The sequence below is a fragment of the Pseudomonas sp. TH21 genome, assembly GCF_016651025.1.
Taxonomy (GTDB): Bacteria; Pseudomonadota; Gammaproteobacteria; order Pseudomonadales; family Pseudomonadaceae; genus Aquipseudomonas; species Aquipseudomonas aylmerensis.
On the sequence record NZ_JAEKEQ010000001.1, the window covers coordinates 5617674 to 5675344 of the forward strand.

A 57671-nucleotide genomic window follows, 5' to 3' on the forward strand; every position below is an offset into this window, starting at 1 on the left:
CGGTACAAGGTTTCGCACCAGCCTTCGAACTCTTCACTGGCGACCAACGCGGCGTAGTCGGGGAATTGTCGTGTGAGTGCCGGGGTTTCACGGCGTTCGCCATCAGTGGTCATGCCATCACCTTCATAGGCCTTGCTGGCAGCGGCCTGGGCCTTGGCCGGATCGGTCTGGCCAAGCCAGGCGAACGCGGTTTTAACCGCCACGGGCAAAGGCTTGCTCATGCCGTGGTGCCAGGCCAAGAGCAGGTTGGCGAGGATCTCCCGGGCAGTGGTCGGATCCAATGGGGCCAGCAACAAGGTGTCGTCGCTGGCCACCAACCCTGTACTCAACGGCAGGCCGCAGGCGCAGGCAACCACGTGATTGACCCAGGGCCGAATCAGGCGGTGCCATTTGCGCGTCTTGATCGAGCCGATGCTGTTGGGGATGGTGGTCACGCTTAGCAGGCCGCCATCACTGCGTCGATGCAGGCCGCTGATCCAGCCTTCCAGCTGGATACCTTGATGCTCAAAACTGATCGGTTCGGCGGTAGTGTGGGGCTGCGGCCAAAGCGCCAGAAGCTGCTGATAGCGCTGCAGCAGGTCGGGCAATGGCTCAATCAGCTCGTTGCGCAGGCACTCGCCGAAACCGACCATTGGCAGCAGGCCACTGCCTTGCAAGCGCAGGGCTTGGGCATTCAGGGCCTGGTCGAGGTGATCGGGATGGCTCAGCGCCGCACTCAAGAGACTGTCGCTCAGGCTGTAGCGTTGTAACGCGTCGAGGACGAAGGGCTCTTCATCGGCCAACGGCACCTCAGCGGCTTCAAAGAACACCTTCAGACGTTGGCTGAAGAAATGTTTGACCGGGTTGCGCAGGAAGTCCTGCAGCTGGCCGAGACTCAAGGGTTCTTCTTGCTGGTGCGGCGCCAGTTCGTCCTCTACGGCAATGGCCTCGACTGCGGCGTGCAGCAACTGCCATTCACGGGCATAGCTGAACAATGGATCGCCTTCATGGAAGTAGCGGGCGCTGAAGGGTTGGAGCGGATGCTCCTGGGTCATCGCTTCGAGCAACGGCTCTTGTGTATGTGCGTTATGCCAGCCGCTGGCGAGATGATCGCGCAATTGGCCGATCAGCACCGAGGCCGGGCGATCACTGTTGTCACGGATGCTGCGGCCGACCCAACTGATGTAGAGCTGGTCCCGGGCAGACAGCAGCGCCTCCAGCAGCAGGTAACGGTCATCTTCACGGCGTGAACGGTCGCCGGGGCGGTAGTCGCTGCCCATCAGGTCGAAATCCAGCGGCGGTTGCGCACGCGGGTAATCGCCGTCGTTCATGCCAAGCAGGCAGACCAACTTGAACGGGATCGCGCGCATGGGCATCAGGGTGCAAAAATTGACAGCTCCGGCGAGGAAGCGTTGGGACAAACGGCCTTCATCCAGACCGGCCAACCAGGCCTCACGTACTACGGTCAGGGGTAACTCGTCATACAGGCCGACCGACTCGCAGGTTTCCAGCCAGGTTTCTCGCAGTTGTTCGAGTTGGCCCAGCAGGAAGTCATCGTGTTCGCTGCTGGGCAGGAAGAACAACTGAATCAAGCGTTGCAGGCGTTCGCCCCATTCGTGCGGGGCGGCCGGTTGCGACAGTGCTTGATGCGCGTCATTAAGCGCATCGAGCAGAGCGACCAAGGGACCGATCAGCGCGGCGTCGAGGCCACCAATCTCATCGTATGGCTCAATACCGTCGCAGGCGAGACCCGTGCCGACGGCATAGCCCAGCAACATGCGGCGCAGGCCGAATCGCCAACTGTTTTGCTCCAGCTCATTGGGCAGGCCGAGGCCGGCACGTTGCTCGGCATTGAGACCCCAGCGGATCCCGGCACCCTCGATCCAGCGATGCAATGTGGGCAGGTCGCGCTCCTTGATGGCGAAGCGTTCGCGCAGCGCGGGAACGTCCAGCAGGTCAAGGATTTCGCTGACGGGAAAGCGGCTGTCGGGTAGCTTCAGCAGGTGCTCGACGGCGATCAGCAGCGGATCGCGGCCACGTTGGCCCTGGTCAGTGAGGGTAAAGGGAATGAAGCGTGGATCAGTTCGCTCCAACTGGCCGAATACGGCACGGATGTGCGGCGCGTAGCTGTCGACGTCGGGAACCATGACGATGATGTCACGCGGGCGCAGCGCAGGGTCCGCGCTGAAGCGTTGGAGCAGTTGGTCGTGGAGGATTTCGACCTCACGCTGGGCACTGTGGGCGACATGAAAGCGTATTGAAGTATCACGCTGCAGGTCGACAGCGGGCCATAGCTCACGGGTTTCGTTGAGCGGGCGCAGTTCGAGGATGTCGTCCTGGAGCTGGTTGAGCAAGGTACTGGGTTCGCTCTCGCTGAACAGGTCGATGCGGCCGTCACGGAAGGCCGCGCGGTAGCTATTGGGGTCGTCGTAACTGTCCAGCAGGCTGATGTAGTCACGCCCTTGTTTGCCCCAGGCTGCCAGCAGCGGATGGGCGTGCTGGTGAAGGGTCTGCGGATCGATGGTGACGGGCATGCCGGCTTTACGCGCCTGGCGCTTGTATTCGTTACGTAGCAGGTCTTTGTCGGCAACGATGTCGGACCAATGGTGGCGACATGGATTGTGCACGCACAACAACACTTGGCTGAACCGCGCCAGGCCGGCGAGGGCTTCAAGAGCCTGGGCGGGCAACGAGGAAATACCGAAGACAATCACTCGGGAGGGCAAGCCTGGTGGGGCTTTCTCAAGGGTATTGATGCGTTCGATAAAGCGCTGGTGTACACCGGCACGGCTTTGGGCCATGCCCTCCTCGCCTACATCCAGCAACAGCGCGCGCCATAACTCAGCTTGCCAGCAGTTGGCTGGGTCCAGGGGCTTGGTTTCACCGCGGCCGTTACGCAACTGATGGCGGCCGGCAGCCCAATCTTCCAGCCAGTCGGCACGATAGACCTGGTATTGGTCGAAGAGATCGGCCAGGCGCTCAGCGAGTTGGTAGCGTTTGCGCAGATCGGCGTCGTGAGTGAGGAAACGCTGCAGAGGTTCGAAGTACGGTTGATCGATCAACTCCGGGAGCAGGCGCATCAGGCGCCATGTCAGCGGGGCTTTATCGAGCAGGGATTTTTGCGGGATTTCGTCACGGCCCAGGACCATGCGGTAGAGCTGCCACATGAAACTGCCGGGGAGTTGCACATCAATGGCAGCCGCGATTCCACAGCCGCCCATATCGTCCTCTTCCGGGTCTTCGGCCAGGGCCAATTTGAGCCACTGGGCAATGCCGTTGCTTTGGACCAGGGCGATTTCGTTTTCCAGGGGCGCAAGCGGATATCGACGCATCCAGCTGACAACCAGGCTGCGCAGTTCATCCAGGCGGTTGCCGTGAACCACCATGAATCCAGCGCTGAGGGACGTCGCATCCGGCATAACGGCTTCCTTGGGAAAAGCAAAATCGAGGGAGCGACTTTAGCATTGAAGGCGGTATTGGCGGTCTTGGGATGCAGGATATGGGGAGATTTTGGCTGTCGCGACAGTATCAGGCTCGGGACGCTACGGTTAACGCGCATCGCGTGTATCAAATAGAACAGCGGAGGATTAGCACTACGCGACGGCATCTGCGCATTTTCGACCGCCCAAAACAAAACCCCTGTCTGCGTTAGCAAACAGGGGTTCTGGAATTTAATCTTGACGATGACCTACTCTCACATGGGGAAACCCCACACTACCATCGGCGATGCATCGTTTCACTGCTGAGTTCGGGATGGGATCAGGTGGTTCCAATGCTCTATGGTCGTCAAGAAATTCGGGTACTGAGTCGCGACCATGTGGTCTCGCTTCAGCAAATTGGGTATGTGATAGCTTTCGGTGTTTTGTGAACGTCGAACTTTCGGTTCATTTCGTCTTCACACACCGCAATCTGGTGCTCTTTTGCCTTTCAGCTCGAAGCAAGCAAATTGCTTGGGTGTTGTAAGGTTAAGCCTCACGGGTCATTAGTACCGGTTAGCTCAACGCATCGCTGCGCTTACACACCCGGCCTATCAACGTCGTAGTCTTCAACGTCCCTTCAGGGGCCTTAAAGGCCCAGGGAAGATTCATCTCGAGGCAAGTTTCGCGCTTAGATGCTTTCAGCGCTTATCTTTTCCGCACTTAGCTACCGGGCAATGCCATTGGCATGACAACCCGAACACCAGTGGTGCGTTCACTCCGGTCCTCTCGTACTAGGAGCAACCCCTCTCAATCTTCCAGCGCCCACGGCAGATAGGGACCGAACTGTCTCACGACGTTCTAAACCCAGCTCGCGTACCACTTTAAACGGCGAACAGCCGTACCCTTGGGACCTACTTCAGCCCCAGGATGTGATGAGCCGACATCGAGGTGCCAAACACCGCCGTCGATATGAACTCTTGGGCGGTATCAGCCTGTTATCCCCGGAGTACCTTTTATCCGTTGAGCGATGGCCCTTCCATTCAGAACCACCGGATCACTATGACCTGCTTTCGCACCTGCTCGAGCCGTCACTCTCGCAGTCAAGCTAGCTTATGCCATTGCACTAACCTCACGATGTCCGACCGTGATTAGCTAACCTTCGTGCTCCTCCGTTACTCTTTAGGAGGAGACCGCCCCAGTCAAACTACCCACCAGACACTGTCCCCACGCCGGGTAACGGCGCCAGGTTAGAACATCAAACGTTAAAGGGTGGTATTTCAAGGTTGGCTCCACGCAGACTGGCGTCCACGCTTCAAAGCCTCCCACCTATCCTACACATCAAGGTTCAATATTCAGTGTCAAGCTATAGTAAAGGTTCACGGGGTCTTTCCGTCTTGCCGCGGGTACACTGCATCTTCACAGCGAGTTCAATTTCACTGAGTCTCGGGTGGAGACAGCCTGGCCATCATTACGCCATTCGTGCAGGTCGGAACTTACCCGACAAGGAATTTCGCTACCTTAGGACCGTTATAGTTACGGCCGCCGTTTACCGGGGCTTCGATCAAGAGCTTCTCCTTGCGGATAACCCCATCAATTAACCTTCCGGCACCGGGCAGGCGTCACACCGTATACGTCCACTTTCGTGTTTGCACAGTGCTGTGTTTTTAATAAACAGTTGCAGCCAGCTGGTATCTTCGACTGGCTTCAGCTCCGGGAGCAAGTCCCTTCACCTACGCGCCAGCGTGCCTTCTCCCGAAGTTACGGCACCATTTTGCCTAGTTCCTTCACCCGAGTTCTCTCAAGCGCCTTGGTATTCTCTACCTGACCACCTGTGTCGGTTTGGGGTACGATTCCGTGTTACCTGATGCTTAGAGGCTTTTCCTGGAAGCAGGGCATTTGTTACTTCAGCACCGTAGTGCCTCGTCATCACACCTCAGCGTTAAAAGAGTCCGGATTTACCTAAACTCTCCGCCTACATGCTTAAACCGGGACAACCGTCGCCCGGCTAACATAGCCTTCTCCGTCCCCCCTTCGCAGTAACACCGAGTACAGGAATATTAACCTGTTTCCCATCGACTACGCCTTTCGGCCTCGCCTTAGGGGTCGACTCACCCTGCCCCGATTAACGTTGGACAGGAACCCTTGGTCTTCCGGCGAGCGGGCTTTTCACCCGCTTTATCGTTACTTATGTCAGCATTCGCACTTCTGATACCTCCAGCAGACCTCACAGTCCACCTTCGACGGCTTACAGAACGCTCCCCTACCCAACAACGCATAAGCGTCGCTGCCGCAGCTTCGGTGCATGGTTTAGCCCCGTTACATCTTCCGCGCAGGCCGACTCGACCAGTGAGCTATTACGCTTTCTTTAAATGATGGCTGCTTCTAAGCCAACATCCTGGCTGTCTGTGCCTTCCCACATCGTTTCCCACTTAACCATGACTTTGGGACCTTAGCTGGCGGTCTGGGTTGTTTCCCTCTTCACGACGGACGTTAGCACCCGCCGTGTGTCTCCCGTGATAACATTCTTCGGTATTCGCAGTTTGCATCGGGTTGGTAAGCCGGGATGGCCCCCTAGCCGAAACAGTGCTCTACCCCCGAAGATGAGTTCACGAGGCGCTACCTAAATAGCTTTCGGGGAGAACCAGCTATCTCCCGGTTTGATTGGCCTTTCACCCCCAGCCACAAGTCATCCGCTAATTTTTCAACATTAGTCGGTTCGGTCCTCCAGTTAGTGTTACCCAACCTTCAACCTGCCCATGGCTAGATCACCGGGTTTCGGGTCTATACCCTGCAACTTAACGCCCAGTTAAGACTCGGTTTCCCTTCGGCTCCCCTATACGGTTAACCTTGCTACAGAATATAAGTCGCTGACCCATTATACAAAAGGTACGCAGTCACACCACGAAGGTGCTCCCACTGCTTGTACGTACACGGTTTCAGGTTCTGTTTCACTCCCCTCGCCGGGGTTCTTTTCGCCTTTCCCTCACGGTACTGGTTCACTATCGGTCAGTCAGGAGTATTTAGCCTTGGAGGATGGTCCCCCCATATTCAGACAGGATGTCACGTGTCCCGCCCTACTCATCGAACTCACAGCAAGTGCATTTTTGTGTACGGGAGTATCACCCTGTACCCTGCGACTTTCCAGACGCTTCCACTAATGCACAAACTGATTCAGGTTCTGGGCTGTTCCCCGTTCGCTCGCCGCTACTGGGGGAATCTCGGTTGATTTCTTTTCCTCTGGGTACTTAGATGTTTCAGTTCCCCAGGTTCGCCTTGCAACACTATGTATTCAGTACAAGATAACCATCTTATGATGGCTGGGTTCCCCCATTCAGACATCTCCGGATCAAAGTCTGTTTGCCGACTCCCCGAAGCTTTTCGCAGGCTACCACGTCTTTCATCGCCTCTGACTGCCAAGGCATCCACCGTATGCGCTTCTTCACTTGACCATATAACCCCAAGCAATCTGGTTATACTGTGAAGACGACATTCGCCGAAAATTCGAATTTCTCAATTAAGAGAACTCACAAATTTTACCTTAGCCTGATCCGTTACCAGTGAAAGTAACGTTCAGTCTATCTTTCTATCACATACCCAAATTTTTAAAGAACGATCTAATCAAAGACTAGAAATCAATATTCATTAGTGAATATTCATTTCTAAACTCTAACAGCAGAAGCAGTTAATGGTGGAGCCAAACGGGATCGAACCGTTGACCTCCTGCGTGCAAGGCAGGCGCTCTCCCAGCTGAGCTATGGCCCCATAACAAAATTGGTGGGTCTGGGCAGATTCGAACTGCCGACCTCACCCTTATCAGGGGTGCGCTCTAACCAACTGAGCTACAGACCCAATTTCGAGCGCGTAACTGATTAGCTAAGAGCTATCAGCTTGGAGCTTAAAGCTGCTTCTATCGTCTTTTTCAATGAATCAAGCAATTCGTGTGGGAACTTATGGAGCAGCTGATGTCGTCGATTAAGGAGGTGATCCAACCGCAGGTTCCCCTACGGTTACCTTGTTACGACTTCACCCCAGTCATGAATCACAAAGTGGTAAGCGCCCTCCCGAAGGTTAAGCTACCTACTTCTTTTGCAACCCACTCCCATGGTGTGACGGGCGGTGTGTACAAGGCCCGGGAACGTATTCACCGTAGCATTCTGATCTACGATTACTAGCGATTCCGACTTCACGGAGTCGAGTTGCAGACTCCGATCCGGACTACGACGCACTTTGTGAGGTCCGCTTGCTCTCGCGAGTTCGCTTCTCTTTGTATGCGCCATTGTAGCACGTGTGTAGCCCTGGCCGTAAGGGCCATGATGACTTGACGTCATCCCCACCTTCCTCCGGTTTGTCACCGGCAGTCTCCTTTGAGTTCCCGACATTACTCGCTGGCAACAAAGGATAAGGGTTGCGCTCGTTGCGGGACTTAACCCAACATTTCACAACACGAGCTGACGACAGCCATGCAGCACCTGTCTCACGGTTCCCGAAGGCACTAAGGCATCTCTGCCGAATTCCGTGGATGTCAAGGCCAGGTAAGGTTCTTCGCGTTGCATCGAATTAAACCACATGCTCCACCGCTTGTGCGGGCCCCCGTCAATTCATTTGAGTTTTAACCTTGCGGCCGTACTCCCCAGGCGGTCGACTTAACGCGTTAGCTCCGGAAGCCACGCCTCAAGGGCACAACCTCCAAGTCGACATCGTTTACGGCGTGGACTACCAGGGTATCTAATCCTGTTTGCTCCCCACGCTTTCGCACCTGAGCGTCAGTCTTTGTCCAGGGGGCCGCCTTCGCCACCGGTATTCCTCCAGATCTCTACGCATTTCACCGCTACACCTGGAATTCTACCCCCCTCTACAAGACTCTAGCCTGCCAGTTTCAAATGCAGTTCCCAGGTTAAGCCCGGGGATTTCACATCTGACTTGACAGACCGCCTGCGTGCGCTTTACGCCCAGTAATTCCGATTAACGCTTGCACCCTCCGTATTACCGCGGCTGCTGGCACGGAGTTAGCCGGTGCTTCTTCTGCGGGTAACGTCAATCGACAAGGTTATTAACCTTATCGCCTTCCTCCCCGCTGAAAGTACTTTACAACCCGAAGGCCTTCTTCATACACGCGGCATGGCTGCATCAGGCTTGCGCCCATTGTGCAATATTCCCCACTGCTGCCTCCCGTAGGAGTCTGGACCGTGTCTCAGTTCCAGTGTGGCTGGTCATCCTCTCAGACCAGCTAGGGATCGTCGCCTAGGTGAGCCATTACCCCACCTACTAGCTAATCCCATCTGGGCACATCCGATGGTGTGAGGCCCGAAGGTCCCCCACTTTGGTCCGAAGACGTTATGCGGTATTAGCTACCGTTTCCAGTAGTTATCCCCCTCCATCAGGCAGTTTCCCAGACATTACTCACCCGTCCGCCACTCGTCACCCGAGAGCAAGCTCTCTGTGCTACCGTTCGACTTGCATGTGTTAGGCCTGCCGCCAGCGTTCAATCTGAGCCATGATCAAACTCTTCAATTAAAACATCTTTGGGTTTTTAAGAAACCCTAAACTTGGCTCAGCAATCGTTGGTTACATCTTTGATTTCTCGCGGAGTAACTTGTGATGCTGATAATCTTGTTGACTATCAGTCTGACTCCACAAGCACCCACACGAATTGCTTGATTCAGTTGTTAAAGAGCGGTTGGTTAAGATCTTTCGTCTCAACCGAGGCGCGCATTCTACAGCAGCCTCATTTGCTGTCAAGTGATTATTTTCAGAAGTTTTCGAAGATTTCTTCAACAACTTCAACCACTTGCGCTTCCGATCTCTCGTTAGCGGGAGGCGAATTCTACAGCGTTACACGCTGCTGTCAACACCTCTTTTTCTCCGCTTTCGACCGAGAAGATCGAAACGTTAATAGAGCCAAACAACTCTGCTCTACCAACTCCTTCTGGGCTTCGATGAACTGAAGCAAGTCGCTGTCGAATCTCGCGTAACTCTTTGTTTACCAAAGAGTTTTCCGTTTCGACTGCGCCGGAAGTGGGGCGAATTATAGACTTCCAGAATCTGCCGTCAAGCACTAATTACGCTTTTGTTGCAGAAAGTGATTTTTTCGCGATAAGGCGGGGAATCCTGCGCATTACAGGAGGGATTCGAAGGACTAACAGCAGCGCCCCTATAGAAGCATAGATAGCCCACTCCTTCAGGTCCGCCCGCACAATCCACAACATATGCAGTAACCCAAGGCCGAGAATCACATATACCAGGCGATGCAGCTTCTTCCAACGAACACCCAGCCGACGCTGACTGTAGCGATTGGACGTCACCGCCAATATCAGCAAGCACAAGAAACCCAGCGTCCCCACAATAATGTACGGCCTCTTGCGCAGCTCAACCCCCAACTGCGACCAATCCAACCCCAGGACAAACACGCAATACGCCGCCATGTGCAGCACCACGTAAGCAAAACACCACAACCCCAACTGCCGACGTACAGCTATCCACCCTGCCCACCCGCTCAGCTTCTGCAACGGTGTCATCCCAAGGGTGACCAGCAACAGGATCAGGGTCCCCAACCCCAAACGGTCAACCAGCACCTTTCCGGGATCTGGGCCCAGGGCGGAGCTCCAGGCCTCATACAACCAGTACAACGGCCAGACTCCCGCCGCGATAAAGACGCTGGCACGCCAGATCGGATAGCGCATCAATAGTTCTTCCGTAAATCGAGGTCGGTATAAAGAGAGGCAACCTCGTCCGAGTAACCATTGAACATCTGCGTCTCGCGCACATTGGGGCTGAACAAACCACTCGGTAAACGGCGCTCGCGGGCCTGGGTCCAGCGCGGGTGATCAACCGTAGGGTTCACGTTCGCATAGAACCCATACTCATCCGCCGCGATACTCTGCCAAGTCGTTTTCGGCTGCTCACTCACCAGGCTGATCCGCACGATTGACTTCACGCTTTTGAAGCCATACTTCCACGGCACGACCAAACGCAGCGGCGCCCCATTCTGGTTCGGCAACTCGCGCCCATACATACCCACGGCAAGGATCGCCAAAGGGTTCATCGCCTCATCCAGGCGCAGGCCTTCTACATAAGGCCAGTCGATCAAACCGAAGCTCGAGCGCTGCCCCGGCATGCTCTTGGGGTCCTGAAGGGTTTCAAAGCGGATGTACTTGGCCTTGGAGGTGGGTTCGACCTGTTTAAGCAAGGCTGCTATAGGGAAGCCTATCCAGGGAATGACCATCGACCACGCCTCGACACAGCGCAAACGGTAGATGCGCTCTTCCAACTGATACGGCTTCATGAAGTCTTCCAGGGCGTAACGCCCAGGCTTGGCGACTTCACCATCAATCACCACGCTCCACGGCTCGGTCTTGAGCGAGCCCGCATTCACCGCTGGATCGCCCTTGCCGGTACCGAACTCATAGAAGTTGTTGTAGTGAGTAGCATCCTTGAAGGGGGTGATGGCTTCGTTTTTTACCGTCACCGCCTGCCATTGGGTGCCTGGCAGCTTTTCAGCAAACCATCCCGGGGCCTTTCCTGGCTCGACGTCGGCGTAACGCGCAGCATCATCCGCACTGGCCCAACGCGGCAGACTGCTGGCAGCCATACCGGCAAGCGCACCGCCGAGCAACGCACGGCGAGAAAAGTAGAGGGATTCAGGCGTGACATCCGATTCATTGCAATCGGACGCTTTGGGGAATTTGATTAACATGGCAACTCCGCAGCATTGGAGAACTGATGCACCAATAGACTGCGGAGTATGGGGGAAATTACATTAAGGCAATGTTTTGTCCCGGCGCATATGCAACAAGTACTGAACCGGCCCCGAAGCGGCGTAGACCAGGAACGCCAGCAACAGAATGCGCGGCGGATCACTGAACACCACGGCGAATACCAGCACCACCGCCAGAATTGCCACGAAAGGCACGCGCCCCTTCAAGTCCAGCTCCTTGAAGCTGTTGTACTTGATGTTGCTGACCATCAGCATGCCGGCAGCAGCCACCATCAATGCCACCAGGAACGACATCTTGGAACCCTGGATGCCGTAGTCACTGAACGCCCAGACAATACCCGCCACCACCCCGGCAGCCGCAGGGCTGGCCAGACCAATGAAGTAGCGCTTGTCGGCAGTCCCCACCTGGGTATTGAAGCGCGCCAGACGCAAAGCGGCGCCCGCCACATAGATGAAGGCAACCATCCAGCCGACCTTGCCCATATCACCCAGCGCCCAGGCAAACGCCAGCAATGCCGGCGCGACACCGAAGGCGACCATGTCGGACAGCGAGTCATACTCGGCACCGAAGGCGCTTTGGGTATTGGTCATGCGCGCCACCCGACCATCAAGGCCGTCGAGCACCATGGCCACGAAGATCGCAATCGCGGCAAAGCCGAAATACTTGCTGGCACTCGCCGCATCACCTGCCGCCAGCGCACTCTGGGCACTCATGGAGTTGATGATGGAATAGAACCCGGCGAACAGGTTCGCCGTGGTGAACAGATTGGGCAGCAGATAGATGCCACGATGCCGGACCTTGCGGCCTTCAGCGTCATGCCCTTCCTCGACATGTTCATCGATCGGTAGCAGGCTTTCGGCGTCAGAAGCCTGGCTTGGCTCTTCGGGACGTTCGCTCATGGACTTTACCTTGCAACGGTTTGAAAAAATTCGACAAATACGTGCGGCGAGTGTTCGCCCGCAAACGATGCAGCTTTATACCAGAACCGGCCCCCCAAACGAAAAAACGCGGCCTAAGCCGCGTTTTCTCTTGATGCGTGCGACTTAGTTCTTGGCTTTGTCGACGATCTTGTTGGCACCGATCCACGGCATCATGGAGCGCAGTTGCTCGCCGATGACTTCGATACCGTGAGCGGCGTTGTTACGACGCTTGGCGGTCATCGAAGGGTAGCCGGTAGCGCCTTCGCTGATGAACATTTTGGCGTATTCGCCGTCCTGAATACGTTTCAGGGCGTTGCGCATAGCCTGGCGGGATTCGGCGTTGATCACTTCCGGACCCGTCACGTACTCGCCGTATTCAGCGTTGTTGGAGATCGAATAGTTCATGTTGGCGATACCGCCTTCGTACATGAGGTCAACGATCAGTTTCAGTTCGTGCAGGCACTCGAAGTAGGCCATTTCCGGCGCGTAGCCAGCTTCAACCAGGGTTTCGAAACCGGCCTTGACCAGCTCGACAGTACCGCCGCACAGAACGGCTTGTTCACCGAACAGGTCGGTTTCAGTCTCGTCCTTGAAGGTGGTTTCGATGATGCCGGTACGGCCGCCACCCACGCCAGCAGCGTAGGACAGCGCAACGTTCTTGGCGTTGCCCGAAGCGTCCTGGTAGATCGCGATCAGGTCAGGGATACCGCCGCCCTTGACGAACTCGGAACGCACGGTGTGGCCCGGTGCTTTCGGCGCGATCATGATCACGTCGAGGTCAGCGCGTGGCACTACCTGGTTGTAGTGGATCGCGAAGCCGTGGGAGAAGGCCAGGGTGGCGCCCTTCTTGATGTTTGGCTCGATTTCGTTCTTGTACAGCGCGGACTGGAACTCGTCCGGGGTGAGGATCATGACCAGGTCGGCAGCAGCAACGGCGGAAGCAACGTCAGTCACTTTCAGGCCATGGGCCTCAGCCTTGGCAACGGTGGCCGAGCCTTTACGCAGGCCAACAGTCACGTCAACGCCGGAATCTTTCAGGTTGCAAGCTTGCGCGTGACCCTGGGAGCCGTAGCCGATGATGGCGACTTTCTTGCCCTGGATGATCGACAGGTCACAATCTTTATCGTAATAAACTTTCATGAGGTTCCTCTATATATCCAGGCCGTGAGGCCATTCACTAATTGGGTTAGATGCTGAGTACTTTGTCGCCACGGGCAATCCCGGTGACACCACTGCGTACAGTTTCCAGAATCGAGGCCGTCCCGATCGACTGGATGAAGCTGTCCAGTTTGTCGCTCGTACCGGTCAATTGAACGGTATAAACGCTGGCGCTCACATCGACGATCTGCCCGCGATAGATGTCGGTAGTACGCTTGATCTCGGCACGTTGGGCGCCCGTGGCCTTGACCTTAACCAGCATCAGCTCGCGCTCGATGTGGGCACTTTCCGACAAGTCGACCAGCTTGACCACTTCGATCAGCTTGTTGAGGTTTTTGGTGATCTGCTCGATCACCTCATCGTGGCCAACAGTAGTCAACGTCAGGCGCGACAGGGTCGGGTCTTCGGTCGGGGCCACGGTCAGGCTTTCGATGTTGTAGTTGCGTTGCGAAAACAGGCCGACAACACGAGACAGAGCGCCGGGTTCGTTCTCCAGAAGCAGGGAGATAATGTGCCGCATGATTAAGTACGCTCCGTCTTGTTCAGCCACATGTCGCGCATAGAGCCGTCTTTGATCTGCATCGGGTAGACGTGCTCGCTGGTATCCACCTGAATATCGATGAACACCAGGCGATCCTTCATGGCGAACGCCTCTTCCATCTTCGGCTTCAGATCTTTCAGATCGGTGATGCGAATGCCGACGTGGCCATAGGCTTCAACCAATTTGACGAAATCCGGCAACGATTCCATATAGGAATGGGAGTGACGGCTGTTGTAGCTCATGTCCTGCCATTGACGAACCATGCCGAGCACGCCGTTGTTCAGGCAGACGATCTTCACCGGAAGGCCGTATTGCAGGCATGTCGACAGCTCCTGGATGTTCATCTGGATACTGCCTTCACCGGTGACGCACGCAACGTCAGTGTCCGGGAAGCTCAGCTTCACACCCATCGCCGCAGGGAAACCAAAGCCCATCGTGCCCAGGCCACCGGAGTTGATCCAGCGGTTAGGCTTGTCGAACTTGTAGTACTGCGCCGCGAACATCTGGTGCTGGCCCACGTCGGAGGTCACAAAGGCGTCGCCCTTGGTCACTTCGCACAGGGTTTCGATCACGGTTTGTGGCTTGATGATGCTGCCGTCGCCCTTGTCGTAAGGGAACAGGCCGCGATCACCGCGCCATTCGTCGATCTGCTTCCACCAACTGGCAACGGATTCCTTGTTCGGCGTCTCGCCGATGTCCTTGAGCGCAGCAACCATTTCGGTCAGCACGCTTTCAACAGGACCCACGATCGGCACGTCGGCCTTGATGGTCTTGGAGATGGACGCCGGGTCGATGTCGATATGGATGATCTTGGCATTCGGGCAGAATTTGCTCGCGCCGTTGATCACCCGATCATCGAACCGTGCGCCGACTGCCAGGATCACGTCGGCGTGGTGCATGGCCAGGTTGGCGGTGTAGCTGCCGTGCATGCCAAGCATGCCGACAAACTGACGGTCCGTGCCCGGGAACGCGCCGAGGCCCATCAAGGTGTTGGTCACCGGCAGGTTAAGCAGCTTGGCGAGTTCGGTCAGTGGTGCAGAACCACCGCCCAGAATCACGCCACCGCCCGAGTACAGCACCGGGCGCTTGGCCGCCAGGAGCATTTCTGCCGCCTTGCGGATTTGGCCCGAGTGCCCACGAACAGCCGGGCTGTAGGAGCGCAGCTTGGCTTTCTTGGGGAACACGTATTCGAATTTTTCCGCAGGGTTGGTCATGTCCTTCGGGATATCGACCACCACAGGACCCGGGCGACCGGACTGAGCGAGGTAGAAGGCCTTCTTCATGACTTCCGGGATTTCCGACGCATGCTTGATCATGAAGCTGTGTTTCACGATCGGCCGGGAGATACCGATCATGTCGGTTTCCTGGAATGCATCGGTACCCACCATGGTGCTGGCGACCTGGCCGGAAATGATCACCATCGGGATGGAGTCCATATAAGCAGTCGCGATGCCGGTAATGGCATTGGTCGCGCCTGGGCCGGACGTTACCAGTACCACACCGGCTTTACCGGTGGCACGGGCATAACCGTCAGCCATATGGGTAGCAGCTTGTTCGTGGCGAACCAGGATGTGGGTAACAGCCGGTTCCTTGAACAGTGCGTCGTAGACATGCAGCAGAGCACCACCTGGGTACCCGTAGATATAGTCGACGCCTTCGTCACGCAAAAAGCGGACGAGCATCTCACCGCCAGATAAAAGCTCCACGTTGTTCACCTCTAAAACGCCAGAATACCGTCCGTTGAAAACCGACGGGTCTTAATAGGTTTACTTCTCAACAGAGCATGAGCGACGGTGGTCGCCGACTACGTCAGCACTGACTGAGCAAGTATTGGGATCGTCCCAAGTGTTGCGGGCTTTTCCCACCCAGCGCGAGGTAACGCGTTGCGGGTGTAACAGGTCGGCGCGGATGTGCGCCTCATGATCTGCTGAGCGGGTCTGCTTCTGGCAGTCCCGATACAGCGGACTTTGGATTCTTCTGTTTCAGCCCCTTCAAGTCAAGCAATAATTGCGCTTTTTTCCAACTAAGCGCATGAGAACGTAGAAGAAAGGGCTTTGAGGAGGGATAAAACTCGCCTGAATGTCGTCAAGCGGTAGAAATGTGCGCAAGACTGCCGGAAAACCCGACAGTCAGGCAATTAACGAGCGTCGACGATCAATTGGTCGAACTTTTTCAGCGCATTGCGCAATCCGAGGCTCTGCAACGGACGGTCGGCATAGACCATCTCGGCCATCTCCAGGATCCCGGACGCACTGGGTAGTGGCAGGTCCTGCTCGAGGATCTGCTTCATGCGCACGAGGAAGATCCACTGCAGCCACTGATGAAAGTCCAGGGTGTCCACCGAGAACGGCTCGACGCTGCTGAGCGCCTCGGGGCTGGGGGGCACTTCATCCCACCAGCCTTGCACGCGCAATTCGCGCTCGATCAGCAATAACTGTTCGGCAATCGCTGGAAAACGTGCATCCATCAGAGGCTGACCTTGGCTTTCTGACGTGCCTGGGCAGCACCGGCAGCGTCGCCCTGCGCAGCCCGTGCATCGCCGATCAGGGCCCACAGGCTGGCTTGCAGGTCGGGACGCCCATTGGCCAGGGTCAGGCCACGACGGGCGAACTGTTCGGCTTGCGGTGCGTCGCCCTGGGCCATGCGTACCTGAGCCAGGCGATACAGCACTTGCGGCTCGCGCGGCGCCACACGCTGGGCGCGCTCCAGGCTCGATGATGCACCGTTCAAGTCGCCACCGGCCTGTTGTTGCTGGGCGGTGGTCAGCAAGGCCAGTACCGGACCATCCAGTTGCTCGTCAGCCGACAGGCCGCCAGCGCTGGACGATGACGGGATGCCGCTGGGTGTCGACGGCATGTTGTAGGTGCCCTGATTGATCGGCGCCGTCTGGACCGGCGCGGTGTCGATCGGGCCCGAAGTGCTCGGCCCCGGGGTCCACGGCTCGGCGCTGATCGGCGCGGAGGTAGCCGCCCCGGCGCCCGGCACCATCACCACCACGCCCGAATCCTGCGGCACAGCCTGGGTGGCGGCCTGGGCAGGACGCGTGGTCACGGTCTGGCGGAACCCGCCGTTAGCCGAAATCCGGTCGTTATTGGAGACAGCGGTGCTCGAGTCCACCACGGGAATGGAGCCGCGCTGCACGCTGGCGCAACCATTGAGCAAAGCCAGAGCTGTAATAGCTGGAATCCACCACTTGTTCACTTGAAACCCTCTTTGCTTAATTCATCCAGCCCTTGACCCAATCCATCACCGATTCCGCGTCAGCAGGGGCACTGCCACCGCATGCGGCACCGGGTGGTGGTTCGCTGCCGCGAATATACGGCATCTGCACCGCGCCCGGACAGTTGGCGTCAGAGCCCTGGCCGGTGTGCGGATCAATCCAGGCCTGCACGATATTGTCCGGCTGCGGCATGTTCAGCGGCAGCGGGTCGGCCTTGCGCATGAAACTGGTCCAGACCTGCAGCGCACCGGTCGCACCGGTAAACGGCGTCTTGCCATTGTCGTCGCGCCCCAACCACACCACTGCCAGCACGTCCTGGCCGAAGCCTGCGAACCAACTGTCGCGCGAGTCGTTACTGGTACCCGTCTTGCCCGCCAACGTCAGGTTGGACGGCAGCACTTTATAGACAGAGCTGCCGGTACCTTCGCGCATCACGCGCTGCATGGCGTTCTGGATCAGGTAGATGGAGCCTGCGTCGAACCGCTGCTGGATCTGGAAGGGATAGCGCTTGAGCGGCTCGCCCTCGGCGGTCAGCACACTGCGGATCCCGCGCATCGGCGTATTGAAGCCACCGTTGGCGAGGGTCTGGTACATGGTCGCCACTTCCATCGGCGTCATTGCGCCAGCGCCCAGCAGGATCGACGGGAAAGCCGGGAACTCGCGGGTGATGCCCAGGCGCGCCAGCGTCTTGAGGACGTTCGGCACGCCCACTTCCAGGCCGAGCCGGGAGGTAGAGATGTTGTAGGAATGCGCCAGCCCCTGGTACAGGAACACCGTACCGTGGGAGCGACGGTCGAAGTTCTGCGGCGTCCACACCTGGCCATCGGCTCCTTTGACCGACAGCGGGTCATCCGACAGCCAACTGGTCAGCGAGTATTTGCTCGGTTTTTCCAGCGCGGTCAGGTAGACGGCCGGCTTGACCAGCGAGCCGATCGGCCGTACCGCATCCAGTGCACGGTTGAAACCGGCAAAACTGGCTTGGCGGCTGCCGATCATGGCCTGGACTTCACCGGTTTCCGGGTTGGTCACGACCATGGCGGCCTCGACTTCGTCGGAGCCTTTGCGGCCGGTCAGGCGCTTGAAGGTGTCGTTGACCGAGGCTTCGGCCTTCATCTGCAGGATCGGGTCGAAACTGGTGAAGATCCGCAGGCCTTCTTCGGTCAAGTCTTCGTCACGGTAGTCTTCACGCAACTGGCGCTTGACCAGGTCGATAAAGCCCGGGAAGGAGCTGTCTGCCAGTTTGCCGCGGGTAGTCACACCCAGTGGCATTTTCTTGGCTGCAGCGACTTGTTCCGCAGTGGCCACGCCCTGCTGCTCAAGCACATCGAGCACCAGGTTGCGGCGCTCCAGCGCACGCTCAGGATTGCGACGCGGGTTGTAGTAGGAAGGCCCCTTGACCATGCCCACCAGCAACGCGACCTGATGCAGCTTCAGCTCGGACAGCGGCTGGCCAAAGAAGAACTGGCTGGCCAGACCGAAACCGTGCACTGCACGCTGGCCGTCCTGGCCGACGAAGACCTCATTGAGGTAAGCCTCGAGGATTTCCTGCTTGCTGTAATGCAATTCAAGCAGCATCGCCATCATGGCTTCCGTGAGCTTACGGGTCAGGCTGCGCTCGTTGGTGAGGTAGAAGTTCTTCACCAACTGCTGGGTCAGCGTACTGCCGCCCTGAGTCATCTTGCCGCCAGACGTGTTGACCCAGATGGCGCGGGCAATCGACTTCGGCGACACGCCCCAGTGGCTGTAGAAATCGCGGTCCTCGACAGCAACCAGGGTTTCGAGCAGATACGGCGGCACCTGATCCAGCTTGATCAGGATGCGATCTTCAAGATTCTTCGGGTAAATCCCGCCGATCATCAGCGGTTCGAGGCGCACCACCGGCAGCTTCGAGCCATTGAGCGATGACAGCTCGGCTACATAGTCACCGGAAAAACGCACGCGCACCGGCTGGGCTTTTTCCAGGCCTTCATAGAACTGGAAGCCACGGGTATTGAGGTCGACGGTATTGCCGCTGACAGCCGCAGCGCCCGGACCATTGCTCACGGGTTCACGGCGGTAGCCCAGGGCATCGAGTTCGGTGAGGAAGTCATCCTTGCTCAGCTTCTGGCCGGTGAATAATTCCAGCGGGCGTGCGTACACCTTGGCCGGAATGGTCCAGCGCTTGCCGGAGAACTTCTCCTGGACCACGGCGTCGAGGTAAACGGCGAAGCCGGCAAGCACCACAAGGCCCACCAGGCCGAGCTTGAGCGCCCAGCCCAGCCATGGGCGCAGGCCACGCGAAGGAGGTTTTTTACGGGAACGGGGAGATCGGGTTCGAGTCATGGCGGCGGATTATACGCACTTTATTGCTGATCAACATGAGTCGGACAGCGGTTTGCACGACCGGCCGCAGCAGCCATAATGCCCGCCATGTTTTTCTCCAGACTCTGAAGGATCGCCCGTGAGCCAGTCCCTGATCGCCGCCCTGCAAAACCCGGCTTTATACCCCCATCCGGTAGAAGCGTTCCACGTCATCGAGACCCATATTTCATGGGTCATCCTGACCGGTCCTTATGCGTATAAATTGAAGAAGCCGATGAACTTCGGCTTCCTGGACTTCACCCAGTTGGACGACCGGGGTCACTTCTGCAAGGAAGAACTGCGCCTCAACCAGCGCCTGACCGAAGATTTGTATCTTGAAGTATTGCCAATCACCGGCACGGCCGAAGCCCCGCAATTGGGCGGCGACGGCCCGGTCATCGAATACGCATTGAAAATGCGTCAGTTCCCGCAAAGCCAACTGCTCAGCACCCTGCAGGCCAATGGCGAACTGACCAGCGCACACATCGATGAAATGGCCAAACAGATCGCGCACTTTCACCTTACCGCGCCGAAAGTCCCGCAGGATCACCCTGCCGGCACGCCGGACGAAGTGATGGCACCGGTCCGGCAGAACTTCGACCAGATCCGCCCGTTCCTCAGCGACAAGGCCGACCTGGACCAACTCGAAGCACTGCAAGCCTGGGCTGAAAGCAGCTTCGAGCGCCTCAAGCCATTGCTGGCACAGCGCAAGCTGGAAGGCTTCACCCGCGAATGTCACGGTGATATCCACCTGGGCAACGCCACCTTGATCGATGGCCACGTGGTTATTTTCGACTGCATCGAGTTCAACGAACCGTTCCGTTTCACCGACGTGTACGCCGACACCGGCTTCCTGGCGATGGACCTGGAAGACCGTGGCCTCAAGTCGCTGGCGCGGCGCTTTATCAGCCAGTACCTGGAACTGACCGGCGACTATCAGGGCCTCGAAGTCCTTAACTTCTACAAAGCCTACCGTGCGCTCGTTCGCGCCAAGATCTCGCTGTTCAGCATGCCGAGCGAGGCAAGCCCGGTGCAGCGCGCCACTACCCTGCGCCAGTACCGTAACTACGCCAACCTGGCCGAAAGCTACAGCACCATTCCATCGCGTTTCCTGGCGATCACCCACGGTGTTTCGGCGGTCGGCAAAAGCCACGTCGCCATGCGCCTGGTCGAAGCACTGGGGGCGGTGCGCCTGCGTTCGGATGTGGAGCGCAAGCGCCTGTTCGGCGAGCAACACGTGGAAAACACGCCACAGGCCGGCATTTATGCCGCGGATGCCAGCGCCGCCACTTACGCACGCCTGAATGAAATCGCTGACATCGTATTGCGTGCTGGCTACCCGGTAGTGCTGGATGCGACCTTCCTCAAACGCGAACAGCGCGACGCAGCGGCCAAGGTTGCCGAGGCCACCGGCGCGCCTTTCCTGATCCTGGATTGCAACGCACCTCAAGCCGTTATCAGCGCCTGGCTGGCACAACGTCAGGCAGACAAAAACGATCCGTCTGACGCAACGCTGGCGGTAATCGAAGAACAGCAGGCCAATCGTGACCCACTGACGGCCGAAGAACTGCTGCTGAGCAAACGCGTCGAGACCAATGAAAGCGGGACACTGGATGCCTTGGTCGCGCATATTCGTCAGCGCTTGCCGGGCCTGTAAGAAAAATTTCTTGGTCGTGTCGTCTACTTGGGCGCACGACCAAGCAATAGTGGCACTATAATGGCGTCATAAATCCAACAGGAGTCGCCGTCATGAGTCAGCCCAAGCTTCTCGATACACCGCTCTACTCGCTCCTGCATAAAGACGATATCCGCGGCTTCAATCAGGAACGCCCAAAAGAAGGGGCGATCGACATGCGTGGCGGCGATTTCCGTGGCTTGGACCTGCGCGAGCTGAATGCCGTCGGCGTGGATTTCACCGACGCGTACTTCCGCTCCGCCGACCTGCGCGGCCTGGATTTGCGTGACTGCTCATTGGAAGGCGCCAGCCTGGCGCATGCGCAAATCTCGGGCACCTACTTCCCACCTGAACTGACCGCCGACGAGATCCTCATGTCGGTCAATTTCGGCACTCGCCTGCGCTACCGCACCAAGTAGACATTGTCCCCCCGGGCCTTGGTACGCGCCCACGTACCAAGGACCTTGCACCTGCCCGCCGTCAAAATCCCCGCGTCATTCTTATAAGCTTTTAGGCCGTTCCTGACCAAAGAACTACGCTTTTCCTACTGAGCGCTACACTCCTTTTCAGGCTTGCCTGGTCACGATACCCACCGCACCATTCGGCCGTCGCAAGGAGGCTTGATGAATGATGAGCTGCAACACCTGAAAAACCTCGGCAAGACGTCTGCACAGTGGCTGCATGCGGTGGGCATCCACAGTGCGTCCGACTTGCGCCGCCTGGGGGCTGTGGATGCCTATCGAGCAGTGAGAACGCGCGGGTTCCGGGCTTCGAAAGTGCTGCTGTATGCAATCGAAGGGGCCTTGATGGATGTGCACTGGAACGACATTCCGGCCGAACGCAAGGAAGCGTTGAACCGCCAGCTGGACGCCCTCTCGGCACGGCAGAGAAATTAGATCAGTCAGCAAGCCCAACAATTACAGGCATTTCGAACGATTGTTTGAGGAAAAATTCGAAGCGACCAAAAACAAGCATTGACTCTCAAATGAGAATCGTTATGATTATCACAACTGGTCGCGAGATCAGCCGATAACTGAAAGACCATTGGTTCGGACTCTCAGATTATCTCCTCATCAGGCTAATCACGGTTATTTGACCCGGCTCTTGCCGGGTCTTTTTTTGCCTGCAGAAAGCTGCCTGCCATACCGTTCAGCGAGCGATGATCAGGGGATGCCCCCGCTCAGGATGGGGCTGCACCAACACATCCAGGCCGAACACGGCTTTCAGCGGCTCCGGACGCATCACCTGTTCCGGCGTGTCCAGCGCATGCGGTCGGCCCTGCTCCAGCAGCAAAATCCGGTCGCAATAACGTGCCGCCAGATTCAGGTCATGCAGAATCACCAGCACCGCCGCGCCGCGATCAGCAAAGGTGCGAATCGCCTGCAACGTGGTGTGTTGATGTAACGGGTCCAGCATTGAAGTGGGCTCATCCAGCAGCAACGTCTGCCCCGTCTCGCCCGGCCATAGCTGCGCCAGCACCCGCGCCAGGTGGACGCGCTGACGCTCGCCACCGGACAACGCCAGGTAACTGCGACCGCTCAAGTGGCCGACATCCGCAGCCTGTAGCGCCGCGTCGATAATCTCGTCATCGCGCGTGCGGCCCGTCTGATGCGGCAAGCGACCCATGCCGACGACTTCCTCCACGCGAAAAGCAAAGTCCAGGGTCGAGCTTTGCGGCAATACCGCCAAGCGCTGCGCGCGCTGTGCGCCGGTCCAGTCTTTGAGTGCCTGCTGGTCCAGCCACACCTTGCCCTGGTCGGGATGCAGCTCACCGCACAATGCGCCGAGCAACGTACTCTTGCCCGCACCGTTGGGGCCGAGTACGCCGAGCACCTGGCCCGGCAACAGTTCGAGAGTGATATCCGCCAACACCGTCTTGCTGCCGCGACGGATATGCAGGTCTTCCACACGCAGCATCAGGCACGCCCCCGCAACAACAGGTACAGAAAAAACGGCGCGCCGATAAATGCAGTAACAATACCGATCGGCAATTCAGCCGGCGCCAAGGCAAGGCGCGCGACCAGGTCGGCAAACAGCAGCAGGCTGGCGCCCGCCAACACCGAAGCCGGCAACAGCACGCGATGATCCGGCCCCGCCAACAGGCGCACCAGGTGCGGCACCACCAACCCCACGAAGCCGATCATGCCCGCCGCGGCCACCGCTGCGCCTACTCCTAACGCGGTGCAGAACACCAACTCGCGCTTGAGCCGTTCGACATTGATTCCGAGGTGGCTCGCTTCCGACTCGCCCAGCAGCAAGGCATTCAGCGCCTTCGCTCGGCGCGGCAACCACAGTGCTACGCCGGCGCTCACCAGCAACAGAGGCCACAGCCGCGAATAACTGGCGCCATTGAGGCTGCCCAGGTTCCAGAACGTAAGGGTGCGCAGGGTCGCGTCCTCGGCCAGGTAAGTGAACAAGCCGACCACCGAGGTCGCGAGGGCCGTCAGCGCGATACCGGCGAGCAGCATCGTGGCGACATTGGTCTGGCCGTTACGCCGACCCAGTCGATAGACCAGCGCGGTCACCCCCAGGCCACCGAGGAATGCACACAACGACAACAGGTAAGGCCCGAAGGCATCCGGCAAGCCGCCGAAAAACGAACCCCCGACAATCGCCACTGCTGCGCCCAGCGCCGCACCACTGGAAACGCCCACCAATCCCGGATCCGCCAGCGGGTTGCGAAACAGTCCCTGCATGGCCACGCCCGACAATGCCAATACACCGCCGACAGCCAGCCCCAGCAAGGTTCGCGGCAGACGAATCTGCCCCAGGATCAGCTCAGCCTGCTCCAACCCTTGCGCCTGGATCGGCACCCCGATCAGTCGCAGCGCCGCCTTGAGCGTATCCAGCAAGGGCAGGCTCACAGGCCCCAGCGCCAGGGATAGCCAAGTCGCAAGGGCGCACAGTATCGTCAGCCCGATAAATAACGTTCGCGGTTTAACCAGAGTGGTCATGGGGCGGCTTTAGCCTGGGCGGGATAGAACCCGGCGGACAGCTCTACCAGGCTTTGCGGCAGACGCGGCCCCAGGCCGCCGACCAGCAAGGTCGGGTCCAGCTCAAACACTCGCCCATTCTTGGCCGCCGGCGTCGAGGCAAGGATCGGATTCTCCTTGAACAACGCCGCGCGTGCCGCGTCGCCGGTCAGGGCACGATCAGCGAACACCAACACATCAGGGCTCAACCCCGCCAGCGACTCCAGCGAAAACGGCTTGTAACCATTATGAGTCGCCAGGTTGTGCCCGCCCGCCTGCTGCAACACCCAGTCGGCGGCAGTGTCCTTGCCCGCAATCAGCGATTTACCGCCGGCGTGGCCGATCAGCACCAACACACCCGGCGCCTTTTGCGTGGCCTGGGCCTTGGCAACCCAGCGTTTCTGTTGATCGAGGGCTTGTTCATATCCAGTAAACAACTCATCGGCCTTGGCCGGGTTGCCCAGCAACTTGCCGAGGTGCTGGAGATTGCCTTTGAGGGCCGGGAGGTCCGGTTCCGCCGAGAACATCTCCACCTGCACGCCCGCGCTGCGGATTTGCGCCAGCACCGGCGGCGGCCCCATTTCGTCGGTCCCTACCAGCACCTGTGGACGCAGGCTGAGAATCCCTTCAGCCGACAACTGGCGCTGATAGCCAATGCTCGGCAACGCCTTGAGCGATTCCGGATGCTGGCTGGTGGTGTCCACCCCCACCAGCTTCGACTCACCGCCTAGGGCCGTCACCCACTCCGACAGCGCCCCACCGGCACTCACCCAGCGTTGAGGCAGTTCAGAGGCTTGCGCCCCGTGGTTGACCAGCAGTCCGACAACAAGCGCAATAGCGCTGGCACTCAGGCGCATAACAGGGTTTCCTTCCAAGGGCAGGGCCTTTCGAGCACTCAGTGATGTGACAGGTAACCCCTGCCGAACATCGAACCAAGCACCCAGTCAGCTGACGGGCGAAGCCGGCATTTGATAATTGTTTGCATTTGCACGTCAAGGCACTTAAGGATTGAAATGAAGTTTCTCTGCCCCTCCGACGCCCTCGCCCCCAACTCCAGCCTGGGGTTTGATCTGGACGGCTGCAAGCTGCTGGCAGTGCGCCGCGACGGCGTTGCCTACTTCTATATCAACCGCTGCCCCCATCGCGGAATTCCGCTGGAATGGCAGCCCGACCGCTTCCTCGACGCCAGTGCCAGCATGATCCAGTGCGCGACCCACGGTGCGCTGTTCCTGATCGAAAGCGGCGAGTGCATCGCCGGACCCTGCGCAGGCGCAAGCCTTACCGCCCTGCCCGGCCGCGAAGACGAACAGGGGCTGTGGGTGCAACTCTAGTCGAGCAGCACCTCCAGTCGACGGTCAACGAAGATTTCCTCAGGCGTAACCTTCACGCCATACGCCAGCACCTCGACGCCCGCCGCCTTTGCCTCACGCAAGGCCGCGGCATAGGCGGCATCGATCTCCACCGCCGGGCGCACTGCGTGAATGCCGGAGAGATTGACGCAATACAGCTGCACCGCGCGCACGCCGTCACGCGCCAGGTGCGCCAATTCGCGCAAATGCTTGGCGCCGCGCTGGGTGACTGCATCGGGGAAGGCGGCAACGGGAGTGTCATCGAAACCCAGGGTCACACTCTTGACCTCGACATAGGCCGCGCCATCCGGGTAATCCAGGCGAAAGTCGATGCGGCTTTTCTCCTGGCCGTAAGGCACTTCGCGCTTCAATGCAGTAAGGCCATTGAGCTCGACAATCACCCCGGCCAGCAACGCCTCTTCGACCAACTGATTGGCGCGCGCGGTGTTGACACAGGCCAGGCGGCCCTGGGGCGTTTCGGCGATTTCCCAGGTGCCCGGCAATTTGCGCTTGGGGTCATTGGAACGGCTGAACCAGACCTGCCCGCCCTCGACCATGCAATTGAGCATCGAACCGGTATTGGGGCAGTGAATGGTCAGCAATTCGCCGGTAACGGTCTCGATATCGGTGAGAAAACGCTTGTATCGGCGAATCAGGCGCGCTTCTTCGAGGGGAGGATAAAAACGCATCAGCCTTGCCAACTCCGCAGGCCACGGGCGATCCGCTCCACCGCTTCTTGTAGCCGATCAAGGTTTTGCGTGTAGGCAAAGCGCACATGGTGACCGGCTTGATAACGGCCGAAGTCCAGGCCGGGCGTAAACGCGACATGCTCGGTTTCGAGGAAGTGTCGGCAGAACGCGAAGGCATCACCGCCGAAGGCGCTGATGTCGGCGTACAGGTAGAACGCCCCTTCCGGCTCGACGGCGATGCCGAAGCCCAGTTCGCGCAGCGCTGGCAGCAGGAAGTCACGTCGACGGCCGAATTCGGCGCGGCGCTCTTCCAGAATGCTCAAGGTTTGCGGGGTAAAGCAGGCCAGTGCCGCATGCTGGGCCATGCTGGGCGCGCTGATGTACAGGTTCTGCGCCAACTTCTCCAACTCACCGACGGCTGCCGGTGGTGCCACCAGCCACCCCAGGCGCCAGCCGGTCATGCCGAAATACTTCGAAAAACTATTCAGGACAAACGCTTCATCATCGACCTCCAGCACGCTGGCGGCGTCGGTGCCGTAGGTGAGGCCGTGATAAATCTCGTCCACGACCAAATGGCCGTTACGGGCCTTGATGGCACTGGACAGCCCTGCCAATTCATCCCGCGTGAGGATTGTGCCGGTGGGGTTGGCCGGCGAGGCCACCAGAGCCCCCACACTGTCCTGGTCCCAATGCCTGGCAACCAGGTCGGCGGTCAGTTGATAACGGACATCGGGGCCCACCGGCACCAACTGCGCGGCCCCTTCCACCAGTCGCAGGAAATGCCGGTTGCACGGGTAACCCGGGTCAGCCAGCAGCCAATGTTTGCCGGGGTCCACCAACAGACTGCTGGCCAGCAGCAAGGCGCCGGAACCGCCCGGGGTAATCAAGATGCGCTCGGGGTCGATGTCCAGGCGGTAGCGCTGCTGGTAGAAGCCACTGATGGCCTCGCGCAGCTCCGGCAAGCCACGGGCCGCCGTATAGCGGGTTTTGCCGTTGGCCAATGCTGCCTGGCCGGCCTGGATGATCGGATCGGCGGTGGTGAAATCCGGTTCGCCGATTTCCAGGTGAATCACATCATGGCCGGCCGCCTGCAGCTCATTGGCTCGTGCCAGCAACGCCATGACATGAAAAGGTTCGATGGCGCGACTGCGCGCACTGTAGGGCTGAGCCATTAGCCTTCCTTAACGGTGAGGACAAAATAAGGATTCTACCGAACCCCTGGCGTAAAACATGTTCTATTGCCTGCTCGGCCGCTCAAGATGGGCCAGCAAGCGCTTGTAAAACGACTAAAATCAACACGCAGGGCGATCCATACCCAGCCATAGCGGGCTGCTGCTGTCAGCAACCCTGGCGTGATGGCCCTCGACAACCGGGAGTGGCGCACCCTGAATCTATCTGGTAAGTTCGCCCGCTTGCAGCCGCAGGGCCGGCAGGTGTCGGTGACGTTGCAATCCTGCGCAATGGATTAGAAGAGTGAGAGGCGGTCTATTCATGTCCACCCAAGCAAAGCAACAACAATCCTCAGGCCTCAGCGGCTTCACACCCTATGTTGAGGCGAAGGGTGAGGAGTACATGAGCGAGCCCATGCGCAAGCACTTCTCCAATATCCTGAAGAAGTGGAAGCAGGACTTGATGCAGGAAGTCGACCGCACGGTTGACCATATGAAGGACGAAGCCGCCAACTTCCCGGACCCGGCCGACCGTGCCAGCCAGGAAGAGGAGTTCGCCCTCGAACTGCGCGCCCGTGATCGCGAGCGCAAGCTGATCAAGAAAATCGACAAGACGTTGCAACTGATCGAAGACGAAGAATACGGCTGGTGCGAATCCTGCGGCGTCGAGATCGGCATTCGTCGCCTGGAAGCCCGCCCTACCGCGGACCTCTGCGTAGACTGCAAGACCTTGGCTGAAATCAAGGAAAAACAGGTCGGCAAGTAATCCCGCCGAGCTGAAAGAAATGGGGCGTGCGAACGCCCCATTTTTGTTTCTGGAATTTACTGCTTTTCCAGTAGTATCCGGCCCATGACAGCCTCTACTTATATCGGGCGTTTCGCCCCCACGCCCAGCGGCCATTTGCACTTCGGCTCGCTGGTCGCCGCCCTCGCCTCCTACCTCGACGCCCGCGCCAACCACGGCCGCTGGCTGATGCGCATGGAAGACCTCGACCCGCCACGTGAAGAGCCCGGCGCCCAAACGGCGATCCTGCACGCCCTGGAAAGCTACGGCTTTGAGTGGGACGGTGAATTGGTCCGACAAAGCGAGCGGCATGATGCCTACGCCAAAGTGCTGAACGATATGTTCAACCACGGCCTGGCCTACGCGTGCACCTGCTCGCGCAAACAGCTGGAGGGCTACAACGGGATTTATCCGGGGCTGTGCCGCAATGCCGGGCATGACCAGCAAGATGCCGCCATTCGCCTGCGCGTTCCTGAGCTGGAATACCACTTTACTGACCGCGTTCAGGGTGAATTCCGACAGCACTTGGGCCGCGATGTAGGCGATTTCATCATCCGCCGCCGCGACGGCCTGTACGCCTACCAATTGGCCGTGGTCCTCGACGATGCCTGGCAAGGGGTGACCGATATCGTGCGCGGCGCTGACCTGCTCGACTCTACACCGCGCCAGTTGTATCTGCAGGAGCTGCTGGGCCTGCGCCAACCGCGCTATCTTCACGTACCGTTGATCGTCCAGCCGGACGGTAACAAATTGGGCAAATCCTATCGCTCCCCGCCGTTGACACCTGACCAGGCCACGCCTTTGCTATTGAGAGCCCTGCGCGCCCTCGGCCAGCAACCCGGCAGCGAGTTGCTCCACGCCAGCCCACGGGAGCTACTGGATTGGGGCATTGCGCAGTGGGATGCCAGCCGCATCCCGCGCACACTCACGTTGGCCGAAGCGCAATTGAGCTGAAGGCGCTTGCAGCTTGCCCACCATCCGTTACCATCGCCGCAGTTTTTCAATCAGAGGCCAACATGTACATCTATCGATTGGTCCTGCTGCTGGTCGTCGGGATCTACCTGTTTTCCCCCGCCATCATGGATTGGTGGATCGACGCCACGGGCGCCTGGTACCGCCCATATCTGCTGTGGCTGATCCTGATCGTCGTGACCTTTATCCTGCAGAGCCAAAAAGATGCCGATGAGCTTTAGCCTCACCCAGATGCTGCTGATCAGCGCCACCTACCTGGCGGCGCTGTTCGGGGTCGCCTGGATCAGTGAGCGCGGAATGATTCCGCGGGCGATCATTCGCCATCCGCTGACCTACACCTTGTCCCTGGGCGTCTACGCCAGCGCCTGGGCGTTCTATGGCACGGTGGGCCTGGCCTATCAGTATGGCTACGGCTTCCTGTCCAGCTACCTCGGCGTGTCCGGCGCATTTTTGCTCGCGCCGGTGCTGCTCTACCCGATCCTGAAGATCACCCGCACCTACCAACTGTCGTCTTTGGCCGACCTGTTCGCCTTCCGTTTTCGCAGCACCTGGGCCGGCGCGCTGACCACCGTTTTCATGCTGATCGGCGTACTGCCCTTGCTGGCCCTGCAGATTCAAGCAGTGGCCGACTCCATCAGCATCCTCACCCGCGAGCCCGTGCAGCACCGCGTCGCCCTGGCCTTCTGCGCGCTGATCACGCTGTTCACGATTTTCTTCGGCTCACGCCATATCGCCACCCGCGAGAAGCATGAAGGCCTGGTGTTTGCGATTGCGTTCGAGTCGGTGATCAAGCTGATCGCCATCGGCGGTGTCGGCCTTTATGCGCTCTACGGCGTGTTCGATGGCCCGCAACAGCTGGAACTGTGGCTGCTGCAAAACCAGACGGCCCTCGCCGCCCTGCACACGCCGCTGCAGGAAGGTCCATGGCGCACGCTGCTGCTGGTGTTCTTCGCGTCGGCCATCGTGATGCCGCACATGTATCACATGACTTTCACCGAGAACCTCAACCCGCGCTCGCTGGTCAGCGCCAGTTGGGGCTTGCCGCTGTTCCTGCTGCTGATGAGCCTGGCGGTGCCGCTGATCCTGTGGGCCGGCCTCAAACTCGGGGCAACGACCAATCCGGAATACTTCACCCTCGGCATCGGCATCGCCGCCAACAGCCCGGCCCTGGCGCTGCTGGCGTATGTCGGCGGCTTGTCGGCAGCCAGCGGGCTGATCATTGTCACCACGCTGGCGCTGTCGGGCATGGCGCTCAATCACCTGGTGCTGCCGCTGTACCAGCCACCGGCCGAAGGCAATATCTACCGCTGGCTGAAGTGGACGCGCCGCGCGCTGATTGTCGCCATCATTATGGCCGGCTACGGGTTCTACCTGTTGCTCGGCGCCGGACAAGACCTCGCCAACCTGGGCATCGTCGCGTTTGTCGCGACCTTGCAGTTCCTGCCGGGAGTGCTGTCGGTGCTGTACTGGCCGACGGCCAATCGACGTGGCTTCATCGCCGGGCTGCTGGCCGGGATCCTGGTGTGGCTCGTGACCATGCTGCTGCCGCTGGTCGGCAATCTGCAGGGCTTCTACATCCCGCTGCTGAACATGATCTACGTGCTGGACGACACCAGCTGGCACATGGCGGCGATTGCCTCGCTGGCGGCCAACGTGCTGATGTTCACCCTGATTTCGCTGTTCACCAACGCCAGCCCCGAAGAAACCAGCGCCGCCGAAGCCTGCGCAGTAGACAACGTGCGCCGCCCGCAGCGCCGCGAACTGCACGCCGCCTCGCCCCAGGAGTTCGCCACGCAACTGGCCAAGCCGCTGGGCGCCAAGGCCGCGCAAAAGGAGGTCGAGCAGGCGCTGCGCGACCTTTACCTGCCGTTTGACGAGCGGCGCCCGTATGCCTTGCGCCGCCTGCGTGACCGTATTGAAGCCAACCTGTCCGGCCTGATGGGCCCCAGCGTGTCCCAGGACATCGTCGAAACCTTTTTGCCCTACAAGGCCGGCGGCGAAAACTACGTCACCGAAGACATCCATTTCATCGAGAGCCGGCTGGAGGATTACCACTCACGCCTCACCGGGCTGGCCGCCGAACTCGATGCCCTGCGTCGCTACCACCGCCAGACGCTGCAGGAACTGCCGATGGGCGTGTGCTCGCTGGCCAAGGATCAAGAGATCCTGATGTGGAACAAGGCCATGGAAGAGCTCACCGGCATCGCCGCACAACGGGTGGTCGGCTCGCGCCTCAACACCTTGGGCGAGCCCTGGAAAGAACTGCTGCAAGGCTTTATCAACCTGCCCGACGAGCATTTGCACAAGCAGCACCTGGCCCTTGACGGCCAGACCCGCTGGCTCAACCTGCACAAAGCCGCCATCGACGAGCCGCTGGCCCCCGGCAACAGCGGCCTGGTGCTGCTGGTCGAAGACCTGACCGACACGCAGATGCTCGAAGACAAGCTGGTGCACTCCGAGCGCCTGGCCAGCATCGGTCGCCTGGCCGCAGGCGTGGCCCATGAAATCGGCAATCCGATCACTGGTATCGCCTGCCTGGCGCAGAACCTGCGCGAAGAGCGCGAGGAAGACGGCGAAATCACCGAGATCAGCGGGCAAATCCTCGAACAGACCAAGCGGGTCTCGCGCATCGTGCAGTCGCTGATGAGCTTTGCCCATGCCGGCGCCCATCAGAATCAGGACGAGGCCGTGTGCCTGGCCGAGGTGGCGCAGGATGCCATTGGGCTGCTGGCCTTGAACCGGCGTAATTTCGAAGTACAGTTCTTCAACTTGTGCGACCCCGACCACTGGGTCGACGGCGACTCACAACGCCTGGCCCAAGTGCTGATCAACCTGCTGTCCAACGCCCGTGATGCGTCGCCGCCGCACAGCGCGGTACGCGTCAAGAGCGAGGCTTTCGAGCACACGGTCGACCTGATCGTGGAGGATGAAGGCAGCGGCATTCCACAGAACATCATGGACCGATTGTTCGAACCTTTCTTCACCACCAAGGATCCGGGTGAAGGTACCGGTCTGGGCCTTGCACTGGTCTATTCCATCGTTGAAGAGCATTATGGACAAATCACCATCGACAGCCCGGCTGACACCGAAAGCCAACGCGGCACCCGTATTCGGGTGACCTTGCCGCGTCATGTCGAAGCGACGTCCGCTGTGAACTGAGACCGTCGAGAGAATTGAATCAATGCCGCACATTTTGATCGTCGAAGACGAAACCATTATCCGCTCTGCCTTGCGTCGCCTGCTTGAACGTAATCAGTACCAGGTCAGCGAAGCCGGCTCGGTGCAGGAAGCCCAGGAGCGGTTCAGCATTCCCACGTTCGACCTGATTGTCAGTGACCTGCGCCTGCCGGGCGCACCTGGCACCGAGTTGATCAAGCTTGGCCAGGGCACCCCGGTGCTGATCATGACCAGCTACGCCAGCCTGCGCTCGGCGGTGGACTCCATGAAGATGGGCGCGGTGGACTACATCGCCAAGCCTTTCGACCACGATGAAATGCTCCAGGCCGTGGCCCGCATCCTGCGTGACCGCCAGTCGGCCAGCAGCGCACCTGCCGAACAGCGCCCCGCCGGTAAAGCGGCCAACGGCGCCGACAAGCCGGGGGTCGACAACAGTAACGGCGAGATCGGCATCATCGGCTCCTGCCCACCGATGCAGGACCTGTACAGCAAGATCCGCAAGGTCGCGCCGACTGATTCCAATGTACTGATCCAGGGCGAGTCGGGTACCGGTAAAGAACTGGTAGCCCGAGCCCTGCATAACCTGTCCAAGCGCGCCAAGGCACCGATGATCTCGGTGAACTGCGCGGCGATCCCCGAATCGCTGATCGAGTCCGAGCTGTTCGGCCACGAGAAAGGCGCGTTCACCGGCGCCAGTGCCGGCCGTGCAGGTTTGGTCGAAGCGGCGGACGGCGGCACATTGTTCCTTGATGAAATCGGTGAGCTGCCCCTGGAAGCCCAGGCGCGTTTGCTGCGCGTGCTGCAGGAAGGCGAGATTCGCCGCGTCGGTTCGGTGCAATCGCAAAAGGTGGATGTGCGCCTGATCGCAGCCACGCACCGTGACCTGAAGAGCCTGGCCAAGATCGGCCAGTTCCGTGAAGACTTGTATTACCGCTTGCACGTGATCGCCCTCAAGCTGCCGGCCCTGCGCGAGCGTGGCGCCGACGTCAACGAGATCGCCAACGCGTTCCTGCTGCGCCAGAGCGCCCGCATCAACCGTACCGACCTCAAGTTCGCCCCGGATGCCGAGCAGGCCATTCGGCATTACTCGTGGCCGGGTAACGTGCGTGAACTGGAGAATGCGGTCGAACGTGCGGTGATCCTGTCGGAGAGCCCGGAGATTTCCGCCGAGCTGCTGGGCATCGATATCGAGCTCAGTGACCTTGAGGATGACGACTTCATCGGCCTGGCCCCACAACAGGGCGGCGGTAGCAATACCAGCCACGAGCCGACGGAAGATTTGTCACTGGAAGACTACTTCCAGCATTTCGTCCTTGAGCACCAGGACCACATGACCGAGACCGAACTGGCACGCAAGTTGGGCGTGAGCCGCAAGTGCCTGTGGGAACGGCGCCAGCGCCTGGGCATCCCACGGCGCAAGACCGGGGTGGCCAGCGAGAGTTGAGGGTGCGCCCCCACAGGTAACACCCTCAGATGTGAAAAAACTGTTACCGCTGATTTTTCACGTAACAAAAGCCGGGGCTTACGGTAACGAAGCCCCGGCTTTTTTTCGCCCGTCGAAAACCCAAAACCGCCTCAAACCCCCGCTTTTGCTGGGCGGCACAAAAGTTGGCACGCACCCTGCTATATGCTTAGTACAAAAACAATAACAAGCTTTGTACAAGACAATAAAAATAAGACGAATCGACTCACGCACAATAAAAACAACACGGCGGAGGCGCAGCTAACTGATTCTTTTGGAGAGGCGTTGCATTTGGGGCTTGCCCCGCAACCAGGCCGAGAACAACAAAAACTGCCCTAAGGCAGAGCCTGAACTGGTTGGATCGTAGATCAGCAACACAGCGACCAAAGCAATCCGTTTGCTCTTGACTCCCGATTGGGAGTGTCATGAAGGTGAAGCTTCATGGCGAGGGCGATCAACAAAAACAAGAAGCCCGAAATCAATAATAAAAATAGAGCACGCAACTACTTCTGGGGGAGCTTCGGCTCCCCTTGTAGTTTCCGTATGAAAACTCGAGCATTTGACGATTTAAGGCTTATGGCGCAAGGCCTGCAGCTTGTTCCTACACCATCCCCTGACTAAATGCTAGAATCCCCGCCCATCATGCGGTCATTCTTCGTTATGGCCGAACATTCCTTCAAACAGTGCATCCCATGCTGAAGAAGTTGTTCCAGTCATTCCGTTCTCCCTTGCGTCGTACGCAACACAAACGCAGCACGCCTGAAGTGCTCAATAGCAGCCAGCATTCGCTGCAGCGCGCTCAGTTCAGCCGTTATGCAGTGAACATCGTCGAACGTTTGCAGAACGCCGGCTACCAGGCTTATCTGGTCGGCGGTTGCGTACGCGACATGTTGATCAATATCACACCCAAGGATTTCGACGTCGCCACCAGCGCCACGCCTGAACAGGTCCGTGCCGAGTTTCGCAATGCGCGCATCATCGGCCGCCGCTTCAAGCTGGTGCATATCCACTTTGGCCGCGAAATCATCGAAGTGGCGACCTTCCGCGCCGGCCACCCGCAAAACGATGAAGAGGAAGACACCAACCAGTCTTCCCGCAACGAAAGCGGGCGCATCCTGCGCGACAACGTCTACGGCACCCTGGAAGAAGATGCGCAGCGCCGCGACTTCACCATCAACGCCCTGTATTACGACCCGGTCAGCGAGCGCATTCTCGATTACGCCAATGGCGTGCACGACATCCGCAACAACCTGATCCGCCTGATCGGCGACCCGGTGCAGCGCTACCAGGAAGACCCGGTGCGCATGCTGCGGGCCGTGCGTTTCGCCGCCAAGCTCAACTTCGGCATCGAAAAGCACACGGCCGCGCCGATCCGCGACCTGGCACCGATGCTGCGCGAGATTCCTTCGGCGCGCCTGTTCGAGGAAGTGCTCAAACTGTTCCTCTCGGGCTACGCTGCCGACACCTTCGAAATGCTCGTCGACCTGCAGCTGTTCGATCCGCTGTTCCCGGCCAGTGCCGAGGCGTTGGAATACAACCCGACGTACACCCACACGCTGATCAGCGAAGCGCTGATCAATACCGACTTGCGCATCAAGCAGAACAAACCGGTGACCCCGGCGTTCCTGTTTGCCGCGCTGTTGTGGCCGGCCCTGCCCAAACGCGTACTGCGCCTGCAAGAGCGTGGCATGCCGCCGATTCCGGCCATGCAGGAAGCGGCTCATGAGCTGATCGCCGAGCAGTGCCAGCGTATCGCCATTCCGAAACGCTTCACCCTGCCGATCCGCGAGATCTGGGACATGCAGGAGCGCCTGCCACGCCGCAGCGGCAAGCGCGCCGACCTGCTGTTGGACAACCCGCGCTTCCGTGCCGGCTACGATTTCCTGCTGTTGCGCGAAAGCGCCGGCGAGCAGACCGATGGCCTGGGTGAATGGTGGACCGACTACCAGGACGCCAATGAAAGCCAGCGCCGCGACATGATTCGCGACCTTGGCAGCAAGGGCGAGAGCGCCGGCGAAGGGCCGAAGAAACGTCGTCGCAGCGGTACCAAGCGCAAGCGCAGCGCCGCCGATGCCTCGGGCGCCGCAGGCGAATAAACGTGGAACGTATCTACATCGGCATGGGCAGCAACCTGGCCGCCCCGGATCAGCAATTGCGCAGCGCCATCGAAGCGCTCGCCCAACTACCGGGGACCACCGTCGCCGGTGTGTCGGCGTTTTACCAAAGCGATTCCCTGCTCCCGGGCCAACCGCGCTACACCAACGCGGTGGCGGCCCTGGACAGCAGCCTGGCGCCCCTTGAGCTGCTGGATGCGCTGCAAGCCATCGAAAACGATCAGGGCCGCGAGCGCCTCGAGCGTTGGGGTCCGCGCACACTGGACCTGGACATCCTGCTGTTTGGCGATCGCCTGATCGACGAGCCGCGCCTCAAGGTGCCCCATTACCAGATGCACCTGCGCGCGTTTGTGCTGTACCCGCTGGCCGAGCTAGCGCCCGCATCGCTGCAAATGCCCAACGGTCAAACGCTCAACGACTTGCTGACCGCCTGCCCGTTTGTCGGCCTGGAACGCTTGCCCCAAAACTGACTCAATCAATGTGGGAGCTGGCTTGCCTGCGATAGCATCACCTCGGTTTCACTGAAAGACCGAGGCGCCTGCATCGCAGGCAAGCCAGCTCCCACATTTTGTTCACCTACGCCCTCAAAATCCCTTTCCCACTTGCTGAATCGCGTCAGTAACAGCGGTAACACCGCCATCGTAACAATGCGGTAACACATCCAATTGACTTCCCGTGTCCTCCTCACGACTATAGGCGTCCCGCTGCCGCCAACCCGGCGCTGAAGGGCGCAATCCAGGCCTTATAAGCACTGCTCTCAAGACAGTGCGCCTGTATAAACGAAGACTCACGCGCGTTACTCGCTGTTTCCAAGCGCCTGAACGAGGACCCTTTTCATGCCAGACATTACCCTGACCACCTTGCAGAGCCTCAAGCTCAAAGGTGAAAAAATCACCATGCTCACCTGCTATGACGCCACCTTCGCCCAAGCCAGTTGCCAGGCCGGGGTTGAAGTGTTGCTGGTAGGTGACTCCCTGGGCATGGTTCTTCAAGGGAATGACAGCACGCTGCCCGTCACCACCGATGAACTCGCCTATCACACCGCCAGCGTCAAGCGCGGCAACGACGGCGCATTTATCATCGCTGACCTGCCGTTCATGGATTACGCCACTGTCGAGCAGACGTTCCACAACGCTGGCAAACTGATGCGCGCCGGTGCACATATGATCAAGGTGGAAGGCGCCGTGTGGCTCGCCGAGTCGATTCGTCTGCTGGCTGAACGTGGTGTGCCAGTGTGCGTGCACATGGGGCTCACGCCACAGTCGGTGAATATCCTCGGCGGCTACAAGGTCCAGGGCCGCAATGAAGCCCAGGCGCGCCAGATGCGTGCCGATGCCATCGCGCTGGAACAAGCCGGCGCGGCGATGATCCTGCTCGAATGCGTGCCCAGCGAATTGGCAGCAGAAATCACCCAGGCCGTTAAAGTGCCGGTGATCGGTATTGGCGCAGGCTCGGCCACCGATGGCCAGGTCTTGGTGCTGCATGACATGCTCGGCCTGTCGCTTACCGGCCGCGTGCCAAAGTTCGTGAAAAACTTCATGACCGGCCAGGACAGCATCCACGCCGCGCTGAGCGCCTATGTCGCCGAAGTCAAAGGCGTGACCTTCCCCGGCGCCGAACACGGATTCTCTGCATGAACACCGTAAAAACCGTCCGCGAACTGCGGGCTGCCGTCGCCCATGCCCGTAAAGCCGGCAAACGCATCGGCTTCGTGCCCACCATGGGCAACCTGCACAGCGGCCACGCCACCCTGGTGACCAAAGCCGCGCAACAGGCTGACTTCGTCGTCGCGAGCATCTTCGTCAACCCACTGCAGTTCGGCGCTGGCGAAGACTTGGACAAATACCCGCGGACCTTGGCCGCGGACCAGGAAAAGCTCCTGCAAGCCGGCTGCAACCTGCTGTTCGCGCCGACCGTCGAGGAAATGTACCCCGGCGGCATGAGCGGCCAGACCCGCGTCAGCGTCCCGCAGTTGTCCGAAGGCCTGTGCGGCGCCAGTCGTCCCGGGCACTTCGAGGGCGTGGCGACGGTGGTCAGCAAGCTGTTCAACATGGTCCAGCCGGACATGGCCGTGTTCGGCCAGAAGGACTACCAGCAACTGGCGGTGATTCGCGCCATGGTCCATGACCTGAACATGCCGATCCAGATCATCGGCGAACCGACCGTGCGTGCCGACGACGGCCTGGCGCTCTCATCGCGCAACGGTTACCTCAGCGATGAGCAACGCGCCATCGCCCCGGTGCTGTACCGCAGCCTCGGCCAGATCGCCGCCGCCATCAAAGGCGGTGACCACGATTTCGCCACGCTGCGCGCCGAACAGGTTCGGCAGATTGAAGCCGCCGGGCTGCGCCTGGATTACCTTGAAGTGCGCCAGGGCGTGAACCTGCGCCCGGCCACGCCCGAGGACCGCGATGTGGTGATCCTGGTCGCCGCCTATCTGGGCGCTACCCGCCTCATCGACAACCTGCACCTGAACCTCTGATCCCCCCGCCAGTTGCCCTCCTCGCTGTGCCGGTATAAAAAAGTACCGGCCACAGCGCAGACAAAGCCAAGACATATCGGCACGCTAGGTTTAATGTAATCGCCCTGCGCTATGGTTAGCGCTGTCCGGAACCCGCCCTTGATGAAAGACTGGACGTTCCGGGCTTTGAAGTGTCCTAAAGGCAGTCCCCGTAATAAAAGGAAACCCGCAGCGATGGCGTACTACCGCACTCCTCATGACGTTACCGCTCTGCCCGCCTGGCAAGCGCTCAATCAACATCGCCAAGCCATGCAGGATTTCAGCATGCGCGAAGCGTTCACTGCCGATCCCCAGCGTTTTTCCCAGTTCACCTTGAGCAGCTGCGGACTTTTCCTCGATTACTCGAAAAACCTGATCACCAGCGAAACCCGCGACCTGCTGGTGGGCCTGGCCAAGGAAGTGAATCTCAAAGGCGCGATCGACGCCCTGTACGCCGGCGAGCCAGTCAACTCCTCCGAAGGCCGCCCGGCCCTGCACACCGCACTGCGCCGCCCGGTGGGCGACAAGCTGTCGGTCAACGGCGTGAACATCATGCCGGACGTGCACAAGGTGCTGAACCAGATCACTGACCTGGTCGGCCGCATCCACGACGGCCTGTGGCGTGGCTACACCGAGAAACCGATCACCGACGTGGTGAACATCGGTATCGGTGGCTCGTTCCTCGGCCCGGAGCTGGTCTCCGAAGCGCTGTTGTCCTACGCCCATAAAGGCGTGCGCTGCCACTACCTGGCGAATATCGACGGCAGTGAGTTCCACGAACTGACCATGAAGCTGCGCGCCGAGACCACGCTGTTTATCGTCTCGTCGAAGTCCTTCAACACCCTCGAAACCCTGAAGAATGCCCAGGCCGCCCGCGCCTGGTACCTGGCCCAGGGTGGCTCGGAAGCCGAGCTGTATCGCCATTTCATCGCCGTATCGAGCAACAACGCGGCAGCGGTGGCCTTCGGTATTCGCGAAGAAAACATCTTCCCGATGTGGGACTGGGTCGGCGGTCGTTACTCGCTGTGGTCGGCCATCGGCCTGCCCATCGCCCTGGCCATCGGCATGTCCAACTTCAAGGAGCTGCTGTCCGGTGCCTACACCATGGACCAGCACTTCCAGAATGCCCCGTTCGAGTCGAACATGCCGGTGCTGCTGGGCCTGCTGGGCGTGTGGTACGGCAACTTCTGGGGCGCGCAGAGCCATGCGATCCTGCCGTACGACCACTACCTGCGTAACATCACCAAGCATTTGCAACAGCTGGACATGGAATCCAACGGCAAGAGCGTGCGCCAGGATGGCACGCCGGTGTCCACCGATACCGGCCCGGTGATCTGGGGCGGCGTCGGCTGCAACGGTCAGCACGCGTACCACCAGTTGCTGCACCAGGGGACCCAACTGATCCCGGCTGACTTCATCGTGCCGATTGTCAGCTTCAACCCGGTGTCCGATCACCATCAGTGGCTGTACGCCAACTGCCTGTCCCAAAGCCAGGCGCTGATGCTCGGCAAGACCCGCAGCGAAGCCGAAGCCGAACTGCGCGACAAAGGCCTGCCGGAAGCCGAAGTGCAGAAGCTGGCGCCGCACAAGGTGATCCCGGGCAACCGTCCGAGCAACACCCTTGTGGTCGAACGGATCAGCCCGCGCCGCTTGGGCGCGCTGGTGGCGATGTATGAGCACAAGGTGTTCGTGCAGAGCGTGATCTGGGGCATCAACGCCTTCGACCAATGGGGCGTGGAGCTGGGCAAGGAGCTGGGCAAGGGCGTCTACAACCGCCTGACCGGCGCCGAAGAAACCTCCGCCGAGGATGCTTCGACCCAGGGCCTGATCAACTACTTCCGCGGTCGTCACCGCGGTTAAAGGGATCGGCACTACACTTACGGTCTGAACCTGCGGGAGCACACCCTGTTTAGGAGCGGGCTTGCCAGCGATGGCGATCTTCAGGACGCCATCGCCGGCAGGCCAGCGCCTACGAGGGTCGCACGGCTCCCCTCTTGTCGCTAAAACAAGAATAAGGACCGCTCATGTTCGACCTCAGCCAATTCCCCACCGCCGATGCCGTCCGCCGGGCTGCGCAACTCAGTCAAGAGGACTATCAGCGCCTCTATCGCCAATCCATCGACCAGCCGGATACTTTCTGGGCTGAACAGGCCATGGCCTTTCTCGACTGGATAACTCCGTGGCACACCGTCCAGCAGTCGGACATCCACACCGGCGCCGCCCAGTGGTTCGCCGGCGGCACACTGAACGTCAGCTACAACTGTATCGACCGTCACCTGGCGCAACGCGCCGATCAGGCGGCCTTCATCTGGGAAGGCGATGATCCGACAAACGCTTCCAAAATCACCTACCGCCAACTGCACCAAAACGTCTGTCGCCTCGCCAACGTGCTGAAAAGCCGTGGCGTGAAGAAAGGTGACCGGGTGTGTATCTACATGCCGATGATCCCGGAGGCGGCCTACGCCATGCTCGCCTGCACGCGCATTGGTGCAGTGCACTCGGTGGTGTTTGGGGGTTTCTCGCCGGATGCCTTGCGCGACCGCATCCTCGATGCCGACTGCCGCACCGTGATCACCGCCGATGAAGGCGTGCGCGGCGGCAAGCCGGTGGCATTGAAACAGAATGTCGACAAGGCCCTGGCCAGTTGCCCGGACGTCAGTACGGTGCTGGTGGTCGAGCGCACCGGCGCCGCTGTGAACTGGAGCGAAGGCCGCGACCTGAAGTATCGGCAATCCCTGGAAGCCGCAAGCGACGACTGCCAACCCGAGCCCATGGACGCCGAAGACCCGCTGTTCATCCTCTACACCTCCGGCAGCACCGGCAAGCCCAAGGGCGTGCTGCACACTACCGGCGGCTACCTGCTGCAGGCGGCGATGACCTTCAAGTACGTGCTCGATTACCGCGACGGCGAGGTGTTCTGGTGCACCGCCGATGTCGGCTGGGTCACCGGCCACAGCTATATCGTGTATGGCCCGCTGGCCAATGGCGCCACCTCGCTGATGTTCGAGGGCGTACCGAGCTACCCGGACAGCTCGCGCTTCTGGCAGGTGATCGACAAGCACCAGGTCAATATCTTCTACACGGCGCCCACCGCCCTGCGCGCCTTGATGCGTGAAGGCCATGGCCCTTTGCAGAGCACCTCCCGCGCCAGCCTGCGCCTGCTGGGCAGTGTCGGGGAGCCGATCAACCCGGAGGCGTGGGACTGGTATTTCAACGCGGTCGGCGAACAGCGCTGCCCGATTGTCGATACCTGGTGGCAGACCGAAACCGGCGGCATCATGCTCAGCCCGCTGGTCAGCGCCCGGCGGATCAAGCCGGGTTGTGCGACCCAGCCGATGTTTGGCGTACAGCCCGTGCTGCTGGATGAGCACGGCAAGGTGATCAGCGGCGCCGGCAGCGGCGTGCTGGCGATCAAGGCCAGTTGGCCGGGGCAGATCCGCAGTGTGTATGGCGATCCGCAGCGCATGATCGACACCTACTTCAAACCCTACCCCGGCTACTACTTCACCGGTGACGGCGCCCGGCGCGACGAAGACGGCGACTACTGGATCACCGGGCGCATCGACGATGTGATCAACGTATCCGGCCACCGTATCGGCACCGCCGAAGTGGAGAGCGCCCTGGTGCTGCATGACCAGGTGGCCGAAGCGGCCGTCGTCGGCTACCCCCATGACGTCAAGGGCCAGGGCATTTATGCCTTCGTCACCCCGATGAATGGCGTCGAGCCCGATGACACATTGAAAAAGCACCTGCTGGAGCTGGTCAGCAAGGAAATTGGCAGCTTTGCCAAGCCGGAACTGATCCAATGGGCGCCCGCTTTGCCGAAGACTCGCTCGGGCAAGATCATGCGCAGGATCCTGCGCAAGATCGCCTGTAACGAACTCGACAGCCTCGGTGATACTTCCACCCTGGCCGATCCGAGTGTGGTCGACGGCCTGATCGACAAACGCCTGAACCGATAGGACACCATGGAATTTCTGCGCAGCCGTATCGAAACCCAGTTGATGAGCCTGACGGGCTTGTCACTGGGCCAGCTGGACCTGGAAAACCCCAAGGGCGACCCAGGCCTGTTCGGGCCGGACTCGGTCAGTTGGCAGGTGCATGGCGACTTCAGCAGCATGCTGATCGGCGGTATCAGCGCCTTGATGCTGCAAGCCTTGCACCCGCTGGCCCTGGCGGGCGTCTGGGACCACTCGAACTTCCGCCAGGACATGCTCGGGCGGCTGCGACGGACTTCGCAGTTCATCTCCGGGACCACCTTCGGCTCGCGCAAGGATGCCGAATGGCTGATCGAAAAAGTCCGCACCATTCACCTGCAGGTGGTCGGCCATGCGCCGGACGGGCGACCTTATGCCGCCAGCGATCCGGAGCTGCTGACCTGGGTGCACGTGGCCGAGGTGAGCAATTTCCTCGCGGCCCACCTGCGCTATCGCAACCCGCGCCTGTCAGGCCGGGATCAGGACCGTTACTACAGCGAGATTGCCTTGGTCGCCGAGCGACTGGGCGCGCGGCATGTGCCTCGCTCGCGGCAGGAAGTGGCGGATTACATGGCGCGTATTCGTCCTCAACTGCTGTGCGACGAGCGCAGCCATGAAGTGCTGCGCCTGCTGCTCAATGCGCCTGCGCCCAGTCACCTGGCCAAGCCTTTCGGTGCCTTGATGATGCAGGCCGGCATTGATCTGCTGCCGGATTGGGCAAGCGCCATGCTCGACCAACAGCAGAGCCCGCTGCAGCGCCAGATGATCCGCGCCGGGGTCAAGCGCAGTGCGCCGTTGCTGCGTTGGGCGATGCGCAATGGTTCGGTGCAACGCGCCCATCGGCGGATGGGGTTGATGTAGGCCGTGGCGCATAACTGTTAAACTCCGCGCCCTCATTTCCCCAGCAAGGCGCGCTCCATGTCTTCCTTGAATCAGGCGCTGCGCGCCGCCCTCGATCAACGCCAAGACCTGATCAACGAGCTGCATGCCCAAGGCACCGATTGCTATCGGTTGTTCCATGGCAGCCAGGAAGGCGCCGGCGGCCTGACCGTCGACCGCTACGGCCCGCAACTGCTGGTGCAGAGCTTCCACCAGAGCCTGGAAACCAGCGACCTGCTGGCGTTGCATCAACAGATCAACCAGCACTTGGGCCTGGAACTGCTGCTGGTGTACAACGACCGCTCCCGTGGCAACTCGCGAATCGACCGCGAAGACACGGTGTACCGCGCCGAACCCGCTGCGCTGGAAGACATGATCGGCCACGAGTGGGGTCTCAATTACCGCGTGCGCGGGCGGCATGCCGGGCAGGACCCGTTGCTGTTCCTCGACCTGCGCAACACCCGTGGCTGGGTCAAGGCGCACAGCGCGGGCAAAAGCGTGCTGAACCTGTTTGCCTACACCTGTGGCGTCGGTTTGAGTGCCGCAGCCGGCGGCGCCCGCGAGGTGTGCAACCTGGACTTCGCCGAAGGCAATCTGGCGGTCGGCCGTGAGAACGGCCTGCTCAACCCGCAATTGCCGACCATGGAGTTTGTGCAGTCGGATTATTTCCCCGCGATTCGCCAGTTGGCCGGCTTGCAGATTACCCAACGTCGTGGGCAGAAGCTGCCGAGTTACCCGCGCCTGGAGCCACGTCAATATGATCTGGTATTGCTCGACCCACCGGCCTGGGCCAAGAGCGCATTCGGCACTGTCGACCTGCTGCGCGACTACCAGAGCCTGCTCAAGCCGGCGCTGCTCGCCACCGCCGACAACGGCGTGCTGATCTGCTGCAACAACCTCGCAAAAGTCAGCATGGACGACTGGCGCGACCAGGTGCTGCGCTGCGCCGAGAAAGCCGGGCGGCCGGTACGCGACTGGCAGATCATGACACCTGGCGCGGACTTTCCCTCGCAAGACCAACAGCCGCCGTTGAAGACCCTGATCCTGCAGCTGTAGTACTTTTCCCAAGAAGCCGCGTACTTCGGAACCGAAATCCCGTGCCATACTCCAAGGCACTCTTGTTCGACATAGATGGCGTCACCCATGCCCAAAGGATTGATTCGCGCCGCTGGCGCCCTGTTGACCGCCCTTGCCCTGTACAGCTTGCTGGGCTTTCTGATTCTGCCGGGCATCGCCCTTCGCATTGCCAACCAACAACTGGCCCATTACGCCACGGTGCCGGCCCGGATCGAGCGCATCGAGCTCAACCCGTTCAGCCTGGAAGTGACGGCATGGGGCCTGAAAATCGGCGAGCCGGGCAAGGAGCAAGTGGGTTTCGAGCGTCTCTACGCCAACCTGCAGATCGACAGCCTGTGGACTCGCGCGCTGCACCTGGCCGATGTGCAATTGGACAAGCCCAAGACCGAACTGCTGTTCGACAAGTCCGGCCAGTTGAACCTGGCGCAGCTGTTCAAGCTGCCGCCCAGCGAGCCTAGCCCGGCCGATCCCAATGCCAAGCCGTTTCCATTGCGTATCGACAGCATCAAGCTGGCGGGCGGCTATGTGCACTTTCAGGACCTGCGCCCCAGCGAACCTATCGAATTTCTCTATGACACGCTCGACTTTGAACTGAAGAACCTCAGCACCTTGCCCGAAGACAACGCCGACATGACCTTGGTGGCCGCCGGCCCTGAAGGCGGGCGGATCGACTGGAAAGGCAATTTCAGCCTGGTGCCGATCATTTCCGAAGGGACCCTGAAGGTTACCGACGGCAAGATGAAAGCCTGGTGGCCTTATGTGCGCGACGCCTTGCCACTGGTGCTCGAGGACGGCGTACTCAACTTCAGTACCGACTACCGATTCAGCCTGGCCAAAGAGACCGAGCTGAACCTGACCAACACCGCAGCGAGCGTCGCGCCGTTTGCCATCAACGCGCCGGATGGTCGCCCGCTGGTGCGCCTGGAGCGCCTGGACGTCAGTGAGACCACGGTTGACCTGGCCAAGCAGCAGGTCGTCATCGGCAAGATCCGCAGCAACAAACTGGAAACCTGGGCCGCCCGTGAAGCCGACGGCCAACTTGACTGGCAGAAACTGTTCGCCAGCCAACCGAGCAAACCGGCCAAGGCGCCGGAACCTGCCACGGCGCCGGCCACCGCTGACTCACCGAAACCCGAACCCGCCGCACCGAGCAAACCCTGGCAAGTGCTGCTCAAGGATGTGCAACTGCGCAACTATCAAGTGCACCTGGCCGACCGCCAGGTCAAACCCGCTGTTGCGCTTGAACTGGGCCCGTTGAACGTCGACATGCAGAACTTCGACAGCCTCAACCAGAGCCCCTTCACCTTGAAGGTCGACTCCGGCCTGGGCAAGCAGGGCAAGATCCAGGCAACCGGCGAGGTCAACCTCAACCCGATCAGCGCCAAGCTGAAAGTGAATACCCAGGACATCGACCTTCGGGTGGCGCAGTCCTATATCAGCCCGTTTATTCGCCTGGAACTGCGTAGCGGCATGCTCGGCAGCAATCTGGACGTCAACCTCAAGAGCGCCGATCCGCTGAAGCTCCAGGTAACGGGCCGGGCGCAAGTCGACCAGTTGCACACCCTCGACACCCTGAAGACCCGCGACTTCGTGAAGTGGCAGCGCCTGGTGCTGGAAGGCGTGAACTACCAGCATGGTGAGAGCCTGTCGATTGACAAGGTCAACCTGCTGCAACCGTATGCACGGTTCATGATCAACGATGACCGCACCACCAACGTGGATGACCTGCTGATTCCACAGCCGGCCAACAGTGGTGCCAAGTCAGCGGCAAAACCGGCCAGCAAAGACAAACCCCTGGGCATTCATGTCGGGCAAATCGCGATCAACGACGGCTCGGCCAACTTCGCCGACTTCAGCCTCACGCCGAACTTCGCCACGGCGATTCAACAACTCAACGGGCAGATCGGCACCATCGACAGCCGCCAGGCCAAACCGGCCAGCGTCGACATCAAGGGCAAGGTCGACCGTTACGCTCCCGTCACCATCAAAGGCAGCGTGAACCCGTTTGATCCGATGGCGGCGCTGGATATCGCCACCAGCTTCAAACGTGTCGAGCTGACCACCCTGACGCCTTACTCGGGCAAGTTCGCCGGTTTCCGTATCCGCAAGGGCCGTCTCAACCTCGACTTGCACTACGTGATCACCAAAGGCCAACTGAAGGCCGAAAACAAGGTGGTGGTCGAGCAACTGCAGTTGGGTGAGAAAGTCGACAGCGCCGATGCCGTGGACCTGCCGATTCGCCTGGCCATCGCGTTGCTCAAGGACAGCGACGGCAAGATCTCGATCGAACTGCCGGTCACCGGCGACTTGAACAACCCGCAATTCAGCGTGATGCCGATCGTCTGGCAGACCCTGCGAAACCTAGTGGTACGCGCGGCGACGGCGCCGTTCAAATTCATCGGCGGGCTGATCACCGGGGGAGGCTCGGAGGACCTGGGTAATGTGTCCTTCGCCGCCGGCTCCAGCGAATTGAGCAAAGACGCCGAAGGTGCACTGAATACACTGGCCAAGGCACTCAAGGAACGCCCTACCCTGCGCCTGGAAATCGAAGGCACGGCCGCGGCCAGCAGCGACGGCCCGTTCCTTGCCTCCCAGCGCCTGGAGCGTGAATACCAATACAACTACTACAAGATGCTCCAGCGCCGCGGCGACAAGGTCCCGGCCCAGGCATCGCTGTTGGTGGTTCCGGAAAGCGAGAAGGCCCCGCTGTTGGAAGGCATCTACCGCACGCGCCTGAAGCAGCAGCCGCCAGCCGAGTGGAAAGACCTCAGCCGCGACGACCGCACGGCCAAGTTGAAAGACGGTGTAATCAAGTTCTGGAGCAGCAGTGATGTGCTGCTGCGCCAGCTCGGCCAGGATCGCGCCAGTACCATCAAGGATTACCTGGTGGATAAAGGGCAGTTGGAAGATGACCGGGTGTACTTCATCGATGCCAACCTGGGCCAAGCTGAGAAGGATGGCCGGGTGGTGACGCCAATGCACCTGGATGCCGAGTAGCCTGCGAAGGCGGTGCGTCAGTCACTATGGGCTGACACACCGAATTCGCGGGCAAGCCCGCTGCCACATTTGACCGCTGTCGCACTGGGCTTTTGTTTCGACCCAGAATAGAACAGGCCCCGACACGAATGCCGGGGCCTGTAATGACCACATCCTTGTGGCCGGTCGCATGAACTCGTGAGGTGCATTGAGTGGATATCTAGCTCACTCGTTGCCGCCTTCGCCTAGTTCAGACGAATGGGTAAGCGTTACTCTGCTTTCAGGCCATCGGCCGATACAGCTTTAACGCCTTTGATTTTCTTGGTGATGTTCACCGCGGTAGTTTTCTGTGCTTCAGTCACAGCGACCGAGGAGGACAGGGAAACTACACCCTTATTGGTTTCGACTTTGATGTCGGTACCAGGAATGCCTTTCTCGGTTACCAGGTCAGCTTTCACTTTGGTGGTGATCCAAGTGTCCGAGGTGGACTCTTTGGCACCTGCAGCTGCGCTTTTGGTTTTGTCGACGTTGTCTGCCTTGGTAGCGCCGCCAGCCAGCAGGCCATCAGCAGAAACTGCAGTCACGCCTTTGATTTTCTTGGTGATCGCTACAGCGGTCGCTTTTTGCGAATCCGAAATGGCTACGGTCGACGAGAGGGAAACCACACCTTTGTTGGTTTCAACCTTAATGTCCGAACCAGGAATACCTTTCTCGGTCAGCAGATCAGACTTAACTTTGGTGGTGATCCAAGTATCCGAAACGCTTTCTTTTGCCTTGGTGGCTTCACCCGCCGCCATGGTCATTGGAGCTTGGGAAGTCTGGGCAAAGGCCACGTTAGCACCCATGGCCAGGGTCAGAGCGGTAGCAGTAGCGAGAGCGAACTTCTTCATACGAGTAACTCCTGTTTTATTAAAAGTCTGCAGTGTGTGAACCTTGATGCTGCAGCGTTAACAGGGATATTGCAGACAGTGTGCCAAGTCTCAACATCCAAATAAATCCTTATAAAACAATACTTTACGAAAACACGCTTTTTTCGGAATCGTGCAACTTGCATGAACCTGACCGATGCTGCATGCAAGTTGCGGTTTTTTCGTTTTACTAAGCGCCTGATTTACCGGCATTTTCTCACGGACATAAAAAAAGGACCCCGAAGGGTCCTTTTTTCCAGCTTAAAGCCTGCGGGTATTTAAACGCCCGAAGCCTTGGCTGCTGCTACGTCCTTGATGGACAGCTTGATACGGCCGCGGTTGTCCACGTCCAGTACCAGCACTTCCACTTCCTGGCCTTCTTTCAGGATGTCGGTCACTTTCTCGACGCGAGCATCGCTCAGCATGGAGATGTGAACCAGACCGTCCTTGCCAGGCAGGATGTTGACGAATGCGCCGAAGTCGACGATGCGCTCAACCTTGCCGACGTAGATCTTGCCGATCTCGGCTTCAGCGGTGATGCCCAGAACGCGCTGACGTGCTGCTTCAGCCGCTTCCTTGGTTTCGCCAAAGATCTTGATCGAGCCGTCGTCTTCGATGTCGATCGAAGCCTTGGTCTCTTCGCAGATCGCACGGATGGTCGCGCCGCCTTTACCGATGACATCACGGATTTTGTCGGTGTCGATTTTCATCGCGATCATGGTCGGAGCATTTTCCGACAGCTCGGTACGCGACTGACCAATGATCTGGTTCATCTGGCCGAGGATGTTCAGGCGCGCTTCCAGGGCTTGGCCCAGAGCGATTTCCATGATCTCTTCGGTGATGCCCTTGATCTTGATGTCCATCTGCAGCGCGGTCACACCCTTAGCGGTACCGGCTACTTTGAAGTCCATGTCGCCCAGGTGGTCTTCGTCACCCAGGATGTCGGTCAGGATGGCGAACTTCTCGCCTTCTTTAACCAGGCCCATGGCGATACCGGCAACCGGTGCCTTCATCGGCACACCGGCGTCCATCAGTGCCAGGGAAGCACCGCACACGGAAGCCATCGAGCTGGAACCGTTGGACTCGGTGATTTCCGAGACAACACGGATGGTGTACGGGAACACGTCAGCAGCCGGCAGCATGGCCTGGACCGAACGACGGGCCAGACGGCCGTGACCGATTTCGCGGCGACCAGCGCCACCCATGCGACCACACTCGCCCACCGAGAACGGAGGGAAGTTGTAGTGCAGCATGAACGGGTCTTTTTTCTCGCCTTCCAGGGTGTCCAGCAGCTGTGCGTCACGGGCAGTACCCAGAGTCGCGACTACCAGGGCCTGGGTTTCACCACGGGTGAACAGGGCCGAACCGTGAGTCTTCGGCAGAACGCCGACTTCGATGTTCAGCGGACGCACGGTGCGAGTGTCGCGACCGTCGATACGTGGCTTGCCGTTTACGATGTTTTCGCGAACGGTGCGGTATTCGATTTCACCGAATGCAGCTTTGACGTCGCTGGCGGAAGGCTGGCCTTCTTCGCCGGACAGCTTGGCCACAACCTGATCCTTCAGCTCGCCCAGGCGAGCGTAACGGTCGGCCTTGACGGTGATGGTGTAGGCGTCGGAGATAGCAGCGCCGAACTCGGAGCGGATAGCACCCAGCAGTTCGGTGGCTTCCGGGGCAGCAGCCCAGGTCCAGGTTGGCTTGGCAGCTTCGGCAGCCAGCTCGGTGACAGCCTTGATGACAGCCTGGAATTCGTCGTGGGCGAACAGCACGGCGCCCAGCATCTGGTCTTCGGTCAGCTCTTTGGCTTCCGATTCAACCATCAGAACGGCTTCCGAGGTACCGGCAACGACCATGTCCAGGCTCGATGCTTTCAGTTGTTCGTAAGTCGGGTTCAGCAGGTAACCGGTGCTCTCGTGGAAAGCAACGCGGGCTGCGCCGATCGGACCATCGAAAGGAATACCGGAGATGGCCAGGGCAGCCGAAGTACCGATCATCGCAGCGATGTCCGGATCGGTTTTCTTGCTGGTGGAAACGACGGTGCAGACAACCTGCACTTCGTTCATGAAGCCTTCTGGGAACAGCGGACGGATCGGACGGTCGATCAGTCGGGAAGTCAGGGTTTCTTTCTCGGAAGGACGGCCTTCGCGCTTGAAGAAACCGCCAGGGATCTTACCGGCAGCGTAAGTCTTTTCCTGGTAGTGAACGGACAGAGGGAAGAAGCCCTTGCTCGGGTCAGCGGTCTTCGCGCCGACTACGGTCACCAGTACGGTGACGTCATCGTCAACGGTGACCAGCACTGCGCCGGAGGCTTGACGGGCGATACGGCCTGTCTCGATGGTAACGGTCGACTGACCGAACTGGAATTTTTTGATAACCGGGTTCACGGTGTCCTACCTTCTTTGTGGCTCTTGGGGAACTTGTCTTCTTGCGAAATTCTTGGGCAATGCCGGGAGTCGGCCCGACTGCTGTCCAGGGTAAAACGTGTGTCCAGATAAAACTTGAGGCTGGGAGCCTGCCATGGGCCAGCGGGAATCCCACTGACACACGGCAGACAACCAACCTCTAGCGCAATCGCTTATTAGCGACGCAGACCCAGGCGACCGATCAGAGCCTGATAACGACCCAGATCCTTGCCTTTCAGGTAGTCCAGCAGCTTACGGCGCTGGTTTACCATGCGGATCAGACCACGACGGGAGTGGTGATCTTTACCGTTGGCCTTGAAGTGACCTTGCAGCTTGTTGATGTTGTGGGTCAGCAGTGCAACTTGCACTTCTGGCGAACCAGTGTCACCAACAGCTTGCTGATAGTCAGCTACGATTTGTGCTTTTTCTTGAACGTCGAGAGCCATGAGGCAATCCTTTTTTCAGGAAACCACCCAAAGGGCAGTCTCAACAGGCCAGGGACAAATCCCTGTATCTAAAAATGAGTAGTGACCGTGCCTGTTAACAGCCACCCTCGTTCCAGTTTGCGTAAAATCTACTGCGCTTTTACCACAAACTGGTTCCGGTCATTCTGACCGAATCAGTCGACGCGGCGCGATGCGCCCGTCTTCGCTCACTTCACCGATACCGATAAAGCGACCGTTATGATCCTGTACTCGCACCATGCCGAACTTCGGGGCATCCGGGGCACGTACCGGCTGGCCGTTGAGCCAGTAGAACGCGCTGTGCTCCGAGAAGTGCAGCAATGGCCAATCCAGCAAACCGCTGTCCGATGGCATCAGGAAGCGATCCACCGCTTCATTGCCGCCTTCGGCGTGAACCGCTTCCAACTCTTCCAGCGTCACCGTCTGGGCCAGGCTGAAAGGTCCGGCCTGGGTACGTCGCAACTCTGCAACGTACGCGCCGCAACCGAGCTTTTCACCGATATCTTCCACCAGGGTACGGATATAGGTGCCTTTGCTGCAGTCCACGGCCAGGCGCGCAGTGTCACCTTCACAGGCGAGCAATTCCAAGCGCGCAATAGTAACAGAACGCGGTTCGCGCTCCACTACTTCGCCCGCACGTGCCAGCTTGTAAAGAGGCTGCCCATCGCGCTTGAGAGCCGAGTACATCGGCGGTATCTGACTGATTTCTCCACGAAAAGCGGGTAAAGCAGCCTCGATATCAGCACGACCAACGGTCACGTCGCGAACCTGCAGAACATCACCTTCGGCGTCAGCCGTGGTGGTGGTCTTGCCCAGTTGCATCAGGGTTTCATAACCCTTGTCGGAATCGAGCAGGTATTGCGAGAACTTGGTGGCCTCGCCAAAGCACAACGGTAATACACCGGTGGCCAGGGGATCGAGGCTGCCGGTATGCCCGGCCTTCTCGGCATTGAGCAGCCAGCGAACCTTCTGCAACGCAGCATTGGAGGTAAAGCCAATGGGTTTGTCGAGCAGAATGATGCCGCTGACATTGCGACGAATACGTTTGACCTGAGCCACCGCTTACTCCTTGGCGTCTTCAGGTGTGGACGGGTGCTGGCTGTCTTCAGCCACGGCGCGCTCGATGAGTGCCGACAAGTGCGCACCACGCACGACGCTTTCGTCGTAGTGGAAGTGCAACTGGGGCACGCTGCGCAGCTTCATCTCACGGGCCAACTGCATGCGCAGGAAACCTGCAGCCGAGTTGAGCACCTTGATGCTTTGCGCGATTTCTTCGCTGCTGTCCTGGCCCATCACGGTGATGAAAATCTTCGCGTGACCAACGTCACGGCTCACTTCAACAGCGGTGATGGTGACCAGGCCAACGCGGGGGTCTTTGACTTCGCGACGGATCAGTTGGGCCAGCTCACGCTGCATCTGATCGCCGATACGCTGGGTACGGCTGTATTCTTTTGCCATGTCTTGTTACCTGTTACTGCCACACGGTGAAACCCGTGGGGTCTGAAAGCGGCAAACGCCCGGCCTGACAAAAGCCAGACCGGGCGTTGCGTTTAGAGTCCGGACACTGCGCGGGGCATCTGCATGCCCACACGCCGTGTGGCTCCTGAAGTGCGCGAGTTAGAGGCTGCGAGCAACCTGAACCTTCTCGAAGACTTCGATCTTGTCGCCAACCTTGACGTCGTTGTAGCTCTTGACGCCGATACCGCATTCCATGCCGGCACGTACTTCAGAAGCGTCATCCTTGAAGCGGCGCAGGGATTCCAGCTCGCCTTCGAAGATAACGATGTCTTCACGCAGTACGCGGATTGGACGGTTACGGTACACGGTGCCTTCGACAACCATGCAGCCGGCGATCGCGCCGAATTTCGGCGAGCGGAACACGTCACGTACTTCGGCGATACCCAGGATGTTCTCCCGGACGTCACTGCCAAGCATGCCGGTAAGGGCCTTCTTGACGTCTTCGATGATGTCGTAGATGACGTTGTAGTAACGCATGTCCAGGCCTTCCTGCTCGACGATCTTGCGAGCGCCAGCATCGGCACGCACGTTGAAGCCGAACAGTACAGCGTTGGAAGCCAGTGCCAGGTTGGCGTCGGATTCGGTGATACCACCGACACCGCCACCGACAACGCGCACTTGCACTTCGTCGTTACCCAGGCCGTTCAGGGCGCCGTTCAACGCTTCGAGGGAACCACGGACGTCAGATTTGAGGACGATGTTAAGCGTCTTCTTCTCTTCCTGGCCCATGTTCTCGAAGATGTTTTCCAGCTTGCCAGCGTGAGCACGGGCCAGTTTGACTTCGCGGAACTTGCCTTGACGGAACAGAGCCACTTCACGGGCTTTCTTCTCGTCGGCAACCACGCTCATCTCGTCGCCAGCGTCCGGCGTACCGTCCAGGCCGAGGATCTCGACCGGGATAGCTGGACCTGCTTCCTTGATTGGCTTGCCGTTCTCGTCGAGCATGGCACGTACACGGCCGTAGTTCGAACCGACCAGCACCATGTCGCCTTGGCGCAGGGTACCGTCTTGAACCAGGACGGTCGCCACCGGGCCACGGCCCTTGTCGAGGCGGGACTCAACCACGACACCACGGCCAGGAGCCGATGGGGTAGCAGTCAGTTCCAGAACTTCGGCTTGCAGCAGAACGGCTTCGAGCAGTTCGTCAACGCCGGTACCCATCTTCGCAGAGACCGGTACGAATGGAGTGTCACCACCCCACTCTTCGGAAGTCACGCCGTGAACCGACAGTTCGCTACGGATGCGATCGAGATCAGCGCCCGGCTTGTCGATCTTGTTCACGGCAACCACCAGCGGCACGCCAGCCGCTTTCGCGTGCTGAACAGCTTCGATGGTTTGTGGCATCACGCCGTCGTCCGCTGCAACCACCAGGATCACGATGTCGGTCGCCTTGGCACCACGAGCACGCATTGCGGTAAACGCGGCGTGACCCGGGGTGTCGAGGAACGTCACCATGCCACGGTCGGTTTCAACGTGGTAAGCGCCGATGTGCTGGGTAATGCCGCCGGCTTCGCCTGCAGCTACCTTGGCACGACGGATGTAGTCGAGCAGGGATGTCTTACCGTGGTCAACGTGGCCCATTACGGTCACGACCGGCGCACGGGAAACAGCCTCGCCTTCAAACTTCAGGGACTCGGCCAGGGAATCTTCCAGGGCGGTGTCGCTGACCAGGGTCACTTTGTGGCCCAGCTCTTCAGCAACCAGTTGGGCAGTTTCCTGATCCAGTACCTGGTTGATGGTGGCCGGAGTACCCAGCTTGAACATGAACTTGATGATTTCAGCAGCCTTGACCGACATCTGCTGGGCCAGATCGCCCACAGTGATGGTCTCGCCGATCTTCACTTCACGCACGACAGGGCCGGTTGGGCTCTGGAAACCGTGGGCGTTGCGTTTTTTCAGCTTGGCCTTGCCGCGACCACCACGACGGAAGCCATCGCTTTCTTCGTCGGTAGTACGTGGGGCAACGCGTGGAGCAGGCGCTTTCTCTTTGACCGAGGCACGATGCGGAGCGTTTTTGCGCTCGCCATCACCGCCACCACCACGACGATTGTTATCGTCGGCACGTGGCTTGTCTGGACGACGCGGTTCGTCGCGCTTGCGGGCGTCAGCTGCAGGAGCAGGTGCGGCGGCAACCGGAGCGGCCTCACGCACAGCTTCTACCGGCGCGCTTGGCGCGGCGACTGCTTCAGTGGCAGCAGGTTGCGCAGCAGCAGGCTGGCGACGCGCTTCTTCTTCGGCGCGACGCTTGGCTTCTTCTTCAGCCTTCTGACGAGCAGCATTTTCTACTGCGCGACGTTCTTCCAGTTCGCGTTTGCGCTCGGCTTCGATTTCTTCCGGGCTGCGCTGTACGAAGACTTTCTTCTTGCGTACTTCAACGCTGATGCTCTTGCTACCAGCAACACGCAGTGTGCTGGTGGTTTTGCGCTGCAATGTAATCTTGCGCGGTTCTTCCACTTTCGCCTTGTGGCTGCTCTTCAAGTGAGTCAGCAAAGACTGCTTCTCACTATCGCTCACACCTTCATCGGCGGCGGTGTGCGGCAGACCTGCCTCACGCATCTGCTGCAACAGGCGCTCTACCGGTGTTTTGACCTCATCGGCCAGTTGTTTCACCGTGACTTGCGTCATGCACTTCTCTCCTCAGGCCGCGCCTAATTACTCGAACCAATGGGCTCGGGCGGCCATGATCAACTTGCCGGCACGATCATCGTCAATGCCGTCGATGTCGAGCAGATCGTCAATAGACTGCTCGGCCAGGTCTTCGCGGGTAATTACGCCGCGCACCGCCAGTTCCATCGCCAAATCCTTGTCCATACCCTCAAGCGAGAGCAGGTCTTCGGCCGGATGGGCGTCTGCCAGCTTTTCCTCAGTAGCGATGGCTTTAGTCAACAAACGATCCTTGGCCCGAGCGCGAAGCTCGTTGACGGTGTCTTCGTCAAAGCCGTCGATGTTGAGCATTTCTTCCAACGGTACGTAGGCAATCTCTTCCAGGCTGGTGAAGCCTTCATCTACCAGCACCTGCGCCAGGTCTTCGTCGACTTCCAACTCGTCGATGAAGTTGCGCAGGATGTCACCGGTTTCAGCTTGCTGCTTAGCCTGGATGTCCGATTCGGTCATCACGTTCAGGGTCCAGCCGGTCAGTTGGCTGGCCAGACGCACGTTCTGACCACCACGACCAATGGCCTGAGCCAGATTGTCTGCGCCAACGGCGATGTCCATTGCATGGGCATCTTCGTCAACGATAATTGCCGCCACTTCAGCCGGCGACATGGCGTTGATCACGAACTGCGCCGGGTTATCGTCCCACAGGACGATGTCCACACGCTCACCGCCCAATTCGCCCGACACTGCCTGGACGCGCGAACCGCGCATACCAATGCAAGCGCCTTGCGGGTCGATGCGTTTGTCCTTGGAGCGAACCGCGATCTTGGCGCGCGAACCCGGGTCGCGGGACGCAGCCATGACTTCGATCAGGCCTTCGGCAATTTCCGGCACTTCAATACGGAACAGCTCGATCAGCATTTCCGGCGCGGTACGCGACAGGATCAACTGAGGGCCGCGGTTCTCGGTGCGGATTTCCTTGAGCAGCGCACGCAAACGCACGCCAACACGGAAAGTTTCGCGAGAGATGATGTCTTCGCGGGCCAGCAACGCTTCGGCGTTGTTGCCCAGGTCGACGATCACGTTGTCGCGGGTAACTTTTTTCACGGTGCCGGAGATGATTTCACCCAGGCGCTCGCGATAAGCGTCAACGACTTGAGCGCGCTCGGCTTCGCGAACCTTCTGCACAATGACCTGCTTGGCGGTCTGTGCAGCAATACGGCCGAATTCGATCGATTCGATCTTTTCTTCGACGACATCACCGACCTTGGCGCCAGGGTGCGTTTCAGCAACCTTGCTTGGCCAGGTTTCGATGGCCGGATCATCAAGATCGGCTTCTTCGACGACCGTCCAGCGACGGAAAGTCTCATAGGCACCGGTGTGGCGGTTGATTTCCACACGCAGATCAACTTCGTCTTCAAAACGCTTTTTGGTTGCAGTGGCCAGGGCCAGCTCCAGCGCTTCAAAAATCACGTTTGCCGGTACGCCCTTTTCATTGGATACCGACTCAACAACCAGCAGTACTTCTTTGCTCATCGTACGCCTCGCCTTTCGCAAGCCATTGGATCCGCGGGATCCGCGTCTCAGTCAAAACTGGGAATAATGTTGGCCTTGTCGATCATATCGATCGGCAACAGGAACTCATGGTCTTCTACCTGCACCACGACATCCTGTTCTTCTACACCGCGCAGAAGGCCCTGAAAGTTGCGACGCCCTTCGAACGGGGATCGCAGCTTGATCTTCACTTGTTCACCGGCAAATTTTGCAAACTGATCAATAGTGAACAGTGGGCGTTCCATGCCTGGCGAGGAAACTTCGAGGGTGTATTCAACGGAGATCGGATCTTCAACATCCAGGACACCGCTGATCTGACGGCTGACAATGGCACAATCGTCCACCAGCACGCCGCCCTCTTTATCGATATAAACGCGCAACATTGAGTGGCGACCTTGAGCCGAAAACTCAATACCCCAGCATTCATAGCCTAGGGCCACGACCACCGGGGCCAACAAGGCCTGCAACTCTTCTAGCTTGCTCGACACCTGAACCCCCTCGTGCATGTATGTGCATGCTGTGCAAAATAAAAAAATGGGCGAAACGCCCATCCTTGAAACGCCGTCGAACAGCGGCGTTGAAAGTGTCCAGCTAACAAAAAGCCCCTTAAAAGGGGCTCCGCTAAAACTGGTTGCGGGGGCCGGATTTGAACCGACGACCTTCGGGTTATGAGCCCGACGAGCTACCAGACTGCTCCACCCCGCGACAAAGCTGGGGCGGAAGTATACGACCGATCCCTTACAGGGTCAATGTAACCTTCCACCTACAAGAAAGCCCGCAACAGCGGGCTCTCCTGATAATTGGTACCGAGAAGGGGACTCGAACCCCTACACCCTATGGGCACAACCACCTCAAGGTTGCGTGTCTACCAATTCCACCACCTCGGCAATACAGCGTTTACAACCCTTCTTACTTCTGCTCTTGAGCTGGAGGTACGTCAGTCGCTGGAGTAGCCGACTTTTGCTCTTGAAGCACCGGGACATCATCAGAAGCCGGTTTTGCTTTTGGTACTTCCAACACTGCTGGGTTTGGGAGACCTACTTGAGTCAGCACATGAGCTTTCTCTTTAGCAAAGTAACCTAACCCCAAGCTGGTTATGAAGAAACCGGCGGCAAGTATAGCAGTAAACTTACTAAGAAAGGTAGAGGAACCTTGGCTTCCGA

The 57671-nt window shown here is 59.3% G+C and carries 42 protein-coding genes, 4 tRNA genes and 3 rRNA genes (2 of these 49 cut by a window edge); 18 read left to right on the forward strand and 31 right to left on the reverse strand.

Annotation, left to right across the window (positions count from 1 at the left end):
- The 15 genes from recC to mrcB form a co-directional block, all read right to left on the reverse strand.
- Positions 1–3398: the 5' portion of an exodeoxyribonuclease V subunit gamma gene (gene recC / locus JFU04_RS24900; RefSeq protein ID WP_201145877.1), read on the reverse strand. The gene continues 55 nt to the left of window position 1, outside the view; only the first 3398 of its 3453 coding nucleotides appear in the window; it begins with the start codon at positions 3396–3398; its stop codon lies beyond the left edge, outside the window.
- Between the two features lie 256 nt (positions 3399–3654).
- Positions 3655–3770, reverse strand: a 5S ribosomal RNA gene (rrf, locus tag JFU04_RS24905).
- A 170-nt stretch (positions 3771–3940) separates the two neighbouring features.
- Positions 3941–6847, reverse strand: a 23S ribosomal RNA gene (locus JFU04_RS24910).
- Positions 6848–7084: 237 nt separating this feature from the next.
- Positions 7085–7160 (reverse strand) — tRNA-Ala (locus tag JFU04_RS24915).
- A gap of 10 nt (positions 7161–7170) precedes the next feature.
- Positions 7171–7247, reverse strand: a tRNA-Ile gene (locus JFU04_RS24920).
- Between the two features lie 124 nt (positions 7248–7371).
- Positions 7372–8912 (reverse strand): 16S ribosomal RNA (locus JFU04_RS24925).
- The 16S, 23S and 5S rRNA genes sit together here with 2 tRNA genes alongside, the layout of an rRNA operon.
- 545 nt (positions 8913–9457) lie before the next feature.
- On the reverse strand, positions 9458–10078 hold the full coding sequence (msrQ, locus tag JFU04_RS24930; RefSeq protein ID WP_201145878.1) for a protein-methionine-sulfoxide reductase heme-binding subunit MsrQ: 621 nt from the start codon (positions 10076–10078) through the stop codon (positions 9458–9460).
- The gene (msrP, locus tag JFU04_RS24935) at positions 10078–11091 is read right to left on the reverse strand and encodes a protein-methionine-sulfoxide reductase catalytic subunit MsrP (RefSeq protein ID WP_106802621.1); all 1014 of its coding nucleotides are present in this window, start codon (positions 11089–11091) and stop codon (positions 10078–10080) included. The genes msrQ and msrP overlap by 1 nt, the downstream gene beginning before the upstream one ends.
- Positions 11092–11154: 63 nt before the next feature.
- Positions 11155–12012, reverse strand: a complete 858-nt coding sequence (pssA, locus tag JFU04_RS24940; RefSeq protein WP_065910324.1) for a CDP-diacylglycerol--serine O-phosphatidyltransferase — start codon at positions 12010–12012, stop codon at positions 11155–11157.
- Between the two features lie 144 nt (positions 12013–12156).
- A complete protein-coding gene (ilvC, locus tag JFU04_RS24945) occupies positions 12157–13173 on the reverse strand; it encodes a ketol-acid reductoisomerase (protein WP_003176099.1) in 1017 nt (338 codons plus the stop codon).
- A 46-nt stretch (positions 13174–13219) separates the two neighbouring features.
- On the reverse strand, positions 13220–13711 hold the full coding sequence (gene ilvN / locus JFU04_RS24950; RefSeq protein WP_003176102.1) for an acetolactate synthase small subunit: 492 nt from the start codon (positions 13709–13711) through the stop codon (positions 13220–13222).
- Between the two features lie 2 nt (positions 13712–13713).
- Positions 13714–15438, reverse strand: coding sequence for an acetolactate synthase 3 large subunit (locus JFU04_RS24955; protein WP_065910352.1), 1725 nt, complete (start codon positions 15436–15438; stop codon positions 13714–13716).
- 431 nt (positions 15439–15869) lie between these two features.
- Entirely contained in the window at positions 15870–16199 is a 330-nt protein-coding gene (locus tag JFU04_RS24960) for a YqcC family protein (protein ID WP_201145879.1), read from the reverse strand.
- Positions 16199–16933, reverse strand: a complete 735-nt coding sequence (locus JFU04_RS24965) for a hypothetical protein (protein WP_201145880.1) — start codon at positions 16931–16933, stop codon at positions 16199–16201. The genes JFU04_RS24960 and JFU04_RS24965 overlap by 1 nt, the downstream gene beginning before the upstream one ends.
- Positions 16934–16949: 16 nt before the next feature.
- Complete coding sequence (gene mrcB / locus JFU04_RS24970) at positions 16950–19274, reverse strand: penicillin-binding protein 1B (protein ID WP_065910318.1); 2325 nt, start codon at positions 19272–19274, stop codon at positions 16950–16952.
- 118 nt (positions 19275–19392) lie between these two features.
- Here mrcB and JFU04_RS24975 point away from each other — a divergent pair, with 118 nt between their 5' ends.
- The 3 genes from JFU04_RS24975 (at position 19393) to JFU04_RS24985 (ending at position 21863) form a co-directional block, all read left to right on the forward strand.
- Positions 19393–20949, forward strand: a complete 1557-nt coding sequence (locus tag JFU04_RS24975; protein WP_065910316.1) for a bifunctional aminoglycoside phosphotransferase/ATP-binding protein — start codon at positions 19393–19395, stop codon at positions 20947–20949.
- Between the two features lie 92 nt (positions 20950–21041).
- Entirely contained in the window at positions 21042–21386 is a 345-nt protein-coding gene (locus JFU04_RS24980) for a pentapeptide repeat-containing protein (protein WP_065910314.1), read from the forward strand.
- A 204-nt stretch (positions 21387–21590) separates the two neighbouring features.
- On the forward strand, positions 21591–21863 hold the full coding sequence (locus JFU04_RS24985; protein ID WP_120449919.1) for a TfoX/Sxy family protein: 273 nt from the start codon (positions 21591–21593) through the stop codon (positions 21861–21863).
- Positions 21864–22116: 253 nt separating this feature from the next.
- Here JFU04_RS24985 and JFU04_RS24990 read toward each other — a convergent pair whose 3' ends face one another.
- The 3 genes from JFU04_RS24990 to JFU04_RS25000 are packed head-to-tail and all read right to left on the reverse strand — an operon-like array spanning position 22117 to position 24796.
- Positions 22117–22884 carry a heme ABC transporter ATP-binding protein gene (locus JFU04_RS24990; protein ID WP_201145881.1) on the reverse strand — a complete coding sequence of 256 codons (768 nt, stop codon included), beginning with the start codon at positions 22882–22884 and terminating at the stop codon, positions 22117–22119.
- Complete coding sequence (locus JFU04_RS24995) at positions 22884–23921, reverse strand: FecCD family ABC transporter permease (protein WP_242485927.1); 1038 nt, start codon at positions 23919–23921, stop codon at positions 22884–22886. Before JFU04_RS24995 ends, JFU04_RS24990 begins: the two co-directional genes overlap by 1 nt.
- Positions 23918–24796 carry a heme/hemin ABC transporter substrate-binding protein gene (locus JFU04_RS25000; RefSeq protein ID WP_106802616.1) on the reverse strand — a complete coding sequence of 293 codons (879 nt, stop codon included), beginning with the start codon at positions 24794–24796 and terminating at the stop codon, positions 23918–23920. Before JFU04_RS25000 ends, JFU04_RS24995 begins: the two co-directional genes overlap by 4 nt.
- A 156-nt stretch (positions 24797–24952) precedes the next feature.
- Here JFU04_RS25000 and JFU04_RS25005 point away from each other — a divergent pair, with 156 nt between their 5' ends.
- Positions 24953–25270 (forward strand): Rieske (2Fe-2S) protein, encoded by a 318-nt coding sequence (locus JFU04_RS25005; protein ID WP_201145882.1) that lies wholly within the window; start codon positions 24953–24955, stop codon positions 25268–25270.
- On the opposite strand, the gene sfsA is transcribed toward JFU04_RS25005, so the two are convergent.
- Positions 25267–25977, reverse strand: a complete 711-nt coding sequence (gene sfsA / locus JFU04_RS25010) for a DNA/RNA nuclease SfsA (RefSeq protein ID WP_201145883.1) — start codon at positions 25975–25977, stop codon at positions 25267–25269. The genes JFU04_RS25005 and sfsA overlap by 4 nt on opposite strands.
- Positions 25977–27149 carry a pyridoxal phosphate-dependent aminotransferase gene (locus tag JFU04_RS25015; RefSeq protein WP_065910300.1) on the reverse strand — a complete coding sequence of 391 codons (1173 nt, stop codon included), beginning with the start codon at positions 27147–27149 and terminating at the stop codon, positions 25977–25979. Before JFU04_RS25015 ends, sfsA begins: the two co-directional genes overlap by 1 nt.
- A gap of 319 nt (positions 27150–27468) precedes the next feature.
- On the opposite strand from JFU04_RS25015, the gene dksA reads away from it, so the two are divergent.
- The 14 genes from dksA (at position 27469) to JFU04_RS25085 (ending at position 47085) form a co-directional block, all read left to right on the forward strand.
- Complete coding sequence (gene dksA, locus JFU04_RS25020) at positions 27469–27912, forward strand: RNA polymerase-binding protein DksA (protein WP_065910298.1); 444 nt, start codon at positions 27469–27471, stop codon at positions 27910–27912.
- 84 nt (positions 27913–27996) lie between these two features.
- Positions 27997–28884: a tRNA glutamyl-Q(34) synthetase GluQRS gene (gene gluQRS, locus JFU04_RS25025; protein ID WP_106802612.1), complete on the forward strand. Its 888-nt coding sequence runs from the start codon at positions 27997–27999 to the stop codon at positions 28882–28884.
- 62 nt (positions 28885–28946) lie between these two features.
- The gene (locus JFU04_RS25030) at positions 28947–29123 is read left to right on the forward strand and encodes a hypothetical protein (RefSeq protein WP_003176118.1); all 177 of its coding nucleotides are present in this window, start codon (positions 28947–28949) and stop codon (positions 29121–29123) included.
- Positions 29107–32061 carry a sensor histidine kinase gene (locus JFU04_RS25035; protein ID WP_201145884.1) on the forward strand — a complete coding sequence of 985 codons (2955 nt, stop codon included), beginning with the start codon at positions 29107–29109 and terminating at the stop codon, positions 32059–32061. Before JFU04_RS25030 ends, JFU04_RS25035 begins: the two co-directional genes overlap by 17 nt.
- Positions 32062–32083: 22 nt before the next feature.
- The gene (locus JFU04_RS25040) at positions 32084–33523 is read left to right on the forward strand and encodes a sigma-54-dependent transcriptional regulator (protein ID WP_065910292.1); all 1440 of its coding nucleotides are present in this window, start codon (positions 32084–32086) and stop codon (positions 33521–33523) included.
- A 710-nt stretch (positions 33524–34233) separates the two neighbouring features.
- The gene (locus JFU04_RS25045) at positions 34234–35637 is read left to right on the forward strand and encodes a polynucleotide adenylyltransferase PcnB (protein ID WP_201145885.1); all 1404 of its coding nucleotides are present in this window, start codon (positions 34234–34236) and stop codon (positions 35635–35637) included.
- 2 nt (positions 35638–35639) lie between these two features.
- Positions 35640–36125: a 2-amino-4-hydroxy-6-hydroxymethyldihydropteridine diphosphokinase gene (gene folK, locus JFU04_RS25050; RefSeq protein WP_065910288.1), complete on the forward strand. Its 486-nt coding sequence runs from the start codon at positions 35640–35642 to the stop codon at positions 36123–36125.
- A 366-nt stretch (positions 36126–36491) separates the two neighbouring features.
- Positions 36492–37292: a 3-methyl-2-oxobutanoate hydroxymethyltransferase gene (panB, locus tag JFU04_RS25055; protein WP_201145886.1), complete on the forward strand. Its 801-nt coding sequence runs from the start codon at positions 36492–36494 to the stop codon at positions 37290–37292.
- Positions 37289–38137 carry a pantoate--beta-alanine ligase gene (panC, locus tag JFU04_RS25060; protein WP_065910284.1) on the forward strand — a complete coding sequence of 283 codons (849 nt, stop codon included), beginning with the start codon at positions 37289–37291 and terminating at the stop codon, positions 38135–38137. The genes panB and panC overlap by 4 nt, the downstream gene beginning before the upstream one ends.
- Before the next feature lie 213 nt (positions 38138–38350).
- Positions 38351–40015 carry a glucose-6-phosphate isomerase gene (gene pgi, locus JFU04_RS25065; protein ID WP_065910282.1) on the forward strand — a complete coding sequence of 555 codons (1665 nt, stop codon included), beginning with the start codon at positions 38351–38353 and terminating at the stop codon, positions 40013–40015.
- Positions 40016–40179: 164 nt separating this feature from the next.
- Positions 40180–42117, forward strand: coding sequence for an acetate--CoA ligase (gene acs, locus JFU04_RS25070; protein WP_201145887.1), 1938 nt, complete (start codon positions 40180–40182; stop codon positions 42115–42117).
- A gap of 6 nt (positions 42118–42123) precedes the next feature.
- Positions 42124–42993, forward strand: coding sequence for an oxygenase MpaB family protein (locus tag JFU04_RS25075; RefSeq protein WP_201145888.1), 870 nt, complete (start codon positions 42124–42126; stop codon positions 42991–42993).
- 57 nt (positions 42994–43050) lie between these two features.
- A complete protein-coding gene (locus tag JFU04_RS25080; protein WP_201145889.1) occupies positions 43051–44067 on the forward strand; it encodes a class I SAM-dependent rRNA methyltransferase in 1017 nt (338 codons plus the stop codon).
- An 87-nt stretch (positions 44068–44154) separates the two neighbouring features.
- A complete protein-coding gene (locus tag JFU04_RS25085; protein ID WP_201145890.1) occupies positions 44155–47085 on the forward strand; it encodes a DUF748 domain-containing protein in 2931 nt (976 codons plus the stop codon).
- A gap of 248 nt (positions 47086–47333) precedes the next feature.
- Here the strand turns inward: JFU04_RS25085 and JFU04_RS25090 are convergent, their stop codons facing one another.
- From JFU04_RS25090 to secG, 11 genes are all read right to left on the reverse strand, one after another.
- Entirely contained in the window at positions 47334–47954 is a 621-nt protein-coding gene (locus JFU04_RS25090) for a BON domain-containing protein (RefSeq protein ID WP_065910272.1), read from the reverse strand.
- A 296-nt stretch (positions 47955–48250) separates the two neighbouring features.
- Entirely contained in the window at positions 48251–50356 is a 2106-nt protein-coding gene (gene pnp, locus JFU04_RS25095; RefSeq protein ID WP_201145891.1) for a polyribonucleotide nucleotidyltransferase, read from the reverse strand.
- 194 nt (positions 50357–50550) lie between these two features.
- Positions 50551–50820 (reverse strand): 30S ribosomal protein S15, encoded by a 270-nt coding sequence (gene rpsO, locus JFU04_RS25100; protein ID WP_003176135.1) that lies wholly within the window; start codon positions 50818–50820, stop codon positions 50551–50553.
- A 159-nt stretch (positions 50821–50979) separates the two neighbouring features.
- Positions 50980–51897, reverse strand: a complete 918-nt coding sequence (gene truB / locus JFU04_RS25105; protein WP_034117853.1) for a tRNA pseudouridine(55) synthase TruB — start codon at positions 51895–51897, stop codon at positions 50980–50982.
- Between the two features lie 3 nt (positions 51898–51900).
- Positions 51901–52296 carry a 30S ribosome-binding factor RbfA gene (gene rbfA / locus JFU04_RS25110; RefSeq protein ID WP_016973761.1) on the reverse strand — a complete coding sequence of 132 codons (396 nt, stop codon included), beginning with the start codon at positions 52294–52296 and terminating at the stop codon, positions 51901–51903.
- A 159-nt stretch (positions 52297–52455) separates the two neighbouring features.
- Positions 52456–54981 carry a translation initiation factor IF-2 gene (gene infB, locus JFU04_RS25115; protein ID WP_025857113.1) on the reverse strand — a complete coding sequence of 842 codons (2526 nt, stop codon included), beginning with the start codon at positions 54979–54981 and terminating at the stop codon, positions 52456–52458.
- A 27-nt stretch (positions 54982–55008) separates the two neighbouring features.
- Complete coding sequence (gene nusA, locus JFU04_RS25120; protein ID WP_008057419.1) at positions 55009–56490, reverse strand: transcription termination factor NusA; 1482 nt, start codon at positions 56488–56490, stop codon at positions 55009–55011.
- 47 nt (positions 56491–56537) lie between these two features.
- Entirely contained in the window at positions 56538–56996 is a 459-nt protein-coding gene (gene rimP, locus JFU04_RS25125; protein ID WP_003235029.1) for a ribosome maturation factor RimP, read from the reverse strand.
- Positions 56997–57136: 140 nt separating this feature from the next.
- A tRNA-Met gene (locus JFU04_RS25130) sits at positions 57137–57213 on the reverse strand.
- A gap of 96 nt (positions 57214–57309) precedes the next feature.
- Positions 57310–57395: transfer RNA gene (locus JFU04_RS25135), tRNA-Leu, on the reverse strand.
- Between the two features lie 22 nt (positions 57396–57417).
- A protein-coding gene (secG, locus tag JFU04_RS25140; protein WP_010206600.1) for a preprotein translocase subunit SecG crosses the window boundary here: on the reverse strand, positions 57418–57671 show its 3' portion. It continues 130 nt past the right edge of the window; only the last 254 of its 384 coding nucleotides appear in the window; its start codon lies beyond the right edge, outside the window — the gene reads right to left on this strand; the stop codon is at positions 57418–57420.

What these genes read in the sequence shown, in the direction of transcription:
- msrQ (WP_201145878.1), bottom strand. Translation starts at nt 10,078, where the DNA reads ATGCGCTATCCGATCTGGCGTGCCAGCGTCTTTATCGCGGCGGGAGTC.
- msrP (WP_106802621.1), bottom strand. Translation starts at nt 11,091, where the DNA reads ATGTTAATCAAATTCCCCAAAGCGTCCGATTGCAATGAATCGGATGTC.
- pssA (WP_065910324.1), bottom strand. Translation starts at nt 12,012, where the DNA reads ATGAGCGAACGTCCCGAAGAGCCAAGCCAGGCTTCTGACGCCGAAAGC.
- ilvC (WP_003176099.1), bottom strand. Translation starts at nt 13,173, where the DNA reads ATGAAAGTTTATTACGATAAAGATTGTGACCTGTCGATCATCCAGGGC.
- ilvN (WP_003176102.1), bottom strand. Translation starts at nt 13,711, where the DNA reads ATGCGGCACATTATCTCCCTGCTTCTGGAGAACGAACCCGGCGCTCTG.
- JFU04_RS24960 (WP_201145879.1), bottom strand. Translation starts at nt 16,199, where the DNA reads ATGGATGCACGTTTTCCAGCGATTGCCGAACAGTTATTGCTGATCGAG.
- mrcB (WP_065910318.1), bottom strand. Translation starts at nt 19,274, where the DNA reads ATGACTCGAACCCGATCTCCCCGTTCCCGTAAAAAACCTCCTTCGCGT.
- JFU04_RS24980 (WP_065910314.1), top strand. Translation starts at nt 21,042, where the DNA reads ATGAGTCAGCCCAAGCTTCTCGATACACCGCTCTACTCGCTCCTGCAT.
- JFU04_RS24985 (WP_120449919.1), top strand. Translation starts at nt 21,591, where the DNA reads ATGAATGATGAGCTGCAACACCTGAAAAACCTCGGCAAGACGTCTGCA.
- JFU04_RS24990 (WP_201145881.1), bottom strand. Translation starts at nt 22,884, where the DNA reads ATGCTGCGTGTGGAAGACCTGCATATCCGTCGCGGCAGCAAGACGGTG.
- JFU04_RS24995 (WP_242485927.1), bottom strand. Translation starts at nt 23,921, where the DNA reads ATGACCACTCTGGTTAAACCGCGAACGTTATTTATCGGGCTGACGATA.
- JFU04_RS25000 (WP_106802616.1), bottom strand. Translation starts at nt 24,796, where the DNA reads ATGCGCCTGAGTGCCAGCGCTATTGCGCTTGTTGTCGGACTGCTGGTC.
- JFU04_RS25005 (WP_201145882.1), top strand. Translation starts at nt 24,953, where the DNA reads ATGAAGTTTCTCTGCCCCTCCGACGCCCTCGCCCCCAACTCCAGCCTG.
- sfsA (WP_201145883.1), bottom strand. Translation starts at nt 25,977, where the DNA reads ATGCGTTTTTATCCTCCCCTCGAAGAAGCGCGCCTGATTCGCCGATAC.
- JFU04_RS25015 (WP_065910300.1), bottom strand. Translation starts at nt 27,149, where the DNA reads ATGGCTCAGCCCTACAGTGCGCGCAGTCGCGCCATCGAACCTTTTCAT.
- dksA (WP_065910298.1), top strand. Translation starts at nt 27,469, where the DNA reads ATGTCCACCCAAGCAAAGCAACAACAATCCTCAGGCCTCAGCGGCTTC.
- gluQRS (WP_106802612.1), top strand. Translation starts at nt 27,997, where the DNA reads ATGACAGCCTCTACTTATATCGGGCGTTTCGCCCCCACGCCCAGCGGC.
- JFU04_RS25030 (WP_003176118.1), top strand. Translation starts at nt 28,947, where the DNA reads ATGTACATCTATCGATTGGTCCTGCTGCTGGTCGTCGGGATCTACCTG.
- JFU04_RS25035 (WP_201145884.1), top strand. Translation starts at nt 29,107, where the DNA reads ATGCCGATGAGCTTTAGCCTCACCCAGATGCTGCTGATCAGCGCCACC.
- JFU04_RS25040 (WP_065910292.1), top strand. Translation starts at nt 32,084, where the DNA reads ATGCCGCACATTTTGATCGTCGAAGACGAAACCATTATCCGCTCTGCC.
- JFU04_RS25045 (WP_201145885.1), top strand. Translation starts at nt 34,234, where the DNA reads ATGCTGAAGAAGTTGTTCCAGTCATTCCGTTCTCCCTTGCGTCGTACG.
- panB (WP_201145886.1), top strand. Translation starts at nt 36,492, where the DNA reads ATGCCAGACATTACCCTGACCACCTTGCAGAGCCTCAAGCTCAAAGGT.
- panC (WP_065910284.1), top strand. Translation starts at nt 37,289, where the DNA reads ATGAACACCGTAAAAACCGTCCGCGAACTGCGGGCTGCCGTCGCCCAT.
- pgi (WP_065910282.1), top strand. Translation starts at nt 38,351, where the DNA reads ATGGCGTACTACCGCACTCCTCATGACGTTACCGCTCTGCCCGCCTGG.
- acs (WP_201145887.1), top strand. Translation starts at nt 40,180, where the DNA reads ATGTTCGACCTCAGCCAATTCCCCACCGCCGATGCCGTCCGCCGGGCT.
- JFU04_RS25075 (WP_201145888.1), top strand. Translation starts at nt 42,124, where the DNA reads ATGGAATTTCTGCGCAGCCGTATCGAAACCCAGTTGATGAGCCTGACG.
- JFU04_RS25080 (WP_201145889.1), top strand. Translation starts at nt 43,051, where the DNA reads ATGTCTTCCTTGAATCAGGCGCTGCGCGCCGCCCTCGATCAACGCCAA.
- JFU04_RS25085 (WP_201145890.1), top strand. Translation starts at nt 44,155, where the DNA reads ATGCCCAAAGGATTGATTCGCGCCGCTGGCGCCCTGTTGACCGCCCTT.
- JFU04_RS25090 (WP_065910272.1), bottom strand. Translation starts at nt 47,954, where the DNA reads ATGAAGAAGTTCGCTCTCGCTACTGCTACCGCTCTGACCCTGGCCATG.
- rpsO (WP_003176135.1), bottom strand. Translation starts at nt 50,820, where the DNA reads ATGGCTCTCGACGTTCAAGAAAAAGCACAAATCGTAGCTGACTATCAG.
- rbfA (WP_016973761.1), bottom strand. Translation starts at nt 52,296, where the DNA reads ATGGCAAAAGAATACAGCCGTACCCAGCGTATCGGCGATCAGATGCAG.
- infB (WP_025857113.1), bottom strand. Translation starts at nt 54,981, where the DNA reads ATGACGCAAGTCACGGTGAAACAACTGGCCGATGAGGTCAAAACACCG.
- nusA (WP_008057419.1), bottom strand. Translation starts at nt 56,490, where the DNA reads ATGAGCAAAGAAGTACTGCTGGTTGTTGAGTCGGTATCCAATGAAAAG.